Origin of the sequence: Mangrovibrevibacter kandeliae (assembly GCF_024519155.1) — a bacterium.
Lineage (GTDB): Bacteria > Pseudomonadota > Alphaproteobacteria > Rhizobiales > Rhizobiaceae > Mangrovibrevibacter > Mangrovibrevibacter kandeliae.
The window spans coordinates 169728-227049 of record NZ_JANIFJ010000006.1; the positions used below are offsets into that span (position 1 = coordinate 169728).

The 57322-nt window shown below is 68.6% G+C and carries 44 protein-coding genes and 1 pseudogene (2 of these 45 only partly in view); 15 read left to right on the top strand and 30 right to left on the bottom strand.

Translation table 11 applies throughout. From position 1 onward, the window contains the following. Window positions 1-1380, top strand: the 3' portion of a protein-coding gene (locus NPA30_RS16070) for a putative bifunctional diguanylate cyclase/phosphodiesterase (RefSeq protein WP_256803780.1). 1077 nt of this gene lie to the left of the window's left edge; only the last 1380 of its 2457 coding nucleotides appear in the window; its start codon lies beyond the left edge, outside the window; it ends in the stop codon at window positions 1378-1380. Window positions 1381-1386: 6 nt separating this feature from the next. On the opposite strand, the gene NPA30_RS16075 is transcribed toward NPA30_RS16070, so the two are convergent. The 4 genes from NPA30_RS16075 to NPA30_RS16090 all read right to left on the bottom strand — a co-directional run bounded on the left by NPA30_RS16075 (window position 1387) and on the right by NPA30_RS16090 (window position 4071). Beyond that, entirely contained in the window at window positions 1387-2613 is a 1227-nt protein-coding gene (locus tag NPA30_RS16075) for a PQQ-dependent sugar dehydrogenase (RefSeq protein ID WP_256803781.1), read from the bottom strand. Between the two features lie 134 nt (window positions 2614-2747). Then, entirely contained in the window at window positions 2748-3224 is a 477-nt protein-coding gene (locus tag NPA30_RS16080; RefSeq protein ID WP_256803782.1) for a VOC family protein, read from the bottom strand. A gap of 3 nt (window positions 3225-3227) precedes the next feature. Beyond that, window positions 3228-3575 carry a DUF1428 domain-containing protein gene (locus tag NPA30_RS16085; protein WP_256803783.1) on the bottom strand — a complete coding sequence of 116 codons (348 nt, stop codon included), beginning with the start codon at window positions 3573-3575 and terminating at the stop codon, window positions 3228-3230. A gap of 58 nt (window positions 3576-3633) precedes the next feature. Further along, entirely contained in the window at window positions 3634-4071 is a 438-nt protein-coding gene (locus NPA30_RS16090) for a VOC family protein (RefSeq protein WP_256803784.1), read from the bottom strand. A 61-nt stretch (window positions 4072-4132) separates the two neighbouring features. Between NPA30_RS16090 and NPA30_RS16095 the strand changes: the two genes are divergently transcribed. Continuing rightward, complete coding sequence (locus tag NPA30_RS16095; protein ID WP_256803785.1) at window positions 4133-4843, top strand: winged helix-turn-helix transcriptional regulator; 711 nt, start codon at window positions 4133-4135, stop codon at window positions 4841-4843. Here NPA30_RS16095 and NPA30_RS16100 read toward each other — a convergent pair. Beyond that, on the bottom strand, window positions 4824-6380 hold the full coding sequence (locus tag NPA30_RS16100) for a S10 family peptidase (protein WP_256803786.1): 1557 nt from the start codon (window positions 6378-6380) through the stop codon (window positions 4824-4826). The genes NPA30_RS16095 and NPA30_RS16100 overlap by 20 nt on opposite strands. Before the next feature lie 321 nt (window positions 6381-6701). On the opposite strand from NPA30_RS16100, the gene NPA30_RS16105 reads away from it, so the two are divergent. Beyond that, window positions 6702-8438 carry an MFS transporter gene (locus tag NPA30_RS16105; protein ID WP_256803787.1) on the top strand — a complete coding sequence of 579 codons (1737 nt, stop codon included), beginning with the start codon at window positions 6702-6704 and terminating at the stop codon, window positions 8436-8438. Between the two features lie 81 nt (window positions 8439-8519). On the opposite strand, the gene efeO (NPA30_RS16110) is transcribed toward NPA30_RS16105, so the two are convergent. Genes efeO (NPA30_RS16110) through efeU form a run of 4 tightly spaced genes read right to left on the bottom strand, consistent with a single transcriptional unit; the run spans window position 8520 to window position 12700 of the window. Further along, window positions 8520-9362 (bottom strand): iron uptake system protein EfeO, encoded by an 843-nt coding sequence (efeO, locus tag NPA30_RS16110; RefSeq protein WP_256803861.1) that lies wholly within the window; start codon window positions 9360-9362, stop codon window positions 8520-8522. Then, complete coding sequence (gene efeB, locus NPA30_RS16115; RefSeq protein ID WP_256803788.1) at window positions 9359-10675, bottom strand: iron uptake transporter deferrochelatase/peroxidase subunit; 1317 nt, start codon at window positions 10673-10675, stop codon at window positions 9359-9361. Before efeB ends, efeO (NPA30_RS16110) begins: the two co-directional genes overlap by 4 nt. Then, a complete protein-coding gene (gene efeO / locus NPA30_RS16120; protein WP_256803789.1) occupies window positions 10672-11856 on the bottom strand; it encodes an iron uptake system protein EfeO in 1185 nt (394 codons plus the stop codon). Before efeO (NPA30_RS16120) ends, efeB begins: the two co-directional genes overlap by 4 nt. Beyond that, the gene (efeU, locus tag NPA30_RS16125; protein WP_256803790.1) at window positions 11843-12700 is read right to left on the bottom strand and encodes an iron uptake transporter permease EfeU; all 858 of its coding nucleotides are present in this window, start codon (window positions 12698-12700) and stop codon (window positions 11843-11845) included. Before efeU ends, efeO (NPA30_RS16120) begins: the two co-directional genes overlap by 14 nt. 324 nt (window positions 12701-13024) lie before the next feature. Between efeU and NPA30_RS16130 the strand changes: the two genes are divergently transcribed. Further along, on the top strand, window positions 13025-14383 hold the full coding sequence (locus tag NPA30_RS16130; RefSeq protein WP_256803791.1) for a DUF1800 domain-containing protein: 1359 nt from the start codon (window positions 13025-13027) through the stop codon (window positions 14381-14383). A gap of 5 nt (window positions 14384-14388) precedes the next feature. Further along, window positions 14389-15615, top strand: coding sequence for a DUF1501 domain-containing protein (locus NPA30_RS16135; RefSeq protein ID WP_256803792.1), 1227 nt, complete (start codon window positions 14389-14391; stop codon window positions 15613-15615). Window positions 15616-15654: 39 nt separating this feature from the next. On the opposite strand, the gene NPA30_RS16140 is transcribed toward NPA30_RS16135, so the two are convergent. Continuing rightward, the gene (locus NPA30_RS16140) at window positions 15655-16428 is read right to left on the bottom strand and encodes a VOC family protein (RefSeq protein ID WP_256803793.1); all 774 of its coding nucleotides are present in this window, start codon (window positions 16426-16428) and stop codon (window positions 15655-15657) included. Between the two features lie 240 nt (window positions 16429-16668). Here NPA30_RS16140 and NPA30_RS16145 point away from each other — a divergent pair, with 240 nt between their 5' ends. Both NPA30_RS16145 and NPA30_RS16150 read left to right on the top strand, forming a co-directional pair. After that, complete coding sequence (locus tag NPA30_RS16145; RefSeq protein ID WP_256803794.1) at window positions 16669-17919, top strand: efflux RND transporter periplasmic adaptor subunit; 1251 nt, start codon at window positions 16669-16671, stop codon at window positions 17917-17919. A 10-nt stretch (window positions 17920-17929) separates the two neighbouring features. Then, complete coding sequence (locus tag NPA30_RS16150) at window positions 17930-21070, top strand: efflux RND transporter permease subunit (protein ID WP_256803795.1); 3141 nt, start codon at window positions 17930-17932, stop codon at window positions 21068-21070. Between the two features lie 55 nt (window positions 21071-21125). Here NPA30_RS16150 and NPA30_RS16155 read toward each other — a convergent pair whose 3' ends face one another. Both NPA30_RS16155 and NPA30_RS16160 read right to left on the bottom strand, forming a co-directional pair. Next, window positions 21126-21701, bottom strand: a complete 576-nt coding sequence (locus NPA30_RS16155; protein ID WP_256803796.1) for a TadE/TadG family type IV pilus assembly protein — start codon at window positions 21699-21701, stop codon at window positions 21126-21128. Next, window positions 21698-22264: a TadE/TadG family type IV pilus assembly protein gene (locus NPA30_RS16160; protein ID WP_256803797.1), complete on the bottom strand. Its 567-nt coding sequence runs from the start codon at window positions 22262-22264 to the stop codon at window positions 21698-21700. Before NPA30_RS16160 ends, NPA30_RS16155 begins: the two co-directional genes overlap by 4 nt. Before the next feature lie 229 nt (window positions 22265-22493). On the opposite strand from NPA30_RS16160, the gene NPA30_RS16165 reads away from it, so the two are divergent. Beyond that, window positions 22494-24275 (top strand): vWA domain-containing protein, encoded by a 1782-nt coding sequence (locus NPA30_RS16165; protein WP_256803798.1) that lies wholly within the window; start codon window positions 22494-22496, stop codon window positions 24273-24275. A 60-nt stretch (window positions 24276-24335) separates the two neighbouring features. Here NPA30_RS16165 and NPA30_RS16170 read toward each other — a convergent pair whose 3' ends face one another. Genes NPA30_RS16170 through NPA30_RS16180 form a run of 3 tightly spaced genes read right to left on the bottom strand, consistent with a single transcriptional unit; the run spans window position 24336 to window position 29033 of the window. Then, on the bottom strand, window positions 24336-26135 hold the full coding sequence (locus NPA30_RS16170) for a glycoside hydrolase family 15 protein (RefSeq protein WP_256803800.1): 1800 nt from the start codon (window positions 26133-26135) through the stop codon (window positions 24336-24338). Next, entirely contained in the window at window positions 26132-27268 is a 1137-nt protein-coding gene (locus NPA30_RS16175) for an SDR family oxidoreductase (RefSeq protein WP_256803801.1), read from the bottom strand. Before NPA30_RS16175 ends, NPA30_RS16170 begins: the two co-directional genes overlap by 4 nt. Next, window positions 27249-29033 (bottom strand): thiamine pyrophosphate-requiring protein, encoded by a 1785-nt coding sequence (locus NPA30_RS16180; RefSeq protein WP_256803802.1) that lies wholly within the window; start codon window positions 29031-29033, stop codon window positions 27249-27251. Before NPA30_RS16180 ends, NPA30_RS16175 begins: the two co-directional genes overlap by 20 nt. A gap of 311 nt (window positions 29034-29344) precedes the next feature. Between NPA30_RS16180 and treS the strand changes: the two are divergent. Continuing rightward, a pseudogene (treS, locus tag NPA30_RS16185) lies at window positions 29345-31012 on the top strand (maltose alpha-D-glucosyltransferase); the annotation flags it as partial. A 302-nt stretch (window positions 31013-31314) separates the two neighbouring features. Here the strand turns inward: treS and NPA30_RS16190 are convergent. The 5 genes from NPA30_RS16190 to NPA30_RS16210 all read right to left on the bottom strand — a co-directional run bounded on the left by NPA30_RS16190 (window position 31315) and on the right by NPA30_RS16210 (window position 39455). Continuing rightward, complete coding sequence (locus NPA30_RS16190; protein ID WP_256803803.1) at window positions 31315-33471, bottom strand: TonB-dependent siderophore receptor; 2157 nt, start codon at window positions 33469-33471, stop codon at window positions 31315-31317. A gap of 159 nt (window positions 33472-33630) precedes the next feature. After that, a complete protein-coding gene (locus NPA30_RS16195; protein ID WP_256803804.1) occupies window positions 33631-35169 on the bottom strand; it encodes a SpoVR family protein in 1539 nt (512 codons plus the stop codon). Then, entirely contained in the window at window positions 35159-36472 is a 1314-nt protein-coding gene (locus NPA30_RS16200; protein ID WP_256803805.1) for a YeaH/YhbH family protein, read from the bottom strand. Before NPA30_RS16200 ends, NPA30_RS16195 begins: the two co-directional genes overlap by 11 nt. 18 nt (window positions 36473-36490) lie before the next feature. Then, window positions 36491-38431 (bottom strand): PrkA family serine protein kinase, encoded by a 1941-nt coding sequence (locus tag NPA30_RS16205; RefSeq protein WP_256803806.1) that lies wholly within the window; start codon window positions 38429-38431, stop codon window positions 36491-36493. A 397-nt stretch (window positions 38432-38828) separates the two neighbouring features. Continuing rightward, complete coding sequence (locus NPA30_RS16210) at window positions 38829-39455, bottom strand: TetR/AcrR family transcriptional regulator (RefSeq protein WP_256803807.1); 627 nt, start codon at window positions 39453-39455, stop codon at window positions 38829-38831. Window positions 39456-39614: 159 nt separating this feature from the next. Between NPA30_RS16210 and NPA30_RS16215 the strand changes: the two genes are divergently transcribed. Both NPA30_RS16215 and NPA30_RS16220 read left to right on the top strand, forming a co-directional pair. Further along, window positions 39615-39890: a YiaA/YiaB family inner membrane protein gene (locus NPA30_RS16215; protein ID WP_256803808.1), complete on the top strand. Its 276-nt coding sequence runs from the start codon at window positions 39615-39617 to the stop codon at window positions 39888-39890. 91 nt (window positions 39891-39981) lie between these two features. Then, window positions 39982-43374, top strand: a complete 3393-nt coding sequence (locus NPA30_RS16220) for an acyl-[ACP]--phospholipid O-acyltransferase (RefSeq protein ID WP_256803809.1) — start codon at window positions 39982-39984, stop codon at window positions 43372-43374. Window positions 43375-43444: 70 nt separating this feature from the next. Here the strand turns inward: NPA30_RS16220 and NPA30_RS16225 are convergent, their stop codons facing one another. The 9 genes from NPA30_RS16225 to NPA30_RS16265 are packed head-to-tail and all read right to left on the bottom strand — an operon-like array spanning window position 43445 to window position 52311. Further along, complete coding sequence (locus tag NPA30_RS16225) at window positions 43445-44341, bottom strand: ABC transporter ATP-binding protein (RefSeq protein WP_256803810.1); 897 nt, start codon at window positions 44339-44341, stop codon at window positions 43445-43447. Further along, the gene (locus NPA30_RS16230) at window positions 44338-45141 is read right to left on the bottom strand and encodes an ABC transporter ATP-binding protein (RefSeq protein WP_256803811.1); all 804 of its coding nucleotides are present in this window, start codon (window positions 45139-45141) and stop codon (window positions 44338-44340) included. Before NPA30_RS16230 ends, NPA30_RS16225 begins: the two co-directional genes overlap by 4 nt. Further along, window positions 45138-46028 (bottom strand): ABC transporter permease, encoded by an 891-nt coding sequence (locus NPA30_RS16235; protein WP_256803812.1) that lies wholly within the window; start codon window positions 46026-46028, stop codon window positions 45138-45140. The genes NPA30_RS16230 and NPA30_RS16235 overlap by 4 nt, the downstream gene beginning before the upstream one ends. Before the next feature lies 1 nt (window position 46029). After that, complete coding sequence (locus tag NPA30_RS16240) at window positions 46030-47007, bottom strand: ABC transporter permease (protein WP_256803813.1); 978 nt, start codon at window positions 47005-47007, stop codon at window positions 46030-46032. Between the two features lie 58 nt (window positions 47008-47065). After that, window positions 47066-48718, bottom strand: a complete 1653-nt coding sequence (locus NPA30_RS16245) for an ABC transporter substrate-binding protein (protein ID WP_256803814.1) — start codon at window positions 48716-48718, stop codon at window positions 47066-47068. Window positions 48719-48763: 45 nt separating this feature from the next. Beyond that, window positions 48764-49789, bottom strand: coding sequence for a glycoside hydrolase family 3 N-terminal domain-containing protein (locus NPA30_RS16250; protein ID WP_256803815.1), 1026 nt, complete (start codon window positions 49787-49789; stop codon window positions 48764-48766). Window positions 49790-49814: 25 nt separating this feature from the next. Beyond that, on the bottom strand, window positions 49815-50294 hold the full coding sequence (locus NPA30_RS16255; RefSeq protein WP_256803816.1) for a GNAT family N-acetyltransferase: 480 nt from the start codon (window positions 50292-50294) through the stop codon (window positions 49815-49817). Between the two features lie 17 nt (window positions 50295-50311). Continuing rightward, window positions 50312-51376, bottom strand: coding sequence for a D-TA family PLP-dependent enzyme (locus NPA30_RS16260; protein WP_256803817.1), 1065 nt, complete (start codon window positions 51374-51376; stop codon window positions 50312-50314). 2 nt (window positions 51377-51378) lie between these two features. Continuing rightward, window positions 51379-52311, bottom strand: a complete 933-nt coding sequence (locus tag NPA30_RS16265) for a MurR/RpiR family transcriptional regulator (RefSeq protein WP_256803818.1) — start codon at window positions 52309-52311, stop codon at window positions 51379-51381. Window positions 52312-52601: 290 nt separating this feature from the next. Here NPA30_RS16265 and NPA30_RS16270 point away from each other — a divergent pair, with 290 nt between their 5' ends. From NPA30_RS16270 to NPA30_RS16285, 4 genes are all read left to right on the top strand, one after another. Continuing rightward, complete coding sequence (locus NPA30_RS16270; protein WP_256803819.1) at window positions 52602-52973, top strand: RidA family protein; 372 nt, start codon at window positions 52602-52604, stop codon at window positions 52971-52973. A 15-nt stretch (window positions 52974-52988) separates the two neighbouring features. Then, the gene (locus tag NPA30_RS16275; protein WP_256803820.1) at window positions 52989-54470 is read left to right on the top strand and encodes a M81 family metallopeptidase; all 1482 of its coding nucleotides are present in this window, start codon (window positions 52989-52991) and stop codon (window positions 54468-54470) included. Window positions 54471-54619: 149 nt separating this feature from the next. After that, on the top strand, window positions 54620-56578 hold the full coding sequence (locus NPA30_RS16280; RefSeq protein ID WP_256803821.1) for a DUF4139 domain-containing protein: 1959 nt from the start codon (window positions 54620-54622) through the stop codon (window positions 56576-56578). Between the two features lie 89 nt (window positions 56579-56667). After that, complete coding sequence (locus NPA30_RS16285) at window positions 56668-56958, top strand: SelT/SelW/SelH family protein (RefSeq protein WP_256803822.1); 291 nt, start codon at window positions 56668-56670, stop codon at window positions 56956-56958. 78 nt (window positions 56959-57036) lie between these two features. Here NPA30_RS16285 and NPA30_RS16290 read toward each other — a convergent pair whose 3' ends face one another. Beyond that, window positions 57037-57322, bottom strand: partial view of a DUF1236 domain-containing protein gene (locus tag NPA30_RS16290; RefSeq protein ID WP_256803823.1) — the end only. It continues 320 nt past the right edge of the window; 286 of the gene's 606 nt are visible here — the last part of the coding sequence; the start codon falls outside the window, past its right edge — the gene reads right to left on this strand; the stop codon is at window positions 57037-57039.

Here is a 57322-nt window from a genome sequence, read left to right on the forward strand (position 1 = left end):
CACCGGGCGGAGGCGCGGCTGACCCACATGACGCAGCACGACCTTCTGACGGGCCTCCCGAATCGCCGGCAGTTCCGCGAACGGGTCGCACAGGCGCTGCTGCGCCGGCGGGGCGGGCGCAACGTCGCGATGCTTTCCATCAATCTCGACGGCTTCAAGGCGGTCAACGACCTGCTCGGCCAGCCGGCTGGCGACGCCCTCCTGCAATCAGTGTCCGCGCGGCTTCTCGACCTCGCCGGAAAGGGCGAGTTCGTGGCCCGCATCGGCGGCGACGAGTTCGGCATCGTCAAGAATTTGCGCCTCGACGAGCGCCCGGACGCCCTGGCCGAAGGCGTGCTCGCCGCCCTGTCGCAGCCCTTCGATCTTCACGGGGTGCCGGCGACCGTGGGCGCCAGCATCGGCATTGCGCTGGCGGACGAGCTTGCCGACGGCGAAGCGGCGGTCGAGACGCTGCTGAAGAACGCCGATCTGGCGCTCGAGCGCGCCAAGAGCGAGGGGCGCAGCACCTACCGGTTCTTCGAGCCGGAGATGGACGCGCAACTCCAGATGCGGCGCAAGCTGGAGCTGGATCTTCGCGGGGCCACCGACCGCGGCGAACTCGAACTGTTCTACCAGCCCTTCGTCGACGTCGAGACACAGACGATCACCGGCTTCGAGGCGCTCCTGCGCTGGACGCATCCCGAGCTGGGGAACGTCTCTCCGGCCGAGTTCATCCCGGTGGCCGAGGCGAGCGGCCTGATCCACGCCATCGGACACTGGGCCCTGCTGACAGCCTGTCAGGAAGCGGCCACGTGGCCCGACGACCTCGTGGTTTCGGTCAATCTTTCGCCGGTCCAGTTCAAGAACCGGGCTCTCGTCCACGAGGTCGTGGACGCCCTGGCGGCTGCCGGACTGCCGGCCGCGCGCCTGCATCTGGAGGTGACCGAGTCGCTGTTCCTGCAGGACGGCGAGACGGTCGCCGCGATGCTCGAAGCGTTTCGCGAGCATGGCGTGGGTGTCTCGATGGACGATTTCGGCACCGGCTACTCGTCGCTCGGCTACCTCAGCCGCTTTCCCTTTGACAAGATCAAGATCGACCAGTCCTTCGTGCGGGCCGTCGACCAGCGCGACAATCATGCCATCATCCGCGCCGTCATCGGTCTCGGCCGCGCGATGGACATCGCCGTCATCGCCGAGGGCGTCGAAACGGCGGAACAGCTGGCGATCCTTCAAGCCGCCGGCTGCAAGGAGGTCCAGGGCTATTACTTCAGCCGCCCGCGGCCGTCCGGCGAGGTCGCCGCGGCGATCCGCCAGTTCGGCACGCTGCACGGCCGCCGGACGGGCGGGGCGAGGTCGCCGCACGACAGGCTCGCGCCGGCAGCGCGGCTCGCTGCCGGCTGAAATGGCTCAGGCGTCGGGCGCCGCCGTCAAACGCAGGATCGAGCTCCCGCCGCCCCGGGTCTCGGTGACGGCATAGACCGCACCGCCGGGGCCAACCTTGACGTCGCGGATCCGCGCTTCGAGCGGCACGCGCTCCTCGCTCGCGACCCGGTCGCCATCCATCCGCAGGACGACGATCCCCCGCGCGACAAGGCCCCCGATCAGGATTGCACCGCGCCACTGCGGGAACTCGTCGCCCTCGTAGACCGCCATCCCGGACGGCGCGATCACCGGATCCCAGTAGTAGACCGGCTGCTCCATGCCCTCATGCTTGGTGATCCCGTCGCCGATCGGCTTGCCGTTGTAGTCGATGCCGTAGGTGATGATCGGCCAGCCGTAGTTCTTGCCGGCTTGCGGATGATTGAGTTCGTCGCCGCCCTTCGGCCCATGCTCGACTGTCCAGAGCCGGCCGTCCGGCGCGACCACGGCGCCCTGGAGATTGCGATGGCCCCAGGACCAGATCTCCGGCTGCGCCTTGCTGTCGCCGACGAAGGGGTTGTCGTCCGGCACGGAGCCGTCGGGCTCGATCCGGAACACCTTGCCCATGCCGTAGGAGAGATCCTGCGCCCGGTCGCGGATCGGCGTGTCGGAGCGCTCGCCGACGGTCACGAACAGCGCGCCGTCCGGCGCAAAGGCGAGGCGCGAGCCGAAATGCTTGTCGCCGTCATAGGCCGGCTTCTGCTGGAAAATGACCTTCACGTCCTCCAGCCGGCCGCTGGTTCCGGCATCATTCCGGGCGAGCCTAGCACGGGCGACGCTGGTGCCGTTCTTGCCGCCGCCCCGCGGCTCGGAGAAGGAGAAGAAGATCGTGCCGCTTGTCGCAAAATCCGGCGCCAGCGCGATGTCCAGCAGCCCGCCCTGGCCGTCGTCGTCGACCTTCGGCACGCCATCGATGGCTTCACCGGGCTTGCCGTCCTTGCCAAGGATGTAGAGGTTTCCGGCCTTGGCGGCGACGAGCATCCGCCCGTCCGGCAGGAACTCCATCGACCAGAGATGCGGCAGGCCGTCTGCGACCGTTTCAGTCTTCACGCCGACGTCCTGCGCCGGTTGCGGCGCCCGCGTCTGGCCGGCGAAGGCGGGCTCCTGACCGCGGGCGTTCGGCGGCTTGGTCTCGACCGGTCCGCGCGACTGGGCGAAAGCCGGCAGGGCGGCGAGAAGGGTGGCGGAGGCGAGGGCGGTGGAGATGAGGCGCATGAGGGTGTTCCCGTTCGGCGTGACACCGTCCGCCGCCGCACGGCGGACGCTTTGCACCAGCACCTGGGCCATTCCGCATGCCCTGCAACCGCACCACGGTCGACTTGAACGGGTTGTGATCCGGCCCCTCGTCCTCAGCTGCCGCGCCAGGCCGCCTCGAGCCGGGCAAGATCGAGCTTCTTCATCCCCATCATCGCCTGCATCACCGCGGCACTGCGCGAGGGCTCCCGGATCATGTCGGAGAACGCCTTCGGCACGATCTGCCAATGGTAGCCGTAGCGGTCGGTGATCCAGCCGCACTCGATCTCCTTGCCGCCCGCGGCAAGGATCGCGTCCCACAACCGGTCGATCTCGCCCTGGCCGTCGCATTCAATGATGAAGGACACCGCGCCGTTCGGCGTGAAGTACGGCCCGCCGTTCAGCGCCAGGAAGCGTTGCCCATCCAGCGTGAACTCCACCGTCAGGGTGCCGCCGGCCTTGCCGCCGGGGGTGTCGACGGTCTGCGGCACGACGGACTCGATGCGCGAGGTCTGCGGCAGCAGCGACACGTAGAAGCGGGCCGCCTCTTCGGCCTGACCGTCGAACCAGAGGCAGGGGACGATGCGCGTCATCGCTCAGCCCTCGACGATCGGCTCGAAGCCGCCAAAGATCATGCGCTGGCCGACGAAGGGCATCTCGCCCAAGGCTTCCGCGCGATCGTCCTCCATCACGCGCGCCATGCCGGCGTCGCGAACCTCCTTGGAGGGCCATTCGATCCAGGCGAAGACGACGCTCTCGCCGGGCTCGGCCTTCACGGCGCCGCGAAAGTCGGTGACCTTGCCGTCCGGCACGTCCGTGCCCCAGCATTCCACGACGCGCGTCGCTCCGTGCTCACGGAAGATCGGCAGCGCCCTCGCCGCAAAGTCCCTGTAGCGCTCCCGGTTCTCGGTTGGCACCGGGATGACGAAACCGTCGATGTACATCCTGCCTCCTCCCCTTCCTTTCGAACCGATCGGACCGGCCGTGCGCCGGCCTGCCGTCTCAGGCGGCCGCCTCGCCTCCGCCGGCCATCGCGGCCACCGCGGCCTCGACGTCCATCCAGGTGACCTCCCACACGTGGCCGTCCGGATCTTCGAAGCTGCGGCCGTACATGAAGCCGTGATCCTGCACCGGCGTCGGGTCGGCCGTGCCGCCGGCGGCCGTCGCCATGTCCACCCGCGCGTCCACCGCGGCACGGTCGTCCTCGGTGACGCAGAGCAGGACCTCGGAGGCGGTCCGGGCGTCGACGATCGGCTTGGTGGTGAACTGGCGATATTTGTCGTGCGACAGGAGCATCACGTAGATGGTTTCGGACAGTTGCATGCAGGATGCCGTCGCGTCGGAGAAGCGCGCGTCGCGCGTCGCGCCGATGCTCTCGTAGAACGCCGTCGATCCGGCGACGTCGCGCACCGGCAGGTTGACGAAAATCAGCTTGGCCATCACGTCCTCCCCTTCCTCTTCCCTTTGCGAACCATCGACGATTAAGTTATAAAAAGCAACTATGAAGTCAGAAAAAATAACTAGGCTCTCGCAAGCGTCCCGGCGGAGCTACGACGACGCCTGCGCCGCGGCGCACGCGCTGGACCTGATCGGGGAGCGCTGGGCCCTTCTCGTGATGCGTGAGCTGATGCTCGGACCGCGTCGCTTCAGCGATCTGCGGGCAGCCTTGCCGGGGATCAGCGCCAATGTGCTGACGCAACGGCTCGAGGGGCTGGAGGCGAACGGCGTGCTGCGGCGGCGCGAGCTTCCGCCGCCGGCGGCCTCCCGCGTCTACGAGCTGACAGCATGGGGCCACGAGGCCGAGCCGATCCTGCAGACGCTCGGTCGCTGGGCGGCGCGTTCGCCGCTGCACGATCCGACGCGCCCGTTCAGCACCGCGTCGCTCATCCTGTCGCTTCGCACGATGTTCGACGGGTCGGCGGACCGTCCGCTCCGGATCGGCCTGCGCACCTCGACCGGGACCTATCTGGCGCGCGTCGCCGATGGCGAGATCGCGGTCGACAGTGCGCCGCTCGAAGCGGCCGACGCGGTCTTGGCCGGGACGCCGGAGGTCATCGCCGCGGCGATCTACGGCGGCGTGCCTCTCGCCGATCTCGAAGCCGCCGGCGCTCTGACGCTGGCGGGAGACCGGGTCGCGGTGGAGCGCTTCGTCCGGCTGTTTCCCCTGCCGCCGAAGGCGAAGACGGAAGCGCTCAATCCGTCGGCCGGGTGAGGGGAGGCTGTGGCGTCTCGGCCGCCGCCGCGTAAAGGGCGGCCGCGTCCGCGGCCAGCGCCTGCCGCGAGTCCGGGCGCAGATACATCATGTGGCCGCCGGCATAGGTCGACAGCCGGATCGGCTGCGCGCCGGACAGCGTCGGCAGTTGATCCACCAGGAAGCGCGACACGGTGTAGGGCGTGACGAGGTCGCCGTAGCCGTGGGCGATCAGCACCCGCATGTCGGGGTTCAGCGAGCGCGCCTCCTGCAGGTCGTCGAGCGAGCCGGCATAGCCGTGCCGGCCGCCGCCGCCGAACTCCCAGCGGTTGCTCGTGTCGCGGTTCAAAAGCCGATAGCTGACGTCCGTGCGGTAGCCGAGCGCATCGCGCACATAGCCGACGAAGGCCGACGTCAGCATCGGAACGCTGCGGTCGAGCACCGGATCGGGGGCGTTTGCAAAGGCCGCCTGCGGTGCCGTGTCGGCCGTGGCGATGGTGCCGTCATAGCGGCTGAGGGTCCGGCCCTCGTCGCGCAGAAGACTGCGCGCGAAGGTCGAGAAGGAGATGCGCCCGGCATTGCGGCGCACGAGGTCGAGCGGCAGGCCGGTGTAGCGTGCGACCGTGTCGGACACGGCGCGGCTCGTCTCGAGCCCGCCAGCGAGGGCCGCGAGATAGTCGCCGCTCGCCCAGCGCTCGACTTCCGCGCGCTTGGCCGCGAGCGCGTCGCCGCGCAGCCCCTGCCGCTCGAAGTTCACCGAGGCCATCGCCGGCAGCGCGAGCGCCCACTGCGTGATGTCGAACTCGTCCGGATTGACGAAGGCGAACTCCAGCGCCGGCGAGATCATGATCGCGCCGCTGACCGGAATGCCGACGTCTTCCTGCAGCGTCTTCGCCATCCGCGCGACGCGAAAGCCGCCATAGCTCTCGCCGGCGAGCCAGACCGCTGCGCCGGTGCGGCCGCGATGCTGGAGGTAGAGCCGCACGAAGGCGCCGAGCGAGGCGATGTCGCGGTCGACCGCCCAGAAGTCCTTCTCGTCGGTGCCGGGCGCGGCGCGGCTGTAGCCGGTGCCGACCGGATCGACGAAGACGAGGTCGGTGAAGGCGAGCCAGGTGTCCGGATTGTCCCTCAGGCGCTGCGGCGGCGGCAGGAAGGTGCCGTCCGCGGCGGTGTCGATGACACGCGGGCCGAGTGCCCCGAGATGCAGATAGGCCGCTGCCGCACCCGGCCCGCCGTTGAAGACGAAGGTGATCGGCCGTCCGCCGTCCGTCTGCGTCGATGCACCGTCGAGCGTGTAGGCCGTGAAGAAGATCTGCGCCTGCACGGCGCCATCGCCCCCGATGAGCGGCGCCGTCCCGGCCTCGGCGTGGTAGTCGAGCACGCGCCCGTCCGGCAGCGACAGGCTGTGCGCGGTCACCGCATTCTTCGGCAGCAGGGACAGGACGCCGCCCGCCGGCGCGTCGTTGCGCTCCTGCGCGGCAGCCGGAAGGCCCACCCCCAGCATCGTCGCCAGAGCGATCGAAGCCAGAAGGCTCGGCAGGACAGCGCGGACGGGCATCGGGCAAACTCCTCCTCGGGTGCTGCCGGCGGTTTAGCAAATCGCCGATGGCACGGCGGGTCACGCCTGCGTGCAAGACCGTGATCGATCGCTACGACGAGTCCTCCCCCGACGAGCTGCGCCAATTTGTAGCGAAGGGAAGCGCAATGAGCTCGTTGAAATAGTAAGCATGGCATAGTATGCCGGAATCGGATGCTCGACGCGGTCCGTCTGCGCCGGTGTCCGACCGGGCAAGTGGTGTCCGGGCCGCCTTCGTTCGCCGGGCGGCCTGGCCGGGAGGATGCGCTCGGAACGCGCCATCTGAAACGAGGTCTCTTCCCGATGAACACGAATGCGGCGGCCGACCGGGGCGACGGCTACAAGTGGGTCGCGCTGTCGAACACGACGCTCGGCATGCTCGCCGCCGCGATCAACAGCTCGATCCTGCTGATCAGCCTGCCGGCGATCTTCCGCGGCATCCATCTGGACCCGCTCGAGCCGAGCAACATCAACTTCCTGCTCTGGACCATCATGGGCTACCTGGTGGCCGTGTCCGTGCTGGTGGTGACCTTCGGCCGGCTCGGCGACATCTTCGGTCGCGCGCGGGTCTACAACTGGGGCTTCCTCGTCTTCGCGCTCGCCTCGGTGGCCCTCTGCTTCATCCCGGGCGAGGGGCAGTCGGCGGCGCTCTACCTGATCGTGATCCGCATCCTCCAGGCGGTCGGCGGCGCCTCGATCATGGCGAACTCGACGGCGATCCTCACCGACGCCTTTCCCGCCGACCAGCGCGGGCTCGCGCTCGGCATCAACACCATCGCGGCGATCGGCGGCCAGTTCATCGGCCTCCTGATCGGTGGCCTCCTCGCCGACTGGAACTGGGTGCTGGTGTTCTGGATCAACGTCCCCTTCGGCGTCATCGGCACGGCCTGGGGCTTCTGGCGGCTGCGCGACAGCCGCACTCCGCCGGGCGGTCGGCTCGACCTCCTCGGCAATGTCAGCTTCGCGGTCGGCCTCGTGCTCGTCCTCACCGCCATCACCTACGGCATCCAGCCCTACGGCGATCAGGTGATGGGCTGGGGCAGTCCGCTGGTCCTGACGCTGCTCGGCCTCGGCCTCGTCGTGCTCGTCGGCTTCGTGCTGATCGAACGGCGGGTGACCCGGCCGATGTTCGACCTCGACCTCTTCCGCATCCGGCCCTTCACGATGGCCAACCTCGCCAGCCTCGCCTCGTCGGTGGCGCGCGGCGGCCTGCAGTTCATGCTGATCATCTGGCTGCAGGGCATATGGCTGCCGCTGCACGGCTACACCTTCGAATCCACCCCGCTCTGGTCGGCGATCTACATGATCCCGCTCACGGTCGGCTTCCTGCTGGCCGGACCGGTGTCGGGCTGGCTGTCCGACCACTATGGCGCGCGGCCCTTCGCAGCCGGCGGCATGATCGTCGGCGCGGCGAGCTTCGTCGCACTGCTCGAGCTGCCGGCGGATTTCGACTACGGCCTCTTCGCGCTCCTGATCTTCCTCAACGGCCTCGGCTCGGGCCTCTTTATCGCGCCGAACACGACGGCGATCATGAACTCGGTGCCGGCGCGCGAGCGCGGCCAGGCGGCGGGCATGCGGGCGACCACCATGAATGCCGGCATGGTGCTGTCGATCGGCATCTTTTTCTCGCTGATGATCGCGGGTCTGGCGCAGACCCTGCCGCAGGCGATGGAGGCCCAGCTCCTGACGCAGAACGTGCCGGCCGACGTCGCCCACGCCGTGGCGAGCGCGCCGCCGGTCGGCAGCCTGTTCGCCGCCTTCCTCGGCTACAACCCGATGGGCGAGCTGATCCCGCAGCAGGTGCTCGCCAGCCTGCCGCCCGGCAGCGCCGAGGTGATCACCGGCCAGGAATTCTTCCCGCAGCTGATGGCGGTGCCGTTCATGCACGGCCTCGGCTTCGCCTTCGGCTTCTCCGCGCTCCTCTACCTCCTGTCGGCGATCGCCTCCTGGCTCGCCGGCGGCAAGTTCGTGCACCAGGACCACGGACCGCAGACTCAGGCCTCGGCGGAAGAGCGGCTGGCGACGCAGGCGGCGGAATAGATCCGGGCTGCATCGACGGCAAAGAAAAGCCCCGGCGCTCGGCGCCGGGGCTTCCTGGTCGCATCGGCGCGACGCGGCGGTTCAGTCGAGACCGAGCTTGCCGGGCAGCGTCGAGAGATCCTCGGCCAACGTGTTGACGCGGGCCGCGAGCAGGGTGCGGTCCTGATCGGTCAGCTTGTCGTACAGCTCGTATCCGTCGCCGCTCTCGTACTTGGCGAGCGTCACGTCGACGTCGTTGAAGTTCGACTCGACCTTCTCGACGAAGGCCGGGTCGGTCTCGGCGATGAGCGGACGCACGAGTTCGAAGATCTTCTGCGAGCCGTCGGAGTTCGCCTTGAAGTCCCACAGGTCGGTGTGGCTGTAGCGGTCCTCCTCGCCGGAGATCTTGGTGGCCGCGACCTCCTCCATCAGCGCCGCGGCGCCGCCGACCACCGTGTCCGGCGGAAAGACGAGATCGGTGATGCGCTTGTTCAGCTCGGTGACGTCGGCGAGCAGCTTGTCGGCGAAGGGCTCGAGGCCCTCCGTGCTGCCCTTGTCCCAGAGCCCGTACTCGATGCGGTGGAAGCCGGTGAAGTCGGGGTCCGCCTCGCGCTTCTCGTAGTCGTCGGCGCGCGCGTCCATCGAGGCGTCGAGGTCCGAGAACAGCTCGGCGATCGGCTCGATCGCCTCGTAGTGCATGCGCGTCGGGGCGTAGAGCGTCTTCGCCTTGTCGAGGTCGCCGGACTTGATCGCGTCGACGAAGGCCTGCGTGTCGGCGACGAGCTCGCCGGTCTTCTCCGCGACGAAGATCTTGTAGTCGGCGATCGGCTCGACGAGGTCGAGCGTGACCTCCTTGGCCGCCAGCGCCGGGCCGGCGAGAACGAGCGTGAGCGCACTCGCGGCCATGAGGTGTTTCAGCATCGCAAAGCTCCCCTTCTGCTTCAGGACTGTTCGTTCGGGATCTTGCCCGCCGCCTCGACGAGCGACTGGCCGAGATAGCCGCCGGGGCTGACGACCCCGGGAAGGGCAAAGAAGAAGCCGCCGCCGACCGGCTTGATGTATTCCTCCAGCGGTTCGCCGTTCAGGCGGCTCTGGACCGCGATGAACCCCTTCTGGAGGTCGGCCTGATAGGCGATGAAGAGGAGCCCCTGGTCGAGCTGGCCGTTCTTGGTCACCCCGTTGGAGTAGTTGAACGGCCGGCGCAGGATCAGATTGCGCTGGCTCGACGGGGTGCGGCGGTTGGCGAGGCGGATGTGGGCGTCGAGCGGCGTCTTCGCGCCCTCCGGATCTGCTGCATAGTCCGGCACGTCGTGCTCGCTGTTTCCGCCGTCGAGCGGCGCGCCGCTCATCTTGCGCCGGCCGATGATGTGCTCCTGCTCGCGCAGCGGAGTGCGGTCCCAGCGTTCGACGAAGTTGCGGATGATGCGCACGGCCTGATAGCTGCCGCCCGCCGCCCAGGCGGGCTCCCCGTCCTCGGCGCCGACCCAGACGATCCTGTCCATCAGGCCGGCATCGTTCGAGTTCGGGTTGGCGGAGCCGTCGCGGAAGCCGAGGAAGTTGCGGGCGCTCTCGCTGGTGCCGTCCGGTTTCGGCGCGATCACCGGCACCGAGCCCTCCTGCTTCCAGCGGATCACCAGGAACTGAGACAGGGTCTTGAGGATGTCGCGCAGCGCGTGGATGTTGGTGTCGCTGTCGTGCGCCGAGAACTGCAGCGACAGGTCGCCGTGGCACAGCTCCGGATCGAGCGCGTCGTTCGGAAACTCGACCATGCGCTGCAGCGTGTTCGGCTTCAGATGCGCGAGCCACGGCCGGTTGTCGAACAGCGAGGCGCCGAGCGCGACGGTGATCGTCAGGTCGTTCGGCTGGACGACGGGGCCGAGGATGCCGGAATCGGCCGGCGGATATTTCGGGTCGAGCTCGGGCGGCGTGCCGCCCTGCGTCAGGAACAGGATGCGCTCGGTCAGCCCGCGCAACAGCTGCTCCAGCTCGCGCGGCGAGGTGACCACGACGTCGAAGGCGGCGACCATGCCGTGCGCCGGGCGCGGCGTCACGATGCCGGCCTGATGCTCGCCATAGAAGGGTTGGCGGCGCACCGTCTCGGCCTCGGTCGGCGCGTCGGCGACCTGCCGTTCCGCGGCGGCCGACGGACGGGCGCCGAGAGCCATGGCGCCCCCTGCGGCCGCGCCGAGGCCGAGCAGCATCTGGCGGCGATTGGCGCCGGTCCGGCGCGTCTCGATGTCCCGATCCTTCGTCGTCATCCGACCCTCGTCGCCGCTTCCAGCTGATCGAGCGCGTCGGCAAGTCCCGTGAAGGCGTCCGCGAGCCGCTGGCGGCCCTCGGCGTCGACCTCTGCGTATCGCGGGAAGCCGGCGTCGTCCTTCAGATCGGCGAGGCGCGCGCGCGCCTTGTCGAGCGCCGCCGTCAGTGCGGTGGCCACCTCCGGCGCCGAAGCGACGATCACCGGGCTGAGCAGGTCGACGATCTTGCCGATGCCCTCGAGACTGGCCTCGGCGTCGGCAAGGTCGGTCTGGGCGTAGTGGTCTTCACCCTTGACGAGGCGCGCCTCGGCGATCTGCCGCGTGAGACTGTCGGCACTCGCCACCATCATACCCGGCTGCAGCTTCACCTCGCGCAGCCTGCCCTTGAGCGTCGCGAGATCGGCGGTGAGCTTCTGCGCGAACGGCGTCAGGCCGTTGGTGTCGTTCTTGCCCCACAGCCCGTACTCGATGCGGTGGAAGCCGGTGAAGCCCGGGTCTTCCTCGCGCTGCCCGAGATAGTCGGCCAAGGGATCGATGGTGCTCTGCAGGTCGGCGAAGCGGCGCGCCAGCGGCTCGAGCGTCTTGTAGAGGCGGCGCGTCTCCTGGTAGCGCGTGCGCGCCGCCTCGCGGTCGCCGGCGGCGATCGCCGCCTCGAGCGCCCCGGCCGACGCAACGAGCTTGCCGCCCTGCAGCGCGAGGAACACCTTGTATTCGGACAGCGGGCCGATGAAGGCCTTCAGCGCTGGCGCCTCGGCCCTGGCTGTCTGCGTCTTCGACGGTGTAACCGTCAGCGTGCCCCGCGGATTGGACAGGAGGCCGCAGGTGATCTCGTAGGTGCCGGGCGCGAGATCGGCCGAGAGGGTCTGGCTGAACCCGGGCGCGATGTTCTCGCGCTCCTCGATCACCATCACCCCGTCGAGGATCTCCCACTCGACCGGCCGCTCCGAGCGGTTGGCGATCTCGAAGACGTGCTTGCCGGCAGGGACGGTAAGAGCGTTCGGCTCGCAGGCGGCGGCGGTGACGGCGACGCGCACGGTCTCGCCTTCGGCCGTCGTGCGCAGCTGGCTGGCGTAGTAGAAGGCGATGCCGCCGGCGAGCGCGAGGGCGGCGGTGGCCGCGACGCCGATCCACATCAGGTTGCCGAGCCGCGCCTCCGTCTCGCGCTGATCAGGCCCGGACATCGGCATCTCCGACCACCCGCAGCGTCACCGGCCGGGACGGGCCGGGCGTCGGGCGCAGGAACAGGACGAGCGCGACGAGGAGGAACAGGACGTAGGCGATCGCCTCGCCCACGGCCGGAGCGTCCTGGTAGTTGAAGATGCCGGACAGGAGGCTGCCGAGCGGCCCGGAGGCCGGCAGCACCGCGCTGAGGTCGTAGGCGCGTTCCTGCAGTCCGTTCCACAGGCCGGCCTCGTGCAGGCTGCGGATCGCGCTGGAGAGGATGCCGGCCGCGACCACGAGGATGAAGATGCCGGTCCAGCGGAAGAAGCGGCGCAGGTCGAGGCGCACGCCGAAGGCGTAGATCAGGATGCCGATCACCGCGGCGACCACGATGCCGCCGAGCGCGGCGAGCGGCGCGCCCGGCCCGGTGCTCTGCTGGAAGATGGCCAGCAGGAAGAACACCGACTCCAGCCCTTCGCGCGCGACGGCGAAGAACACCATGCCGACCAGGGCCCAGCTGGCGCCGGAGGCGCCGTCGAGCGCGGCGTCCACCGAGCGATGCAGCTCGGCCTTGATCGACCGGGCCGCCCGCTTCATCCAGAACACCATCGAGACGAGCACGGCGACCGCGATCAGGCCGACCACCGCCTCGAAGAGCTCCTGCGTCTTCTGCGGAAATTCGGTGGCGGCGAGCTGCAGGCCCGCGCCGACGAAGAGGGAGAGCGCGACGGCGAGAAAGACGCCGATCCAGACGGCAGGCATCAGCTGGCCCCGGCCGGTCTGGCGCAGATAGGTGGCGACGATGCCAGTCAGCAGCGCCGCCTCGATCCCTTCGCGCAACATGATCAGAAATGGGGCCAGCATCCGGGGCTCCTCCGCAGCTGGCTTTGGGCTAGTGAATTATGAGGCGCTTTGTCAAGATTAGATGGCGTCGCTCCCAGCACCACGCCGTGGTCAGCGAGGCGCGACGTCTGCCGCAGGCGGACACGTTCTGTTACAATCGCCGCAAGAAGAATTCGAGCACTGAACTCGTACGGACGCGACCTGTACAAGCTTTAATGCAGTACACCGCTGTTGCCGCAATTCTGCCATTCGATCACCGCGCTCCCGACGCGATCGCTTTCTAGACCGGAACATGGAGCAGCTGGTTGCTGCGTGGCGGCGACTTTAAAGGACGGGTGGCCGATCATGTCGACTTCGGATCGGATGGCGCTGGCGTTCTCACGCTTTGGGTACGGGGCCCGGCCGGGCGATCTCGCGCAGACCCGGACAAATCCGCGCGAGCGGCTCCTCGCGGAGATCGAGCGGCGCAATGCCGCGCTCCTTCAGGCGCCGGCTCTGCCGAGCACGCGCGACGCCTACGCGGCGGTGCGCGAGGACCAGATGGAGCGCAGCGAGGCGAAAGCGGACGGCGCCCCCAAGCCCGAGCGCGCCGGGCCGCAGGTGCCGCAGGCGATCCTGCAGGACGAGATCGCGGCGCGGCTCGCCCGCATCCGGGCCGCCGACATGGGCTTTGCCGAACGGCTCGTGGCGTTCTGGACCAATCACTTCTGCATCGAGGCCAAGGCGGGCGGGCCGGTCCGCGGCATGGCCGGCGCCTATGAGCGCGAAGCGATCCGCCCGCACGTGCTCGGCAAGTTCGAGGACCTCCTGGTGGCTGCGACACGCCACCCGGCGATGTTGATCTACCTCAACAACGCGAGTTCGATCGGGCCGGACAGCCGGGCCGGCGAGCGGCGCAACAAGGGCCTCAACGAGAACCACGCCCGCGAGATCATGGAGCTCCACACGCTCGGCGTGACCGGCGGCTACGACCAGGCCGACGTCATCGCCCTCGCCAAGATCCTCACCGGCTGGACCATCGGCTACAGCCCCGACAACGACGAGCGCTACGGGCGCTACTGGTTCAATGCGAACGCCCACGAGCCTGGCGCGCAGACGCTGCTCGGCATGCGCTACGACCAGCCGGGCGAGCAGCAGGGCCTGTCGGCGCTCGCCGACCTCGCGCGTCGCCCGGCGACGGCTCGGCACGTCGCCGACAAGCTCGCCCGGCACTTCGTGTCCGATCGGCCGCCGCAGGCTCTCGTCGAGCGTCTGGCCGACACCTTCCTGAAGACCGGTGGCGATCTCCTCGCGGTCGCCGTCGTGCTCGTCAGCGACGAGGAGGCCTGGACGGCGCCCGCCGCCAAGATCCGCACGCCGCAGGAGTTCGTCTGGTCGGCGGCGCGCGCGATCGATCCGGACCTGCCGCCGCCTTTCCTCGGGCGCACGCTCGCCGCACTGGGCCAGCCCCTCTGGGATCCGCCGGCGCCCGCCGGTTTCAAGGACGACGCCGCCACCTGGCTGGCGCCGGACGCGATGACGACGCGGGTGGAGATCGCCGAGCGGCTGGCGAGCCGGGCGAGCCTCATCGATCCGCGCGATCTCGCCGAAGCGGTGCTCGGCGCCCGCCTGTCCGAGGCGACGCGCCAGACGATCGCCCGTGCGGAGTCGCCGGCCCAGGGGGCGGCGCTGATGCTGATGAGCCCCGAATTCCAGCGGAGATGACGGTCATGTCCCTGTCCACGCTTCTCGCCGACGCCCGGCTGTGCCCGAGCCGGCGCGCCTTCCTCGCCGGCACCGGCGCCTTCATCGCCTGGGCCAACATGCCCCGGCACGCCTTCGCCGGAACGCGCGACCCGCGCTTCGTCGCAGTGATCCTGCGCGGTGCGATGGACGGTCTCGCCGTGGTGCCGCCGGTCGGCGATCCGGACTATCGAAGCCTGCGCGGCGACGTGGCGCTCGGCCTGAACGGCGCCGACATCCTGCCGCTCGACGGCGTCTTCGCGCTCAACGACGCGATGCCGCGCCTGCACGACAGGTTCCAGCGCAAGGAGGCGATCTTCGTCCACGCGGCGGCGACGGCCTATCGCGACCGCTCGCATTTCGACGGGCAGGACGTCCTGGAAAGCGGCATGGGCGGTCCGCGCGCCTCGTCGACCGGCTGGCTCAACCGCGTCGCCGCGGCTTTGCCGAAGGGCGAGGCGGTGCGTCCGGCGACAGGTCTTGCGGTGGGTCCGACGGTGCCGCTGATCCTGCGCGGCGACGCCCCGACGCTGACCTGGTCGCCGCCCGAGTTCAAGGCGGCGGGTTCGGACACGATGATGCGCCTCGCCTCGCTCTATGGCGAGCTCGACCCGGCGATGGCGAAGGTGCTGGCCGCCGGCGTGGAGACCGACCGGCTCGCCGGCTCGCAGGCGCTCGACAAGGGCGGCGGGGGCGTGCCCGCGGCCTTCCGTGCGCTCGCGGACGGCGCGGGCAAGCTCTTGGCCGAGCCGGACGGGCCGCGTGTCGCCGCGCTCAGCTACGACGGTTGGGACACGCACGCGAACGAGGGCGCCGATGCCGGCCGTCTCGCCAATCTCCTCGGCGCTCTCGACGGCGCGCTGGACGGTCTGGCAACGAGCATGGGGCCGGCCTGGTCCGACACGGTCGTCGCGGTGATGACCGAGTTCGGCCGCACCGCGCATGCCAACGGCAACGAGGGCACCGACCACGGCACCGCCACCACCGCCTTTCTCGTCGGCGGCGCGGTCAAGGGCGGTCGCGTCATCGCCGATTGGCCGGGGCTGAAGATCGCCGACCTCTACGAGGAGCGCGACCTGAAGCCGACGACCGACCTGCGGGCCGTGCTGAAGGGCGTGCTGCGCGACCATCTCGGCCTGTCGGAGCGGGTGCTTTCGGCCGACGTGTTCCCCGACAGCCTCGGCGTGCGGCCGATCGCCGGCCTCGTCGCCTGACACGACGCGGCGGTTACCCCGCGCTATGCCGCTCTGCGATCAGCCGCGTGGACCGACGAGCGCGAAGGGTGCGCCCTGCGGGTCGCTGCACTGGACGACATACATGCCGCCCGGCACCTCCATCGGTCCGTTGAGGATTTGACCGCCGCCCGCCGTGACGCGGCCGGCTGCCGCGTCGATCGCGTCCACCGCGAAGTAGTACTGCCAGAAGGGTCCGGGGACGGCGGGCGGCTTCGTCATCATCGCGCCCCAGGTCTCGCCGTCGACGGCGAAGAGCTGGTAGGTGCCCATCGGCCCCATGTCCATCGCCTCCGCTTTGGTCCAGCCGAACAGGCCCGAATAGAAGCCGAAGGCGCCGTCGAGTTCGCCGGCGAGGAGTTCGCGCCAGACCGCACTGCCGGGGCCGCCCATCGGCTGGAGGGGCGAGCGCGGCTCGCCGGCGGGCGTCATCGGGCAGAGCACGGCGCCGTGCGGATCGGCGATGACCGCGAAACGCCCGACGCCGGGAATATCGGTCGGCGCCCGGTGCACCGTCCCGCCCAGCTCCTTCGCCCGTGCCGCCGTCCGGTCGACGTCCGGCACCGCAACATAACCGATCCAGCCGGGCCGGCCGCCCGCGGCAACGACATGCTCCGGCAGCGTCATCAGGCCGCCGACGTCTCGTCCGCCCGCCGCCAGGAGCGTGTAGGAGACGCCGGGCATTCCGGAGTCCCGCGTCTCCCATCCGATGGTGTCTCGATAGAACGCCGTCGCCGCGGCAGCATCGCTCGTCATCAGCTCGTACCAGACGAATTTACCGTTCGTTACAGACATCGCTCCGCCTCCCTATGGTGCTGACATCCTCTTGAGGCTACATGTGACGCCTTCGCGCTTGCGAAGATGCGGCCCAGTCCGTACTACGCCAGGATACGGCTCGACTTCCGATCTTGTAGCAGTCGATTGCGACGTTGATTGGCGCAAATTCGCGGGCAAGACTCAAGCGGCAGGTGAGAGATGATCAGCAACGCGAAACGCCGATTCGAAGGCGTCCTGCGCTCCGGAGGCGTTGCCTCGATGCTCTTCGCTCTCGGCCTCGCGCTCGCTTCATGCTCGCAGGAGGGCGGCAGCGGGCAGCAGCAGGCGGCGGGCGGCAAGGGTGCGGCCCGACCGCCGGCCGAAGTCGGCGTGGTGACGCTGCATCCGAAGCCGGTGACGATCACCAGCAACGTGGCCGGGCGCACCAGCGCCTACGAGTCGGCCGAGATCCGGCCGCAGGTGAACGGGCTGATCGTCAAGAAGGTCTATGCCGACGGCGCGAGAGTGGCGACGGGCGACCTTCTCTACGTCATCGACGACAAGACCTATCAGGCCGCGGTCGATTCGGCGCAGGCGACGCTCGAGAAGACCAAGGCGACGCTCGCCAGCGCCGAAGCCTCTGCGAAGCGCTACCAGGATCTCCTGGGCCGCAAGGCGATCTCCCAGCAGGAGGCCGACAACGCGCAGGCCACCTATCTCAGCGCCAAGGCCGACGTGTCGGCCGCCGAGGCGGCCCTGCGTTCGGCGCGCATCGACCTCGACCGGACGGAGATCCGCGCGCCGCTCGCCGGGATCGCCGGCCAGTCGACGGTGGATCCCGGCGCACTCGTCACCAGCAATCAGGCGACCGCGCTGACCACCATCCGGCGCATCGACCCGATCTATGTCGACCTGACGGAGACCGGCGAGAAGCTGCTCGACTTCCGGCGGTCGGTGCAGGAGGGCAAGCTCAAGGCGCTCGTCGGCAACGACGACACCGAGAAGGCCAAGGTGACGCTGACGCTGCCCGACGGCAGCACCTATGGCGAGCCCGGCACCATCGACTTCGCCGACATCACGATCTCCGAATCCACCGGCAGCTTCACCTTCCGCGCGGTGTTCCCGAACCCGGACCGCATCCTCTTGCCCGGCATGTACGTGCGGGCCAAGGTGGAGGCCGCGATCAACGAGAACGGCTTCCTGGTGCCGCAGCGGGCGGTGTCGCGCAACGCCAAGGGCGAGGCGACGGCGCTGTTCGTCACCGCCGAGAACAAGGCGCAGATGCGGATCCTCGGGGTGCAGCAGGACATCGGCAACGACTGGCTGGTCAACTCCGGCGTCTCCGACGGCGATCGGGTGATCGTCGACGGCCTGCAGAAGATCGCCGATGGCGCGACCGTCAAGCCGACGCCCGTGACGATCGACGAGAACGGGCTGGTCTCGGCTGCCGCGACGGCCAAGGAGGGCGACGCGCCGAGTGCCGGAGCCGCGCCGGCCGCCGGCGGTGCGCAGACCGAAGCGGCTCGCTGAGGACCCGACGATGGCGCTGTTCTTCATCCGCCGACCGGTCTTCGCCTGGGTCATCGCGATCGCGATCATGCTGGCCGGTGCACTCGCGCTGACCTCGCTGCCGATCGCCCAGTACCCGGAGATCGCGCCGCCGACGATCTCGGTAACGACCACCTATCCGGGGGCCGACGCCGAGACGATCGAGAACTCGGTGACCAAGGTCATCGAGCAGAACCTCAACGGCCTCGACGGCCTCGACTACATCTCCTCGACGTCGAGCTCGACCGGCCAGGCGCAGATCCAGCTGACCTTCAAGAACGGCACCAATGCCGACACCGCGCAGATCCAGACGCAGAACAAGGTCCAGCTGATCACCTCGCGCCTGCCGGACGCGGTGCAGAACCAGGGCATCACCGTCACCAAGTCGAGCGCGGGCATCCTCCTCGTCGTCGGTCTCGTCTCCACCGACGGCTCGCTCTCCTCCTACGATCTTGCCGACTTCATCTCGTCCGACCTCGAGGATCCGATCCGCCGCGTGGACGGCGTCGGCGACCTGCAGATCTTCGGCTCCGGCTACGCGATGCGCATCTGGCTGGACCCGGAGAAGCTCGACAAGTTCCAGCTGATGCCGAGCGACGTGACCTCGGCGATCACCGCGCAGAACTTGCAGATCTCGGCCGGCCAGCTCGGCGCGACGCCGAGCGTGCCGGGCCAGCAGATGAACTTCACGGTGCGGGCGCAGGCGCAGCTGCAGACCCCGCAGCAGTTCGAGAACATCATCCTGAAGACCGAGGCGGACGGCTCGCTGGTGCGGCTCGGCGACGTCGCACGCATCGAGGTCGGCGCCGAGAGCTACGCCGTCACGGCCCGCTACAACGGCCAGAACGCGGCCGGCTTCGGCGTCAATCTCGCCGCAGGCGCCAACGCCATCGACACGGCCGAGGCGGTGCGGGCGAGGATCGACAGCCTCAGCTCGACGCTGCCGCGCGGCGTCGAGGTCGTCTATCCCTACGACACGACGCCCTTCGTCGAGCTGTCGATCGAGAAGGTGGTGCACACCCTGTTCGAGGCGGTGGTGCTCGTCTTCGTCGTGATGTTCGTGTTCCTGCAGAACTTCCGGGCGACGCTGATCCCGACGCTCGCGATCCCCGTGGTGCTGCTCGGCACCTTCGGCGTCCTCGCCGTTGCCGGCTATTCGATCAACACGCTGACGATGTTCGCCATGGTGCTCGCCATCGGCCTCCTCGTCGACGACGCGATCGTCGTCGTCGAGAACGTCGAGCGCATCATGGCCGAGGAGGGTCTGCCACCGCGCGAGGCGACCGAGAAGTCGATGGGCGAGATCACCGGCGCGCTGGTCGGCATCGCGATGGTGCTGTCGGCGGTGTTCCTGCCGATGGCCTTCTTCGGCGGCTCGGTCGGCGTGATCTACCAGCAGTTCTCGATCACCATCGTGACGGCCATGCTGCTGTCGGTGGTGGTCGCGCTGGTGCTGACGCCGGCGCTGTGCGCCACCATCCTGAAGCCGGTGCACGGCGAGAAGCGCGGCCTGTTCCGCTGGTTCAACCGCGGCTTCGACGCCACCAACCGGGGCTATGTCGGCGGCGTCGGCATCGCGCTGAAGCGCTGGATCGTGATGCTCGTCGCCTATGCGGCGGTGATCGCGGGCGCCGCGTGGCTGTTCGTCTCGCTGCCGAGCTCGTTCTTCCCCGACGAGGACCAGGGCGTCCTCCTGACCCAGATCCAGCTTCCGGTCGGCTCGACGGCGCAGCGCACCACCGAGGTCGTCAAGCAGGTCGAGTCCTACTACCGCAAGACCGAGGCGGCCAACGTCGATTCGGTGTTCGCGGCCGTCGGCTTCGGCTTCTCGGGCAGCGGCCAGAACAACGCCATCGTGTTCGTCCGGCTGAAGGACTGGGCGCAGCGCGAGGACCAGGCAGCCAGCGCCTCGGCGATCGCCCGCCGGGCGATGGGCGCCTTTTCCCAGCTGCGCGACGCGATGGTCTTCGCTCTGGCGCCGCCCGCCGTGCCGGGCCTCGGCACGTCCAGCGGCTTTTCCGTCTACCTGCAGGATCTCGGCAATGCCGGCCACGCGGCGCTGAAGCAGACGGCCGGGCAACTGGTCGGCAAGGCCAACCAGGACCCGATGCTCGCCGGCGTGCGCGAGGCGGGACAGCCGGACCAGCCGCAGTTCCAGATCGACATCGACCAGGAGCGGGCGGGTGCGCTCGGCGTCTCGGTCTCCGACATCAACACGACCCTGTCGGTCGCGATGGCCGGCCGCTACGTCAACGACTTCTCCAACGAGGGCGACATCAAGCCGGTCTACGTGCAGGCCGATGCGCCCTACCGCATGCAGCCGAGCGACATCGAGCGCTGGTCGGTGCGCAACCAGCAGGGCCAGATGGTGCCGTTCTCGGCCTTCTCCTCGACTCGCTGGACCTACGGTTCGCCCCGGCTCGAGCGCTACAACGGCGTGGCCGCCCTGAACATCCAGGGCTCCGCCGCGCCCGGCGTCTCTTCGGGCGAGGCGATGGATCGGATGGCGCAGCTGATCGGCGATCTCGGCAGCGGCTACGGCTACGAGTGGACCGGTCTCTCCTATCAGGAGCAGATCTCGGGCTCGCAGTCGACCTCGCTCTACCTGATCTCGGCGCTGGTGGTCTTCCTCTGCCTCGCCGCGCTGTACGAGAGCTGGTCGATCCCGTTCGCGGTGATGCTGTCGGTGCCGGTCGGCATCCTCGGTGCGCTCGCGGCCGCGACGTTGTTCGGCCAGGCGAACGACATCTACTTCAAGGTCGGGCTGCTTACCACCGTCGGCCTCGCGGCGAAGAACGCCATCCTGATCGTGGAGTTCGCCAAGGACATGCAGGCCGCCGGCAAGCCGCTCGTCGAGGCGACGCTCGATGCGGCGCGCATGCGGCTGCGACCGATCCTGATGACCTCGTTCGCCTTCATCCTCGGCGTCTTGCCCCTGGCCATCGCCGGCGGTGCCGGCGCCGGCGCGCAGAACGCCATCGGCGTCGCGGTGATGGGCGGCATGCTCGCCTCCACCGTGTTCGGGGTCTTCTTCGTGCCGCTGCTCTACGTGCTGGTGCGTCGCATCGCGGGCGGGCGCAATCGCAGCGCGGTGGAGGAGGGCGCCACCGAGGCGGTCGCCGGCCAGAGCTGACGACCTTGGCCGGTGCCGTCCGGCCCAGTCCCCGGCCGTCGCCGACGCGTTCGCTCTACCAGCGGTACCGGGGCCGGAAGATCCGCTGGTCGCTCATCGGAATGGCGGCGGTGATGCTCCAGCCGATCGTCGGATGGTAGACGTACTTCACGTCGGCGAAGACGAGGTAGCCGCTCTTGATCCCGTTCAGCTCCGAGGGAAGCGTGTAGACGTCTCCGACTTTGGCCTTGGCCCCGGTGTTGTTGTCGGAGGTGTGCGACCAGGTCACCTTGGCGATCCCGTTCGCGTCGATCGAGACCGCCGTCATCGCGATCTTGAGCTCGGTCGTGTCGAACGGGCGCATCATCGCGGTCGCGATGGTGAACACGTTCTTCACCTGCGTCTCGTCGGGCGAGCGGATCCGGGCCACCAGATTGGCGAGCGTGCTGCCCGTGTCCTGCACCTTCTGCCGCGCTTCGATGCCGTTCGAGAGCTCGAAGGAGCCGAGATAGAGAAGCAGGAGGAACGGGATCACCAGCGCGAACTCGACCGCCGCGACGCCCGAGCGGTCGCCACGAAAGCCGGCGCCGCGAGGCCGACCCTCAGCCCGGCATCGGGTCGACCAAGGCAGGACGAGGCGCGGCAGTCTCACGAACAGGTCGCCTTCGTGCTGGTGACCGAGCCGAACGGCTCGTTCATGAAGGCCGCCATCGCCTCGAACAGCGTCTTGCCGTTGCCCGAGGCTGCCCGCTGCATGAAGCCGGTGTACCAGTTCCACTCGTAGAAGACGCGCAGCACGGTGATGGCGCTCGCATTGCCCGGGTCGTAGCAGAAGCTGCCATTGTCGAGCTTGCCGTTGAGGATCGGCGCGTTCGTCGGGATGGCCGAGTAGGAATCGAAGGTGCGCAGGTCGATCTGCAGCTTGCCGCAGTCGAGCATCAGCTTCACGCTGTCGCAGATCCGCGCCTTGAAGTCCGTCGCGTCGAGATTTGCTTCCTGGGTCTGGCCCGTCATCACCTCGCGCCCGACGCGCGTGACGGCGTTCTCGAGCACGAGCTTGCCTGCCATCGCGACGCCGGTCTCGATCGTGGCGAAGATCACCATGAAGAACGGAAGGGCCAGGATCGCGAACTCGATCGCCGTGGCGCCGGAACCGTCCCTGGCGAAGGACCACAGCTTCCTGCGGGCCGTCTGCGAGCGCCGGGATTGATGCATTCGTCGCAACTGTGCCTGCGGGTTAAAAGATCACTGCATGAACCTATTGGTTAACCCTTGCGACCGCGTTAACCCGGTGCCGCGCATTCGACCTGTTCTCGTACAGGTTGTTCAGGCTTCCGACCATCTGGCCTTAAAAGGCGGCGATCGCTAAAAGGGCGCCCCCCGTCGTAGCCGGGCGTTAAGGTTTTGGCGCCATATCAGCTCTCTGAATGTGCGGAGAGCCGTCATGATCAGACTCTGTCGCCGATTCCTCGGGGCGCGCGACGGCAATTTCGGGATGATCGCCGCGATCGCCATGTTTCCGCTCGGCTTGACGACACTCGGCGTCGTCGACCTGACGATCTACCGCAGCTCGCTGACCACCGTGCAGGATTCGATGGATGCCGCGGCGCTCGCCGCCGCCAAGGACATCGACGACGGCGTGGACAAGGCCAAGGACCTCGCGCAGAAGGTCTTCGCCAGCAACATCAAGACCGACAAGCTGCGCGGAACCGCAGTCTTGACCTTTCTCGGCGTCGAAGAGGATGCCGACGGCGCGTCCGTGCTGAAGTTCCGCTCTGACTATCGGCACAACTTCTACTTCAGCGGCGCCCTGAATCTGATCGCCAAGCTGGCGGGCAGCAAGAGCACGCTGCAGGAATTCCTCGACACCCAGCTGACGACGCAGGTGGCGTTCGGCGAGATGGCGATGGAAGTGGCCTTCGTCCTCGACAATTCCGGGTCGATGAACGATGGCGGCAAGATCGCGACGCTGCGCAGCGTCGCGGAGGACTCGGTCAAGAAGCTGTTCACGCTCGCCGACGTCTCGAAGGGCGACATCGTCGATCCGATCAAGGTGGCGCTCGTGCCCTTCGCCGCGTCGGTCAATGTCGGCACTGGAAACCGCAGCGCCAGCTGGATGGATCCGGGCAACAGCGACAGCACCCTGCAGGGCAACGACTGGTCGACGAGCAGCTATGCCGTGTCGCAGAACCCGTCGACCAAGCTGTGGACGCGCAACAGCGACAAGACGGTGCTGAACCGCTTCTACCTCTACGACCAGATGCGTGTGGCGTGGGGCGGCTGCGTCGAGGTGCGGCGGGGCAGCTACGGCACCGACGACACGGCCCCGAAGGCGAGCGATCCGAATTCCTACTTCACCCCGATGTTCGCGCCGGACCAGCCGAGCTACTACTCCCGCTATCCCTCGAACAACCGCAGCACCGACGAGACCAGCGCCTACAGCTCCTTCGACTATCTCGACGACCTGCGAAAGATCTCGAGCAATAGCCAGAAGGACAACTATATCGGGTACAGCAAGCAGTTCGCGCGCCAGGGGCGGGTGGACAAGTACGAGTATTACCCGTCGAATTCCGGCGTCACGGCAAACGGGCTGAGCAACGGCCCGAACTACATGTGCACCACGCAGCCGGTCATGCCGTTGACCACCGACAAGTCGAAGGCGATCAACAACGTCCGTTCGATGGTCGCCTCGGGCGGCACCAACATCCCGGACGGTGTCGCCTGGGGCTGGCGGACCCTTTCGCACGGCGAGCCCTTCACCGAAGGGCGCGGGCCTGGCGACAGGGACTACAACCGCACCAAGAAGATCATGATCGTCATGACCGACGGCGAGAACACCTACTACAACTACAATTTCCGCACGAGCGTGTCCTCAAGCGATCCCAACCAGAACCGGTCGACCTACGGCGCCTACGGATTCGCCTCCACCGGCGAGATCTTCAAGGGCACGAGCAAGCAGGGGACGACGCAATATACGTCGGACAACTACACGACGGCGATGAACGAGCGGCTGACCACGGTCTGCACCAACGCCAAGGCGGCCGGCATCGAGATCTACACCGTGGCCTTCGACGTCGACGATCCGTCGACGGTGAAGAATATCCTCTACAACTGTGCGAGCGACGACAAGGGCGGGCACTTTTTCGATGCCAAGACCTCGGCGAACCTGATCGCCTCGTTCGACCAGATCATCAACAACATCTCGGAGATCCGGCTGGTGCGTTGAGCGTCCGCCGGCACGACGGGGGCGGCCTGCGGCCGTCGCCTGCGCCTTCCTGCGACGACGTCAGCCCTCCTGCCCGCAATGCTCGCGTGACGGTCCGTCGACCGGCTTCAGATCCAGCGCCGCATTGACCAGCGACAGATGCGACAGCGCCTGCGGGAAGTTGCCGAGCAGCCGCCGGTCGGCAAACTTCAGCTCTTCCGACAGGAGGCCGACGTCGTTGGAGCTTTCGGTGAGGCGATGGAAGAGGGCTTCGGCGTCGCCGCGCCGGCCCTGGAGCGCATAGACGTTGGCCAGCCAGTAGCCGGCAGCCACGAAGGCGCCCTCGTCGCCGCCGACTCCGTCGTCCGTCGCCCCGGTCTCGTAGCGTGCCACCAAACCATCGCGCATCAGGTGCGTCTCGATGGCCGCGACCGTGCCGAGGACCCGCGGATCGTCCGCCGGCAGGAAGCCGACGAGGGGCAGGCGCAGCGCCGCCGCGTCGAGCGCACTGTCGTCGAAGGCACGCACGAAGCTGTTGCGATCGGCGTGGAAGCCCTTCTCCAGCACCACCGCTTTGACGCGGTCGGCGAGATCGCGGTAGCGGCGGGACGCTTCGGGATCGCTCTCCTCGAACCAGCGGGACGCGCGGTCGAAGGCGGTCCAGCACATCACCTTCGAATAGGTGTGGTGGCGCGGCTCGCCGCGGCTCTCCCAGATGCCGGCATCCGGCTTCTCCCAGAGATCCTCCAGATTGTCGGCGAGCAGGCGCACGAGCGCCTCGCTGTCCCCGTCGCGCTCGATGCCGTGCTTGTCGGCGAAGAACAACGTGTCGAGAACCTCGCCATAGACGTCGAGCTGCAGCTGGCCGGTTGCGGCGTTCCCGAGCCGCACCGGCCGGGCGCCATTGAAGCCCTCGAGCCAATCCGCTTCGTATTCGGGAACACGGCGCTCGCCGCGGATCGTGTAGAAGGGCTGCAGCATGATCGGCTCGCCGGCGACCGCCCGGCGCAGCCAGCGCACCCAGGCGTGGGCTTCGTCGCGCAGGCCAACCTGCAGGAAGGCGAGCAGCGCGAAGGTCGCATCGCGCAGCCAGCAGAAGCGATAGTCCCAGTTGCGCTCGCCGCCCGGCCACTCCGGCAGCGCGGCCGTGGGCGCCGCGACGATGCCTCCGGTCGGGCGGTGGATCAGGCCCTTCAGCGTCACCAGCGAGCGGACGACGCTGTCGCGATGCTCGCCGTCATAGCCGATCGGACCCGCCCAGTCCGCCCAGAAGCCTTCGGTCTGCCGCAGCGCCTCCGCGGGATCCACCCGGTTCGGCACCTCCTTGTACGAGGTGAAGCAGGTGAGGGTGAAGGTGACGCGCTCGCCCGCTGCCACGGTGAAGCGGCTGTCGAACTGGCGCTCGCCGTGCTCGATCGGAACATCGCAGCGGAGCACCACGCCCACCGGTCCGGCGATGGCGATGAGGTCGGTCTCGGCCTCCTGCCGGATCAGCGGGTGCACCCGTCCGTAGCCGAAGCGCAGCATCAGCTCGGACGACATCGCCACCCGGCCGCTGCGCCCTTCCACGATACGCACCACGTCCGGCGCCACGCCGCGCATCGGCATGAAGTCGATCACGGCGACCGTGCCGCTTTCGGTCTCGAACAGCGTTTCCAGGATCAGGCTGTCGCCCCGGTAGCGACGGGAGGTGGCCGTCGGCTCGGAGACGGGCGCCATGCGCCAGCAGCCGTTGTCGCGGTCGCCCAGCAGGGAGGCGAAGCACGCTTCGGAATCGAAGTCCGGCATGCACAGCCATTCGATGGTGCCGTCGCGGCCGACGAGGGCAGCCGTCTCGCCGTCGCCGATCATGGCGTAGTCGCCGATGTCCTTCGTCGTCACCGCCGCCTCCGCCGCGAGAGCCCGAGTGCGCCGAGGCCGACGACGCCGGCCGCGGCAAGCGCGATCGCGCCGCGGTTGAGGTTGAGCCAGAGCTGCCAGCTGGAGGTTCGCGCTGTCGCGTCGAAACGGCCATGCGCGCCGTGATCGCCCGGGACCGGCTGATAGAGATTGTCCTTCCGGTCCGCCGCGACCTTCTCCTCGCCCTGCTGGCCCGAAAAGGCCGTTCGGGCGAGGTAGTGGTCGAGGAGGCTGGAGGCGACATAGTCGCCGAAGATCGCCTGCACCGAAGGGAAGCCGACGATCACCCGCTTGCGCCGGTGATGCGCGGCCCAGTGTATGGCACGCGCGGCGATCTCTGGCTGGAAGGGCGGGCTCGCCGGCCGCGGCTTCTTGGGCAGGTTGGTGCGGATCCAGTCGAACTGCGGCGTGTTCACGCCGGGCAGGTCCACCATCGACACGTGCACCCGGCTGCGGGCATGGATCAGTTCGCAGCGGATCGAATCGTGGAACCCCTGGATGGCGTGCTTGGCGCCGCAATAGGCGGACTGCAGCGGAATGCCGCGATAGGCGAGCGCGGAGCCGACGAGGACGATGCTGCCCTTGTTGCGCGGCAGCATCCGCTTCAGCGCCGCCATCGTGCCGTGCACCTGGCCGAGATACGTCACGTCGGTGACGCGCTTGAAGTCGTCGAGCGACATGTCGACGAAGCGCGACAGGACGCCGGCGAAGGCGACGTTCACCCACACGTCGATCGGGCCGAAGCGATCCTCCACCGCCTGCGCGGCGCGCTCGACCGCCGCGGCGTCGGCGACATCGCATGGCACGACCAGCGCTTCGCCTCCGGCGGCCTCCACCTCGGCTTTGGCGCCCTCGAGCCCGTCGATCCCGCGGGCGATCAGCCCGATCTTCGCACGCTCTTCGGCGAACGCGCGCACCACCGCCCGCCCGACACCGGCCGACGCGCCGGTGACGACCACGATCGGCGGACGCTTCGCGCGGGGGCGCCGCTCCAGGAAGTGCCGGTAGAGCGTCTCGGCGAGATCGGCACCGGCCGGATGGCGCGCCACCGCCTGCAGCGCCCGGCCTGCGCCGCGCGCCAGCGGCCGAACGAGATCACTGGCCGGGGAGGACATGGCCGAGCACCTGACGGGCGGTGTTGCGGATGACCGAACTCTCGTTCGGGTCGCCCTTGACGAGCATCGACGTGAAGGCGCGGGCCTGATCGATGGATATGTGCGGCGGCAGCGGCGGCACGTCCGGATCGGTCTTCACCTCCAGCACCACCGGGCGCCGAGCCGCCAGCGCCTCGTCCCAAGCCGGCCCGAGCCGGTCGGGCGTGTCGACGAAGATGCCCGATAGTCCGATCATCTCGGCAAAGCGATGATAGGCGACGTCCGGGAGGTCCTGCGTCGTCTCGAACTTCGGATTGCCCTCCATCACCCGCTGCTCCCAGGTCACCTGATTGAGATCCTGATTGTTGAGGACGACGACGATGAAGCGGGGATCGGTCCAGTTCTGCCAGTGTTTGGCGACGGTGATGAGCTCGGCCATGTTGTTCATCTGCATCGCGCCGTCGCCGACCGATGCGATGACCGGCCGCCCGGGGTGGGCGAACTTCGCCGCGATCGCATACGGGACCGCTGCCCCCATCGACGCGAGCCCGCCGGACAACGACGCCATCATGCCGCGCCGGATCTTGATGTCGCGCGCGTACCAGTTGGCGCAAGAGCCGGAATCGCTGGTCAGGATCACGTCGCCCGGCAGGCGCTTCGACAATTCGGTGAAGATCTTCTGCGGGTTGACCGGGTTGGCCTTCGCCTCCGCCCGCTCGACGAGCGTCCGGTTCCAGTCCTCGTTCCATTCGGCGATGGTCTCGCGCCAGCGGCCGTCGGCCTTCTGCTCCAGGAGCGGCAGCAGCGCCGCCACCGTCGAGCGAACGTCGCCTGTCAGGTTGACCTCCATCGGATAACGGATCGACAGCATGCCCGGATCGATGTCCACCTGCACGCCGCGCGCCTGACCCTCCTTCGGCAGGAACTCCGAATAGGGGAAGCCGGAGCCGAGCATCAGGAAGGTGTCGCACTCCATCATCATGTCGTAGCTCGGCTTGGTGCCGAGAAGTCCGATTGAGCCGGTGACCCAGGGCAGGTCGTCGGGCAGCACCTGCTTGCCGAGAAGCGCCTTGGCGGCCCCGGCACCCAGCCGGTCGGCGAGCGCGATGATCTCGTCCGCGGCGTCCTTCGCGCCGGCACCGACGAGGAGCGCGACCTTCTTGCCGGCATTCAGCACCTCGGCGGCCCGGTGAAGATCGGGCTGCTTCGGAATAACGTCCGGAGGCGACCAGCCGACCCCGGAAAAAACCGCACCGTGCTTGCGCGGCGGCTCCTCCATCGGCAGTTCCTGCAGGTCGTTCGGAAAGATCAAGGCGGTCACCCGCCGCTCGCCGAGCGCGATCCGCACCGCGCGGTCGACGAGGTGACGCACCTGCGCCGGCGCGCTCGCCATGCCGGTGAAGCTGCCGGCGACGTCCTTGAACATCGACGGCAGGTCGAGCTCCTGCTGGTAATGCGCCCCGATCGCGGTGCGCGCCTGCTGGCCGGCGATCGCCAGCACCGGCATGTGGTCCATCCGCGCATCGTAGAGCCCGGTCAGGAGATGCGCCGCCCCCGGACCCGAAGTGGCGAGGCAGACGCCGAGTTCGCCGGTGAACTTGGCATGGGCGGACGCCATGAACGCCGCCATCTCCTCATGGCGCACCTGAACGAAGTCGAACGTATCTCCGGCCCGGTCGAGCGCGCCGAGGAGACCGTTGATGCCATCGCCGGGGTAGCCGAAGATCCGCTTGATGCCCCATTGGGCGAGGCGCGCCCACACGAAGTCGCCCACCGTCTGTGCCATCGCCGCCTCCTTCTGCCGCGTCCGTTGCCATTCGGTGAGCGTAATCGGGTACGCGAAGCGAACGTTCCGGGATGAGCAGAAGTTAACCGGTGCCCTATTGCCGCATCGGAAGGGTCGAGGTGTACTCCCCCCGTCTATAAGCCGACGAAGTGTCCTCGAGAAAATGCGCCGGCGCCGGAACTCTTGTGCAGCGCACGCTTTCTCTTCACGCGGCGGGGCAGGGACGGCCTGATCGCATCACTCTGGCCCGATCAGGCGGCACCATGACCGTACACACGTCCGGCGCATCTGCAGCGTCGTCCCGCACCCACATCGCCCGTCGCACCGTCGACTCCGAGCATCCGACCTACTGGTACAAGGATGCGATCATCTACCAGCTGCACGTGCGCTCCTTCTTCGACTCGAGCTGCGACGGCATCGGCGACTTCAAGGGCCTGACGCAGAAGCTCGACCACATCGTCGATCTCGGGGTGAGCGCCGTCTGGCTGTTGCCGTTCTTTCCCTCGCCGCTGCGCGACGACGGTTACGACATCTCGGACTACTGCGGCGTGAACCCGGACTACGGCACGCTCGACGACTTCCGCGGGTTCGTCGAAGCGGCGCATGCCAAGGGGCTGCGAATCCTGGTCGAACTCGTGGTCAATCACACCTCGGACCAGCACCCGTGGTTCCAGCGTGCGCGCCGGGCGCCGAAGGGAAGCCCCGAGCGGGACTTCTACGTCTGGAGCGACACCGGGCACGAGTACGAAGACGCGCGGATCATCTTTCTCGATTCAGAGACCTCGAACTGGGCCTGGGATCCCGTCGCCCGCGCCTATTACTGGCACCGCTTCTACAGTCACCAGCCGGACCTCAACTTCGACAATCCGCTGGTGATGCGGGAGGTGAAGACGATCCTCAACTTCTGGCTCGACCTCGGGGTCGACGGCTTCCGGCTGGACGCGGTGCCGTACCTCGTGGAGCGCGAGAACACGACGGGCGAAAACCTCGACGAGACCCATTCCGTGCTGAAGGCGATCCGCGCCGAGATCGAGGCCCGCAACCCGGACTGCATCCTCCTCGCCGAGGCGAACCAGATGCCAAAGGACACGATCCCCTATTTCGGGCAGGGGGACGAGTGCCACATGGCATTCCACTTCCCGCTGATGCCGCGCCTCTTCATGGCGCTGGCGAAGGAGGACGGCGCGCCGATCGCGCAGGTGGTGGAAGACACCATGCGCCTGCCGGAGCCCTGCCAGTGGGCGCTGTTTCTGCGCAACCACGACGAGCTGACGCTCGAGATGGTGACCGAGGAGGAGCGGGAGGACATGTGGCAGTTCTACGCCACGCACCGGCGCCTGCGGATCAATCTCGGCATCCGGCGCCGGCTCGCCTCGCTGGTCGACGGCGACCGCAAGCGCATCGAGCTGCTCAACGCGCTGCTCCTGTCGATGCCTGGTACCCCGGTGATCTACTACGGCGACGAGATCGGCATGAGCGACAACCCGTTCCTCGGGGATCGGGATGGGGTCCGCACGCCGATGCAGTGGTCGCCGGACCGCAACGGCGGCTTCTCCTGCGCGCCCTCGGTGTCGCTCTACCTGCCGCCGGTGGTCGATCCGCTGTTCGGCTACGAGGCGGTCAACGTCGAGACGCAGCGCGAGATCCGCTCCTCGCTGCTGAACTGGATGCGGTGGCTGATCGAGGTGCGCAACGCCCATGCCTGCTTCGGGCGCGGCGACATCCGCTTCATCGCCTCGGGCAACAGCCGCCTCCTCGCCTATACCCGCTGCCTGCCGGAGGAGAAGGTGCTGTGCGTGGTGAACCTGTCGGAGACCGCGCAGGCGGCCAATGTCGACTTGTCCGAGCACGAGGGCCGCGTGCCCGTCGACCTCTTCGGCGGCTGCCGCTTCCCGCCGATCGGCGCGCTTCCGTACCAGCTGACGCTGCCGGGCCGCAGCTTCTACTGGCTGAGGCTGTCGTCGCAGGACGAGGCGCCCACCGTGTGCGAGCCCTGCGAGGGCGGCGGCACCAAGCCGGAGCTGCCCGACGCGCAGGCGACCCGCCAGACACGCGCGGAGGCGCGGCGGCAGGGATGATCGGTCGGTAACGCCCTCCATCCGCCTGCCGACGCCTTGCTCCCTGACGGGAGGAAAGCGCGGCTGGAGCGTGGACGCCCGACGCTTGGCGACGGTGCTGTCCGAACCGGGCGCCCTTCCTCTCCCGCGTCGTGGGAGAGGGTGGATGCGAGCGCGAGCGAGCAGCCTGGTGAGGGCGAATTCCGAGCGAGCCGCGTGTCGCCTCAGAACTTGACGTGCGCCTTCAACAGACCCGAGCGGCCCTCGCCATAGGCGCAGCTGTAGGCCTGCTGGCAGCCGGAGACGTACGCCTCGTCGAAGACGTTGTTGACGTTGAGCGAGACGCCCCAGTCGTCCTTCTCGTAGTGGATCGCGGCGTCGAACAGCGTCACCGAGGGCACCTCGAGCGTGTTCTGGTTGTCGGCATAGGACGAGCCGACATAGCGCAGGCCGCCGCCGAAGCCGAGGCCCTCGGCCGGGCCGCTCTTCAAGGTGTAGTCGAGCCAGAGCGAGCCCAGCACCTCCGGCACGAGATAGGGGCGGTTGCCGACGAGCGTCGGATCGACGTTCTCGGTAATCTCGAGGTCGTAGGCGGTGAAGGCGGCCGTCAGCTTCAGGCTTTCGGTGAGATTGGCATTCGCCTCGAGCTCGATGCCGCGCGAGCGCACCTCGCCGACGGCCCGGGGCACGAAGTTGGCATCGCTCTGCACCGTGTTGCGGCGGGTGAGGTCGAAGAGCGAGGCGGTGAAGGTCGCGTCGAGGAAGGTCGGCGCATACTTCAGGCCGATCTCGTACTGCTCGCCGGTCTGCGGCGGCAGCGCCTCGTTGTTGGCGTCGGTGCCGATCTGCGGGTCGAAGAAGCGCGACACGCTGGCATAAGGCGTCAGGCCGTTGGCGAACGCGTAGGCGATGCCGGCGCGACCGCTGAAGGAGCCCTCCTCGCCGTCATAGTCGACGTCGAAGCTCGTCCGGTCGTCGCGGTCGATCCAGACCTCGTCGTAGCGCCCGTTGAGGGTGACGATCCAGCCGTCGCCGAACTTCAGCTGGTCCTGCGCGTAGACGCCAAGCTGGTCGAGCGACACGACCTCGTCAGTGTAAGGCGCAAAGAGCGGTGGCAGGTTGTTGGTGTAGACGGGGTTGGTGGCGCTGAGGGGATCGGCGGCGCCGACGGCCTGGGTCTGGTCGATGCGATAGTGCTTGTAGTCGACGCCGGCCAGGAGCTCGTGCCGCACCGCGCCGGTGTCGAAGCTGAAGATCGCCTGGTTGTCGGTGGTGAAGAGGCCCGCATCGGTGTCGTGCGCGAAGTTCAGGCGGTTCAGGACGTCGTCGGTCTGCACCGTGTCGTAGAGGTAGGGACCGTATTCGTTGCGCTCGAGATAGAGGTAGCGGGTGTTGGAGCGCAGCGTCACCGTATCGTTCAGCCGGTGCTCGAACTCGTAGCCGATCGAGGCCTGCTTGTGCTCGAAGCGGTCGAGCTCGGGCTCCGAATAGTAGAAGGAGCGGTCGATCCGCCCGTAGGGCGCGTCGACCACCGTGCCGACATAGGGCAAGAAGCCGTTGGTGTGGCGCTGGTCGTCATACTCGTAGGTCGCATAGAGCTCGAGCCGCGTGTCGGCGTCCGGCTCGAACAGGAGGCTCGGCGCGACGGTGCCGCGCAGATTGTCGGCATAGTCGACGTCGGTGCGCCCGCCCTTCACGCGCCCGACGACCCGCCAGCTCCAGGCGTCGCTGCCGATGAAGCGGCCGCCGAGATCGAGCCCGACATAGCCGTTCGGCGTGTCGTCGATCCCGGTCTCGGCGTACCCGTGATGCTCGCCGTCGGCGCGCTTCATCACCGAATTGACGAGGCCCCCGGCATTCGAGCCGCCGTAGAGCACGGAGGCCGGGCCACGCAAAACCTCGACACGGTCGAGCAGGAACGGGTCGACGATGATCCCGGCAAAGGCGTACTGGAACAGCGGCAGCCCATCGAGGGAGACGCCGGTCTGGGTGGCGTCGAAGCCGCGGATGTAGATCCAGTCGGTGTCGGTGTCCTTGCCGAAGGGCTGGGCGAAGACGCCGGCGGTGTAACGCAGCGCCTCGTCCACCTTCTGCACGCCCCGGTCGTCGAGTTCCTCGCGGCCGAGGACCGAGACCGACTGCGGAACCTCCGCGATCGGCGCCGCGGTTTTGGAGCCCGCCGTCGTGTCCTTGGCGACGTAGCCCTCCACCGGTGCCGGATCGGCAATGCCCCCGGAGGGACCGACGCCGTCGACCGTCACCTGTTCGAGCTGGATCGTCTCCTGTGCGGCGGCAGGCGCGGTCAGCGCGGCCATGGCGACGGTGGCGAAGAGAACGGAACGGGGAGTGGGCACGGGAACCTTCCTGAGCTGGAGCGACATTCGCCCTTAGCCCACGAAAAGCTGACTTTGCGAGTCAAGTTTGGAGTGACCGTCACATCTGCGGCGGCAATGTGGCAATCGCACCACTTTGTTTTAATTGGAAAAATTCCAAACTAGGCGCGTGTTCTTGCCCCGCTGCAGCGCCACGACGGTGCCGTGCTAGCGGAATGCCTGGCTCGGCTCCGCGTCGTGGGTGGCGTAGGTCGCGCGCTCGTCCGCCTCGACGAGCCGCACCGAATAGCCCCAGAGGTCGGCGAGATGGCGCAGCACCCGCTGCGCGTCACCGGCATCGAGGGTCACGCCGTCGACCACGTTGTGGCGGACCAGAAGCCGGCGGTCGCCGGCCAGGTCCACGTCGACCACCTGGATGTCCGGATCCTGCCGCGACACGTCGAAGTGGCGCGACAGCGACCGGCGGACGTCGCGATAGCCGCGCTCGTCGTGGATGGAGGCAACCAGCACCTCGTCCTCCTCCTGGTCGTCGACCAGGCGGAACAGCCGGTGCTTGCGAATGAGGCGCGGCGACAGGAACTGCATCACGAAGCTCTCGTCGCGGTAGTTCGCCCAGGCGTCCTTGAGGACGCCATAGGGGTCGCCACAGCCGGCGATGTCGGGATGCGCGGCCTTGTCCTCCGCGCTTTCCGACAGGCAGACGCGCTCGATCTCCTGCATCATCGAGAAGCCGAGGGCATAGGGGTTGATGCCGCTGTAGCGCGGGTCGTCGTAGTCCGGCTGGGTGACGACGTTGGTGTGCGAGTGCAGGAACTCCAGATAGGCGCCGTCGGTGATCCGGCCGGTCTCGTGCAGGCGCCCCATGATCTTGTAGTGCACGAAGGTGGCGCAGCCTTCGTTCATCACCTTGGTTTGGCGCTGCGGATAGAAGTACTGCGCGATCTGCCGGACGATGCGGATCAGCTCGCGCTGCCAGCCCTGCAGGCGCGGCGCGGTCTTCTCCAGGAAGTAGAGGATGTTCTCCTCCGGCAGGCCGAGCAGGGCGCGGCGCCGGTCCTCCTCCGGACGCTCGGCGCTCTTTGAGCGCTTCTTCGGCAGGGTGCGCCACAGGTCGTTGTAGAGCCGCTCGTCGTGGGCGCGGCGCTCCTGCTCGCGTCGCTCCTCCGACAGGAGGTCGGGCGCATGTTTGCCGGGGTAGCGGTGGATGCCGTTGTTCATCAGCGCGTGGGCGGAATCGAGCAGCCGCTCGACGGCGTCGGCGCCATAGCGGTCCTCGCAGGCGGTGACGTATTTCTTGGCGAAGGCGAGATAGTCGAGGATCGCCGAGGCGTCGGTCCACTGCCGGAAGGTGTGATTGTTCTTGAAGAAGTGGTTGTGCCCGAACGCGGCGTGCGCGAGCACCAGCGTCTGCATCGTCGCCGAGTTCTCCTCCATGATGTAGACGATGCAGGGACTGGAATTGATGACGATCTCGTAGGCCAGCCCCTGCCAGCCCTTGCGATAGAGCGTCTCGTTGCGCAGGAACTGCTTGCCGAAGGACCAGTGCTTGTAGAACAGCGGCATGCCTGTCGAGGCGTAGGCGTCGAGCATCTGCTCGGAGGTGATCACCTCCACCTGGTTCGGGTAGGTGTCGAGGCCGAGCTCGTCATGGGCGATCCGCTCGACGGCACCGTAGATCCGCTGCAGCGTCTCGAAGCTCCAGTCCTGGCCGCTGAAGAGCAATGGGCCGCCTGGTTCAAACCCCATGTCCGCCGCTCCCCGTGTGGACGTCCTTGCGCTCGAACAGCTCGCGGAAGATCGGATAGATGTCGCGGCGATTGTCCACCTTGCGCATGGCGAGCGGCAGGTCCGGCCCGACCAGCTGCTGATAGGCCCGCCACAGGCTCGACTCTTGGCGCGAGAAGACGCCGACCCGCTCGCCCTCGCCGTGGCCGACCTGCAGATAGGCGTAGAACTGGCTCATCGGCAGGATGGTGGAGCGCAGGAGCGCCACGGACCGGGCGTTGTCGGTGGACAAGTTGTCTCCGTCCGAGGCCTGGGCGCCGTAGATGTTCCACTGGTTAACCGGGAAGCGCTCGGCCGCGATCTTCGCCATCTCGTCGAGCGCCGAGGAGATCACCGTGCCGCCGCTGAGGCGGGAGTGGAAGAAGGTCTCCTCGTCCACCTCCTTGGCTTCGTGGGTGTGACGGATGAAGACGATCTCCACCTGGCGGTAGCGGCGCGTGAGAAAGATGTAGAGCAGGCTGAAGAAGCGTTTGGCGAGGTCCTTCATGTGCTCGTCCATCGAGGCCGAGACGTCCATCAGGCAGAACATCGCCGCGCGCGCCACCGGTTCCGGCGTCACCTCGATGCGCCGGTAGCGCAGGTCGACGGGATCGATGAAGGGGATGGTGCGGGTGCGCCGCTCCTGCCGCTCCAGCTCGAGCTTGAGTTCGGCGAGGCGCCGGGCGCTGCGGCCGCTCTTCTCCAGCGCCTCGATGTCGCGCTTCAGCCCGTCGATCTCGTCGCTGGACGGGCGGCGGAGCGCGATGCGGCGCGACAGGCTGCGGCGCAGCGTGCGCGGCACCGACAGCGCGGCGGGTGGTCCGGCGGTGCGGAAGCCCGCCGGCCGGCGGATCTCCTGCGCGTCGCCCATGATCTGGCGCTTGGCAAGGTTCGGCAGCTCGAGGTCCTCCAGGAAGAACTCGAGGAACTCCTCACGCGACAGGATGAAGCGGAACTGATCCTCGCCCTCGCCGTCGGGGCTGCCCTCCGAACCGGAGCCGCCGCCCTGCGGCGGGCGCGCGATGCGGTCGCCCTGCACATAGGTCTTGTTGCCGGGCAGGACCGGCTCGCGCCGCCCGGTCTCGCCGCCGCGGTGGAAGCTCGGCTCGTGCACGCCGTCGGCCGGAATCGACACCGAGCCGCCCTCGTCCACCTCGCGGATCCCGCGCGAGCCCGAGGCTTCGCGCACCGCCTGGCGCACCAGGGCGCGGGCGCGGCGGATGAAGCGCTGGCGATTGGCGAGCGACTTGCCGCCGGGGTCGAGACGACGATCGATGATGTGCATTCGCTGCCCGCCCAGGCCCTAGCCGGCCTGCCTCACCCGCATGTACCATTCGACGAGACGGCGCACCTGACGCTCGGTAAAACCGCGCTTCATCATCCGGTCGACGAACTCACTATGCTTCTTTTCCGTTTCGCTGTCCTTCTTCGACCCGAAGCTTATCACGGGGAGAAGATCCTCGACCTGGCTGAACATGCGCTTCTCGACGACGTCGCGGATCTTCTCGTAGCTGGTCCATGAGGGATTTTCGCCGGCGTTCGCGGCCCGCGAGCGCAGCGAGAACTTCACGACCTCGTTGCGGAAGTCCTTCGGATTGGCGATGCCCGCCGGCTTCTCGACCTTCGAGAGCTCCTGGTTCAGGAGCTCGCGGTTGAGCAGCTGGCCGGTGTCGGGATCCTTATAGTCCTGGTCCTCGATCCAGGCGTCGGCATAGGCGACGTAGCGGTCGAAGAGGTTCTGCCCGTAGTCGTGGTAGCTCTCCAGATACGCCTTCTGGATCTCGTTGCCGATGAACTCGGCATAGCGCGGCGCGAGCTCGGCCTTGATGAACTCGAGGTAGCTCCGCTCCACCTCGTCCGGAAACTGCTCGCGCCGGACCGACTGTTCCAGCACGTACATGAGGTGCACCGGGTCGGCCGCGACCTCCTCGGTGTCGTGGTTGTAGGTCGCCGACAGGGCCTTGAAGGCGAAGCGGGTGGAAATGCCGTTCATGCCCTCGTCGACGCCGGCCGCGTCGCGATACTCCTGCATCGTGCGCGCCTTGGGGTCGACCTCGCGCAGGCTCTCGCCGTTGTAGACGCGCATCTTGGCGAAGATGTTGGAGTTCTCGTGCGGCTTCAGGCGCGACAGCACCGAGAAGCGGGCGAGCATCTCCAGCGTGTCCGGGGCGCACGGGGCAGCCGAGAGCTCGGAGTTGCGCACCAGCTTCTCGTAGATCTTGGTTTCCTCGTCGACACGAAGGCAGTAGGGCACCTTGATCACGTAGATGCGGTCGATGAAGGCCTCGTTGTTCTTGTTGTTCTTGAACGAGCGCCACTCGGCCTCGTTCGAGTGGGCCATGATCATGCCGGTGAAGGGGATCGCGCCGATGTTCTCCGAGCCGACATAGGAGCCCTCCTGCGTCGCCGTCAGCAGCGGATGCAGCATCTTGATCGGCGCCTTGAACATCTCGACGAACTCGAGCACGCCCTGGTTCGCCCGGTTCAACCCGCCGGAGTAGGAATAGGCATCGGGGTCGTGCTGGGCGTGCATCTCGAGCCGGCGGATATCAACCTTGCCGACCAGCGAGGAGATATCCTGGTTGTTCTCGTCGCCCGGCTCGGTCTTGGCGACCGCGACCTGGCGCAGCCGCGAGGGCATCAGCTTGGCGACCTTGAACTGGGTGACGTCGCCGCCGAACTCGTCGAGACGCTTCACACACCAGGGGCTCATCAGGCCGGTGAGGCGGCGCCGCGGGATGCCGTATTCGCTCTCCAGCATCGGCCCCATGGTCTCCGGGTCGAACAGGCCGAGCGGGCTCTCGAACACCGGGCTGAGCTCGTCGCCGGCCTTCAGCACATAGACCGGCTGCTCCTCGATCAGCGCCTTGATGCGCTCGGCGAGCGAGGACTTGCCGCCGCCAACCGGGCCGAGCAGGTAGAGGATCTGCTTGCGCTCCTCGAGGCCCTGTGCGGCCTGGCGCAGGAAGGCGACGATCCGCTCGACCGTCTCCTCCATGCCGTAGAACTCGGCGAAGGCCGGATAGACCCTTATCGTGCGGTTGGAGAAGATGCGGCCGAGGCGCGAATCCTGCGCCGTGTCGACCATTTCGGGCTCGCCGATCGCCGCGAGCAGGCGCTCGTGCGGCCCGGCGAACATCAAGGGGTCGGTGCGGCAGGCGGTCAGATAGTCCGCGACGCTCATCACGGTTTCACGACGCGCCTCGTAGGCCTTCGAATAGGTCTCAAAGAGAGCAGTCGACATAGGGCCTCCAGATCATCCGGAGCGGGCCGCGAACGGCGTCCGGGACGGTTCGACACTTCGAAGTGGACATAGTTGCGCTGCGATATGCAAGCCCGATCAGCGGATTGTGCGGTGCTGCGACGTGATTGTCGCAGTCCGCTCCGCCTGCGAAAGCATTTGAGCATGAAGGCTTTTTTCCGGCCGGCCCTGCGCAGCCGGGGGCGCGCGGCGTCCGTCGGAGAGCGCAGTCGATCTCTGGTCGCAGCCGGTGGAGGGGAGGCCGAGGCCGAGAGCAAACGTGCGTGACCCGAGGCGCACGAGGCGCGCCGGCGCCGACTGGCGGCGCCTCCGGGTCGTCAGGCCGAATCAGCTTTCGGCTTTACAGTTCGCCTGACGTAGAGCTGGGCGGCGGCGCCGGTCAGCCGACCCTCGCGTGCTGCAGCCCATCGCAGACGCGGGTCACCAGGAAGGCGAGCTCGTCGGCGACCTGGTCCCGCGGCACCGCGACGAAGAAGCCGGCGAGCGCTGTGGAAACGATCCCGTGCACTGCGGCGAGGAGCGTGCGCGCGTGCCGCCAGGCGTCGGCCTCGCCCATCGTTGGCGAGAGGCGCTGCAGCGCGCCGGTGATGTAGCCCATCAGGCGCAGATGCTCGTCGAGGTGCCAGCCGGCCGTCGGCGCACGCATGGTGACGCTCGCCCGCTCGAACAGCGCCGACCAGAGATGGACGTTGTCGACGGCGAAGCGGTGATAGGCGAGGGCAAGGCCGACCAGCACCTCGCGGGGCGGTGCCTCGTTGCGATCGGGCAGCGCCGCGACGATGGTGGCGTCAAGCCGGGCAAGCGTCTGCGAATTGACGGCGACGACCACCGCGTCAAGATCGGCGAAGTAGCTGTAGATCTTGCCCGTCGCCATGCCGAGACCCTCGGCGAGCGCGCGGGCCTTCAGCGCCGCGAGGCCGTCTGCTTCGATCTGCCGCCGGGCCGCCTCGACGATGCGGCTGCGGATCGCGTTTTCCTCGTCCTCGGTAAAGCGCCGACGTGCCACCTGCGTCCTTTCCCTCGACCGCCGCCCCTGGAGCGGTTCGATGCCTGCCGGATGCTCTAGCAGCACCCTTTAATTCGAACAACGTTCATAAAACGCTTGCAGGACGTTCGGAGCTGCGCTACCCATAGGCTGAACATCGTTCATCAAAGGAGAATCGCCATGCATTCCCGCATCCAGAAGCCCAGCGCCGCCTGGGTCTCCTTCTCCTGCGCATCCGTTGTCCTGTCCGCAGGTCTCCTCGGCTACGGCCTCCTGTCGATGCCGATCGACCAGTGGCAGCGCTTCTTCCTCCTGATGGGGATCGCGATGTTCGCGCAGGCGATCGTCGTCGCGACGAAGACGCTGCGCGACAACGAGGAGGCGGAGAAGCTCATGCGCGAGCCCGACGATGCCGGAGCCGTGCGGCTCCCGCGCGAGCTGCAGGGCTCCGTCTGATCGAAGGGTCGCCCGGCCCGCCGCCGCGCGGACGCCCGTCTTTGCCACCGCCTGCCGCTGCGGCTAGGCTTTCCGTTCAAGGAGACCGCAGATGTCGTCTTCCATGCTCTTCTCGAAACGCTTCGGTCCGCTCTTCGCGACCCAGTTCCTGTCCGCCTTCGTCGACAACTTCCTCAAGAACGCACTGGTCTTCGTGCTCCTGTTCAGCCTCGGCGCCGAAGATGCGCAGAGCCTCGTGACGCTCGCCGGCGCGATCTTCATCGCCCCGTTCGTGTTCCTTTCCGGGCTCGGCGGCGAGCTCGCCGACAAATACGACAAGGCTCTCGTCGCCCGGCGGCTGAAGCTCGCCGAGATCGGCGCGGCGGGCGTCGCCGCGGCCGGCTTCATCCTCGGATCGATCCCGATCCTCTTCGTCGCGCTGTTCCTGTTCGGCACGGTGTCGGCGCTGTTCGGGCCGCTGAAATACGGCATCCTGCCCGACCATCTCGAAGCGACCGAACTGCCGAAGGCGAACGCCTTCATCGAAGGCGCGACCTTCGCCGCGATCCTCGCCGGCACCATCGCGGGCGGCCTCGCCGCCTACCTGCCGGTCACGGTCTTCGCGCCGCTGATGCTCGCCATCTCGCTCGGCTGCTGGCTCTGCAGCCGCGCCATCCCGTCGACACGGCCCGCCGCGCCCGACCTTGCCATCGACGCCAACGTCCTGCGCTCGAGCTGGCACCTCCTGCGCGAGCTCACCGCCGACCGGCGCATCCTCGTCACCGCGCTCGCCGTCTCCTGGTTCTGGGGCGTCGGCCTGATCGCCCTGTCGCTGCTGCCCGCCCTCGTCACCGCGGTCCTGGCCGGGCCGGAGTGGGGCGTGACCTTCTTCCTCACCGTCTTCGCCGTGGCCGTCGCCGCGGGGTCGGCCGCCGCCTCCTGGCTCTCGGCGGGGCGCACGCTGCTCCTGCCGGCGGTGATCGGCTCGGCCCTCGTGGCGCTCGCCTGCGGCGCGCTCGCGCTCGTCGCACGTGCCGGCACGCCCGTCGGGGACACCGGCATCGCCGGCTTCCTCCTGAATCCGACCGTGTTGGCGACCGATGCGACCCTGGCGCTCCTCGCCTTCGGCGGCGGCCTCCTGGTGGTGCCGACCTTCGCCGCGATCCAGGTCTGGGCGCCGAGCGCCCACCGGGCGCGGGTCATCGCCGGCGTCAACGTCCTGTCGGCGCTCGTCATGGCCGGTGCCGGAATTCTCGTTGCCGCGGCGCAGGCCGCCGGCGCCTCCATCGGCGCCGTCTTCGCGGTGGTCGCGGTCCTTGGCCTTGCCGCGACCTTGGCAATGGCGCGCCACCTGCCGTTCTCCGGCATGCGCGACGCTGCGACGATCCTGTTCCGCGTCTTCCACCGGCTGGAGATCGTCGGCGCCGAGAACATCGGGAAGGCCGGGCCGAACCCGATCCTCGCGCTGAACCATGTGAGCTACCTCGATGCGGCGCTGGCGCTCTGCCTGTCGGACCGCGACCCGGTCTTTGCCATCGACCACACGATCGCTCAGGCCTGGTGGGTGAAGCCCTTCCTGCGCCTGACCCGGGCGATGCCGCTCGACCCCACCAAGCCGCTGGCGGTGCGCTCGCTGGTCAAGGCGGTCGGGTCCGGCGATCCGCTGGTGATCTTCCCGGAGGGGCGGATCACCGTCACCGGCTCCCTGATGAAGGTCTATGACGGCGCCGGGCTCGTCGCCGACAAGACCGGCGCGCCGATCCTGCCGGTGCGCATCGAGGGACTGGAGCGCTCCTATGCCTCGCGTCTCGATGGCCGGACGGTCCGGCGCAGCCTGTTCCCGAAGGTGCGGGTGACCATCGAAGCGCCGCAGGCGCTGCGGCTCGACCCCGAGCTGAAGGGCCGCCGGCGCCGCGCGGCGGCGGGCGCCGAGCTCTACCGGATCATGTCCGACCTCGTCTTCACCACGACGCCGATCGATGGCACCGTCTTCGACCACGTGGTCCGGGCGGCGCGGCTGCACGGGCACGGGGCGCTGGCGGTGCAGGACCCGGTGTCGGGCGATCTCTCCTACGGCAAGCTGCTCGCCGGCGCGCGGGTGCTGGCCGAGCGCTTCCACCGCGACTTCGCCGGCGAAGCGACCCTCGGCATCATGCTGCCCAACGCCAACGGCGCGGTCGCGACGCTCCTCGGCGTCCTGTCGGCCGGCAAGGTGCCGGCGATGGTCAACTTCTCGGCCGGCGCCAGCGCCATCCGCTCCTCGATGGCGGCAGCGCAGGTGAAGACGGTCCTCACCTCGCGCGCCTTCGTTGCGAAGGGCAAGCTGGAGCCGCTGGTGGAAGCGCTGGCAGCTGACGTCCGCTTCGTCTGGCTGGAGGATCTGCGCCAGGCGGTCACGACCCTCGACAAGCTGCGCGGCCTGCTGCGGCGCGACCGGCCGGTGCTAGCGCGCGGCAACGACGATGTGGCCGCGATCCTCTTCACCTCGGGTTCGGAGGGTCTGCCGAAGGGCGTCGTCCTGACCCATCGCAACGTCCTCGCCAACGTCGCGCAGGCGGCGGCCCGCATCGACTTCGGCCCGCACGACAAGCTCCTGAACGTCCTGCCGCTGTTCCATGCCTTCGGGCTGACGGCCGGGCTGCTGCTGCCGCTCACCTCGGGCGTGCCGACGGTGCTCTACCCCTCGCCGCTGCACTACAAGATCGTGCCGGAGATGATCTACCGCTACAACGCGACGATCCTGTTCGGCACCGACACCTTCCTCGCCGGCTATGCGCGTTCGGCCAATCCCTACGACTTCCGCTCGCTGCGCTACGTCTTCGCCGGCGCCGAGCCGGTGAAGGAGGCGACGCGCCGGGTCTACATGGAGAAGTTCGGGCTGCGCCTCCTGGAAGGCTACGGCACCACCGAGACCGCGCCGGTGCTGGCGCTGAACACCCCGATGTATGCCCGTCCGGGTTCGGTCGGGAAGCTCTTTCCCGGCATCGAGGCGCGGCTCGAGCCGGTGGCGGGCATCGCCGGGGGCGGCCGGCTCCTGGTGCGCGGGCCGAACGTGATGGCCGGCTATCTCGAGGCGAGCGCGCCGGGCGTGCTCGAGCGGCCGGCGGAGGGCTGGCACGACACGGGCGACATCGTGAGCCTCGACGCCGACGGCTTCGTCACGATCCTCGGCCGGGCCAAGCGCTTCGCCAAGATCGGCGGCGAGATGGTGTCGCTGGCTGTGGTGGAGAGCCTTGCGGCCGAGCTCTGGCCGGATGCGCCCTCGGCCGCCGCCGCGCTGCCCGATCCGAAGAAGGGCGAGCGAATCGTCCTTTTGACCGAGCTTGAGGGCGCGACCCGCGCCGCCTTCGCCGCCTTTGCCCGCAGCCGCAACGCCCCGGATCTGGCGGTGCCGGCCGAGGTGGCGATCGGCAAGGTGCCGCTGCTCGGCTCGGGCAAGACAGACTTCCCGGCGGCCAAGCGCGCGCTGGAGGAGCGGCTGGGGCAGGTGTCGGCCGCGGCGTGAGCCGGGCGGGCTTGGCTCGTGAAGATTGGAAGGCGCGACGGGCGACCGTCGCGCCTTGCGGCCGCTTCCGTCAGCCGGGAAGCGCCCGCACGAAATGGTTCGGGCCGACCTCGCGCACCTCGCGCGTCGGCACGGCGGCGGCCTGGCGCACCGCGGCGGCCGCGTCCGGATCGAGGCGGCCCGCCGGATCGGCGAAACGGATCTGCGGGTCGGGCACGGCCGAGAGCAGGAGCCGCGTATAGGGATGGGCGGGCCGGTCGATCACCGACGCGGTCGCGCCCCATTCAAGGATCTGCCCGGCGTACATCACCGCGATGTCCTCGGCGACATAGCGGGCGGTCGCGATGTCGTGGGTGATGTAGAGGAGGCCGAGGCGCATCTCCTGCTTCATCGCGTTGAGGAGATTGAGGACGCCGAGCCGCACCGAGACGTCCAGCATCGAGGTCGGCTCGTCGGCCACCAGCACCTCGGGGCGGACGGCGAGCGCCCGGGCGATGTTGATGCGCTGGCGCTGGCCCCCGGAGAGCTCGAAGGGATGGCGGTCGACGAGCCGCTCCGGATCGAGCTGGACGAGGCGCAGGAGCTCCAGCACCTCGGCGTCGATGGCCGCCCCTTTCAGCTCCGGGCGGTGGAGGCGCAGCGGCCGGCGCAGGTGGTGGCGGATATTGTGCGCCGGATTGAGCGAGGCGAAGGGATCCTGGAAGATCATCTGGACCGCGCGCCGATAGGCGACGAGGTCGGTCCGGTCGCCCATTGGCTTGCCGCGGAACACGAGCTTGCCGCCGTCGGGCGCATAATCGCGCATCACCAGCCGGGCGCAGGTGGTCTTGCCGCTGCCCGACTCGCCGACGACGGCGAGCGCGCGGCCGGCCTTCAGCTCGAAGGAGACGCCACGCGCCGCGTGGATCATCGCGTCGCCGTAGCCGAAGGTCTTGGTGACGTCGTCGAGGGCGAGAAGCGCGGTCATGCGCCGTGCTCCGCGTGCAGCGAGGGGAAGGCCGCCCAGAGCTGGCGCGTGTAGTCGTGCTTCGGCGCGTCGTGGATGGTCGCGGCGTTGTCCACCTCGACGAGCCTGCCGGCGAGCATGATGCCGATGCGGTCGCAGAACTGGGTCATCAGGCCGAGATCGTGGGTGATGAACAGGACCGAGAAGCCGAAGCGCCGGCGCAGCTCGTCGATCCGCTGCAGGATCTCGCGCTGCACGACGACGTCGAGGGCGGTCGTCGGCTCGTCCATGATCACCAGCTTCGGGTTCAGCGCCATGCAGATGGCGATGACGATGCGCTGGCGCATGCCGCCCGAGAACTGATGCGGATAGTCCCGCATCCGGTCAGGGTCGATGTCGACGAGCCGCAGCACCTCGGCGATCCGCTCGCGCCGGCGGCTGCGGTCGCGCTCGCCATGCGTTTTCAGGACGTCATGGAACTGGTCCTCGACCCGCAGCACCGGGTTGAGCGAGTTCATCGCGCTCTGGAAGACCATCGCGACCTCGCGCCAGCGGAACTGGCGCAGCGCCTCCGCCGGCAGGTCGAGGACGTCGCGCCCGTCGAGGAGGATGCGGCTCTCCCTGCGGATCAGGGCCGGCGGCCGGTGCAGGCGGCTGATCGCGAAGGCAATCGTGCTCTTGCCGCAGCCGGATTCGCCGGCAAGGCCGAACACCTCGCCCGGCGCAATGTCGAAGGAGACGTCGTCGACGGCGCGGAAGTCTGAGGCGAGGCCGACGTAGTCGATGGTGAGGTTGCGGACGGAGAGGAGGGGGCGCGTCACAGGCGGCCCTCGCCGGCCTTGATCAGCGCCGACCAGCGGCCGAGACGCCCGCCGGTCCGCAGGCGCGGATTGGCGATCTCGTCGACCGCGAAGTTGAGGAGCGACAGGCCGATGCCGAGCAGCGCCAGCGCGAAGCAGGGGGTCAGGATGTCCCACCAGGCGCCGACGGCGAGCGCCGAAGCCTTCTGCGCGTTGAACAGCATGATGCCCCAGGAGACGGCGCGCGGATCGCCGAGGCCGAGGAATTCGAGCGTCGCCTCGGTGATGACGGCGAAGACCACGCTGCCGATGAAGTTGATGCCGACGATCGACAGGAGGTTCGGGAAGATCTCGACCGCCATGATGCGCCAGCGCGGCTCGCCCATCATCTCGGCCGACTTCACGAAGTCCTTCTGGCGGACGGACAGCGTTTCGGCGCGGGTGACGCGCGCGCCCCAGGCCCAGGAGGTGAAGCCGAGGATCAGCGCGATCACGATCGGGCTCGCCTGGCCGAGAAAGGCCGCGAGCACGAGAAGCAGCGGCAGGTTCGGCACCACGAGGACCATGTTGGTGAGGAAGCTGACGACATCGTCCGTCCGCCCGCCGCTGTAGCCGCCGAGAATGCCCATCACCGTTCCGACCGCGGTGATCAGCAGGCCGGCGCCGAAGCCGACCGCGAGCGAGGTGCGCGCGCCCCACAGGAGCCGCGACAGCACGTCCTGGCCGAGCCGGGTGGTGCCGAGCAGATGATCGAGCGAGGGCGGCTGATGCGGCCGCCCGCTGCGCGCGCCGGGATCGTAGGGCGCGAGCCATGGCGCGGCGAGCGCGACGATGACGATGAGGGCGATGAGGGCGAAGCCGACCATCGCCTTGCGGTTGTGCAGGAGGCCGCGGAGGAGCGCCGTCACGTCAGGCCCGCTTCAGCCGCGGGTCGAGCAGCACGTAGCTGACGTCGACGATGAAGTTGGCGACCAGCATCGTCGCCGTCATGATCAGCAGCTGGCCCTGGATCACCGGATAGTCGCGCGCGATGATCGCCTGGTAGAGCACGTTGCCGAGCCCGGGATAGTTGTAGACGACCTCGGTGACGAGTGAGCCGCCGAGCACCATGCCAAGCGCGATGGCAAGGCTCGAGACCGTCGGCAGCAGCGCGTTGCGCGCCGCGTACCACAGCATCACCCGGCGGTCAGACAGACCCTTGGCCTGCGCCATCACGATGTAGTCCTCGCCGAGGAGGTTGATCATGTTGTTGCGCATGGTGACGACGAAGCCGCCGGTCAGCACCGTGCAGAGCGTCAGCATCGGCAGGACGGCGTGATAGAGGACGCTGCCGACATAGGCGGCGCTGAAGGCCGGATCGAGCGAGGGCGCCGCCGCGTAGCCGCTCGGGAACCAGCCGAGCGTGAAGCCGAACACGAAGAGCACCACCAGCGAGGTGACGACGGCGGGCACCGAGGTCGCGAAGATCGCGCCGACCGAGACGGTGACGTCGAAGAGGCCGCCGCGGCGCCAGGCCGCGATCGCGCCGAGCAGGCTGCCGAGGGCGAAGGAGACGATCGTCGCGGTGCCCATCAGCGCGGCCGTCCAGACGATGGCGCGGCCGAGGAGTTCGGTGACCGGCAGCGGGAAATACTTGATCGAGCGGCCGAGGTCGCCGGTCACGATGCTCTGGAGATAGGTCAGGTACTGCTGCCAGAGCGGCGCATCGACGAAGCCGAAGGTCAGCTTCAGCGCCTGGAGGTTCTCCGGCGACATCGCGTTGCCGGCGCTCGCGAACATCAGCTGGACCGGATCGCCCGGCATCAGGCGCGGCAGGAAGAAATTGATCGTCGCGGCCACCAGGAAGGCGGCGAGATAGAACAGGACGCGGCGCAGGAGAAACGGCATCGACGGGCTCCGTGGCGCGGGAGCGGCTGGGTCGCCGCTCCCGCAGACCGGTGTTGGCTCAATCGACCGGACGCAGGGCCAGCAGGTGCAGCAGGCGCGCCGGGTTGGTCTTGGAGATCGACGGGTTCACGAACGGGTTCTCCTCCGTCGACCAGCCGGTGAAGCGCGTCGTGTTGTACTGGTACCAGTTCGGGTTGTTGAACACCGGCACCATCGGCATCGCCTCGGCGACGATCGCCTGAGCCTCGTTCATCGCCTGGTGCTGCTTTTCAGGATCGGCGGTGGCGTTGAATTCGCCGAGCAGCTCTTCGACCCGCGGATCGAACCAGCGCTGGGCGGTGAAGCGTGTCTTGCCCTTGTCGGCCTCGGAGAAGGCGCGCTTGTAGGGATAGTAGGGCGAGGCGGCGGCCGAGAGGCTGTTGATCGCCATGTCGAACTTGCCGTCGATCAGGTCGGAGGCCCAGACCGCCTCCTCGGGTGTTTCGATCTGCGCGTTGAGGCCGGCGGCCTGCAGGCCCTCGATGGCGATGTTCACGGTGTCGACCCAGTCGGTCCAGGATCCCGGCACGATGACCGAGAAGGCGAGCTTGCCGCCGTCCGGCAGGTCGCGGAAGCCGTCGCCGTCCTTGTCCTTGTAGCCCGCCTCGTCGAGCAGGGCGTTGGCAGCGTCGACGTCGTACTTGCCGAACGTGCCGAACTTCTCCGCGACGGTCGGATCGGACCAGCTCTTGTAGAGCTCGCCCATCAGCGCCGGATCCTCGTTGAGGGTCGGGTAGCCGTAGCCGGCGATGTCGACCATCGCCTGCCGGTCGAGCGCCATGGAAACCGCCCGGCGGAATTTCACGTCGGTGAAGGCCTTGCGGTTGTTCGCGTTGGCGCTCTCCTGGTTCATCAGGAAGGCGACCATGCTGCTCGGCGAGTACCAGTAGTGGAAGTGCTCCGGGTCCTTGGCGACGTAGACGTTGTCGATGTCGGGGATGAAGGAGACGCCCCAGTCGAGCGTGCCGTTGGCGGTGGCGACGAGGATCTGGTTGTTGTCGGCGAGCTGCGGGAAGCGCAGGCAGTCGATCTTCAGATCCTCGGCGTCCCAGTAGTGGGGGTTGCGGCACTGGTCGTAGGTCTGGCCGGTGAAGCGGGCGATTTCGGTCATCGGACCGCTGCCGACCGGGTTCTCGTTGGCGAAGGTGACGGGATCGGCGACGTCCTTCCAGACGTGCTCGGGAACGATCGGGATCTGTACCAGCTGCTCGGCCGCGATCGAGCTCGGCTTGTCGAGGGTGAAGCGGATGGTCCGCTCGTCGACGAGCTCGACCGCGTCGACCAGTGTCCAGATCGAGACGAAATCGAGCGCCGGGTACTGCTTGATGTAGTCGTAGGTGAACTTGACATCCTCGGCCGTCAGCGGCTCGCCGTCGGACCACTGCAGCCCGTCGCGCAGCGTGACCTCGATGCTCTTCAGGTCGTCGGCGAGCTTGAAGCCCTCGGCCAGCCGGTACACCGGCTTGTTGTCGTCGAAGCGGTTGAAGACCGCCAGCGGCTCGTAGATGAAGTCCTGCGTGCTCTGCCGCGCCGAGGTCTGGTTGAACGGGTTGAAGTTGCGGACCCAGGTCGTCGCCGGCTCGATGTTGGCGGTCAGGACCGTCTCGGCGAGGGCGGGTGTCGCGAGGAGGCCGATGGCGGTCGCGGCGGTCAGGATGCGTGTGCGCGGCATGTCAAACTCCACTCTTCGGGTTGCGGGGACGCAGTCAGTCGTCGGTCAGGCGGCGGGATGGGCGCGGAAGATCGCCTCGACGGCGGCGAGCGTGCCGTCGACGTCGACGCGCAGGGCGTCGAGCCGATCATCGGCGGCGGCGATGCGGGCCGTGGCCGCAGCGGTGAGCGGCCGCGCGGCCGCGGCAGCCGCCGCACTTTCGGCGACCGTGCCGTGGCTGTGCAGGGCGATGTCGTAGCCGGCGTCGAGCACCTGGCGCACCCGTTCGGGCAGGCTGCCGCTCAGCGCTTCCATGAAGATGCAGTCGGAGACGAGGACGCCCTGATGGCCGATCTCGTTGCGGATCACGTCGTGGATCACCGGCGAGACGGAGGCGGGGCGCTCGGCGTCGTAGGCAGCGTAGACGACGTGCGAGACCATCGCCCAGGGACAATCCTTCAGCGCCGCGAAGGGTGCGAAGTCGGTGTCGCGCAGCACGTCGCGCGCCGTGTCGACCACCGGCCGCTCCTTGTGCGAGTCGAGCCTCGCCCGGCCATGCCCGGGGATGTGCTTCATGATCGGCATCGAGCCGCATTCGAGCATGCCGTCGATCACCTCCCGTCCGAGTCGCGCGACGATCTCGGGATCCGGTCCAAAGGAGCGCGCGCCGATCACCGCGCTGGTGGTGTCGAAGACGAGGTCGAGCACCGGGGTCGAGCCGCTGGTCAGGCCGAGGCCGGACATCATCGTCGCCATCGCCTGGCTGGAGAGGCGCATCGCCCTGCAGGCGGCGTCGAGGTCGCGCCGGGCGAGGGCGCCGAAATCGGCGAAGGCGCGATAGAGCGGCCAGGCGCCGGAATCGAGATGCGAGACGCGCCCGCCCTCCTGGTCGGTGAGCACCGGCGCGTCCGCGCGGCCGACGGCCTCCCGGAAGTCGTCGATCAGCGCCCGCAGTTGATCCGGATCGCGCTGGTTGCGCCGCCCGAGAAACAGGCCGAGCGGGTTGGTCTCGCGGAACAGAGCGCGCTCGTCCGGCGACAGGGTCGTGCCGGGAATGCCTAGGATGAGGGCGAGCGGGGCGGAGCGGGACACGGGTGCGGACTTTCTGGGCTCGAGATCAGACCTGCGGGGATCGCAGCATGCCGTGGTAGAGACTGCCGTCCCCGCCCGGGATCGGGTGGGCGCCGACGGCATCGACGTAGAACTGGATCGGTCCGGGGTCGCCGATGACGGCATAGGCGTGGCCGAGCGCCTTCAGCGCCTGCAGCGAGGCGGACAGGAGCGCGAGGCCGAAGCCGCGGCCGCGGCTCTCGGGCCGGACGCCCGTCGGGCCGAAAAAGCCGCGCGCGGTCGTGTCGAAGCAGGCGAAGCCCGCCAGTTCGCCCGCTTCCACCGCGATGAGGCAGGCGGCGGGACGGTGCGCCATCGCCACCGTGACCTCGCTCGACCAGCGCTCGTGGAAGCGCCGGCGCACCCAGTCGACGACGTATTCGGCTTCGGGCGGAAGCGCCGGGCGCACGGTCGCCGGCACCGCCTGCGTGCGCTCGCGCAGCACCTCGAGGCGCTTGTCGTAGAGGTTGACGAGAAGGTCGGGCATCGCGTGCGTCCTTCGCCCTAACGCAGCCGGCCGCGGGCATCGACCGGCACCGTCTCGGCCCGCCCGTCGGCATGCAGCAGGGTCACCGCGTCGAACAGGTTGACCACCGGGCAGACATGGTTCGGCAGGATGCGGACGCACTCGCCGACCTCCGGACGCGTGTCGCAGGCGGACACGTCGAGCGTGCCGTGCTCCTCGCTGAGGCCGGTGATCACCGCGCCCGGGTATCCGGCGACGCTGCCATATCCGGTGAGGCCGAGCAGGTCGCTGGTCAGCGCCTTGGAGCCGGCATCGATGATGGCGCGCGTGGCTGTCGGGCGCGAGACGACCGTCGCGACCACGTGGAGGGCGCAGTCCTCCGGCGCGCCGACGCCCTCCGCCACCTGGAAGCGGTCGAGGAAGACGTAGGTCCCGGGCCGGTATTCGGTCGCACCGGTCGCCGGGCCGGCTGCCCAGAGATCGGGCGTGCCGCCGGTCGTCACCGTTTCCGGTGGCAATTGCGCGTCCTCGAGGAGTTTGCGCGCCTGCACCAGCCATGCCGCGGCCTCGGCGACGCGGTGCTTGGCCGGGTAGGTCATCAGCCCGCCGAAGCGCAATCCCGGCGCTTCGGCGATCAGCGTCGCGAGCTCGAGCGCGTCGAAGGGCGTCTGCACGCCGCAGCGCCCGCCGCCCGTGTCGCATTCCACCAGCACGGTCAGCGGCTCCGCCTCGCCGCGAAACGCCTTGGAGTAGCCGGCCACGACGAATGGGCCGTCGGCCGTGACCTTGAGGCGCACGCGCTGCGCCAGGCGGCGGAGGCGTTCGAGCTTGGCGGCGCCGACGATGTTGTAGGGCAGGAGGATGTCGGCGATGCCGCCGTCCGCCATCACCTCGGCCTCGCCGATCTTCTGGCAGGTGATGCCGACCGCGCCGAGCTCGACCTGGCGGCGCGCAAACCGCACCAGCTTGTGCGTCTTGATGTGCGGCCGCAGCACGATCGCATTGGCGTCGGCGTGGTCCTGCGCCCGCCTCAGGTTGCGCTCGACCTTTTCGAGGTCGATCAGCAGGCAGGGGGTGTCGAGATCGTCGGGAATGGGGCGCATGGTCAGTCGCCGATCGGCAGGTTGGGATTGGCGACGATGTGCGTGTTGAGCGTCTGCTTGATGCGCCGGATGCCTTCCAGCATCCGCGGCCCGATCGCCTCGGCCGTCGCCATTGCGAGAAAGTCGAGGAGTGCGAGCAGGCCATACCGGCCGGAGCTCGGCTTGTAGATGTTGCCGTCCTCCGGCAGCGCGAAGGGCAGATGGATGTCGGCGGCCCGGCCGAGGGGCGAGCCGGGCGCGGTCAGCGCGATCGTGCGGGCGCGGTAGGTCTTCGCCACCTGCACCGCCTCGACCAGGCCGCGCCCATGCCCGGAGATGGAGAAGGCCAAGAGCACGGTCTGCGGTCCGGCGACCGAAGCCTGCATCACCTGCATCTGCGAGTCCGTTTCCGCCCGCACGCTGAGCCCCAGACGGAACAGGCGGTTCTCCGCCTCCCGCGCCATCCAGGACGAGGTGCCGCCCGAGCCGAAGGCGAGGACGTGCTGCGCGCTCGCCAGCATCTCGGCGGCGCGTGTGACGAGCCCCATGTCGGTCATCTCGCGGACCCGGTCGATGGCGTTGCGCGCGCCGTCGGCAACCGCCGCCAGGATGCGCGCCTCGCGCTCGTCCGGCGTCAGCGGCGCGGCGTTGAGGTAGAGGCCGCCGACGGCCAGCGCCTGCGCGAGGCGGAACTTGAAGTCGGCGACGCCCTGGCAGCCGAGCGAGCGGGCGAAGCGGGTGACCGTCGGCTCGCTGATCGAGCAGCGGTCGGCGATGTCGGCGATCGCCGCGGTGGAGGCGAAGTGGGCGTTGTTGAGGACGAACAGCGCCAGCCGCTTCTCGGACTTCGAGCCGTCCTCCGCCCGCATCCGAAGCCGGTGGATGATGTCGAAGATCGGCGCCGCCAGGGCCGCGCTCTCACCGTTGACCTGCGCCGGCGCCTCGCGACCGCTCATTGCACTGCCTCCGTCCGGCCGACGCCGCCGCCGGCCGGAGCGGGCGACGGGTTGCGGACAGAGAGGGGCGCGAGCTGGATCAAGGGGCGCAGGCTCCAAGAGGGGCGAACGAGGTGCAGCCTGTCGCAGAAAATGTAAGAAAGCAACAGCCGCATGCGCTACTTTTTACCATCTGACCCCTCGCAATTCTGGAATAAGGCTGATGGAAGAAAAAAAATTACATCGTGCTATGGATCGGCGCCGCCGGATCGCTCTATGCATGGGATGCAACACAGGAGGAGAGTCGCGCCATGGCCAAGCAGGTGTTCGGAACGTCGCATGTGCCGCTGTCCCCGGCGGTCCGGGCCGGCGACTTCGTCTTCATCTCGGGACAGACGCCGGTCGGCTCGGGCGGGGAGAATGTCGGCGGCACGATCGAGCAGCAGACCCGCCAGGTGCTCGACAACGTCAAGGCGGCGCTGGCGCTCGCCGGCTGCGAGCTCTCCGACGTCGTCAAGACGACCTGCTGGCTGGAGGACGCGCGCGACTTCCCCGGCTTCAACAAGGTCTATGCGACCTATTTCGCCAGCGAGCCGCCGGCCCGCACCACGGCTGAGTCGCGCCTGATGGCCGACATCAAGGTCGAGATCGAGGCGATCGCCTACAAGCCTCTGGCCGGCTGAGCCGAGACGATCGCGATGCGCGTCTTCACTGCGTCGCTGGCGACGGAAACCAACACCTTCTCGCCGGTGCCGACCGATCGCGCCTCGTTCGTGGCCGGCTTCTACGCAGGACCGGGTGAGCACCCGGACACCCCGACGCTGTGTTCCTCGCCGGTGCCGATCCTGCGACGGCGCGGCCGGGCGGAGGGCTTTGAGGTCGTCGAGGGCACGGCCTGCTGGGCCGAGCCCGCCGGGCTGATCCAGCGCGAAACCTATGAGGGCCTGCGCGACGAGATCCTCGACCAGCTGCGAGCGGCGCTGCCGGTCGACGGTGTCGTGCTCGGCCTGCACGGGGCGATGGTCGCGCAGGGCTACGACGATCCCGAGGGCGACCTCCTCGAGCGCGTGCGTGCCCTGGTCGGGCGCGACGTCGTCGTCGCCGCGGAGTTCGACCCGCATTCGCATCTGACGCCGCGCCGGGTGGCGCAGCTCGATGTGCTCGCCGCGTTTCTCGAATTCCCGCACACCGACTTCTTCGAGCGGGGCGAGCATCTCGTCGATCTCGCCCTGCGGACGATCCGCGGCGAGATCCGGCCGGTGATCTCGAGCTTCGACTGCCGGATGATCGACATCTTTCCCACGAGCCGCGAGCCGATGCGCGGCTTCGTCGACCGGCTGAAGGCGATGCAGGGCCGCGACGGCATCCTCTCGATCTCGGTGATCCACGGCTTCATGGCCGGCGACGTGCCGGAGATGGGCGCGCGGATCGTCGTCGTGACCGACGGCGACGCAGAGGCCGGACAGCGCCTTGCCGAGCGTCTGGGGCGCGCGCTCTTCGCCCTGCGCGGCCGCACCGCGATGGAGGTGCTCGGCGTCGAGGCTGGGCTCGACGTCGTCGCGGCGTCGTTGCGGCGCGAGCGTGCCGCGCCGCTCGTCGTCGCCGACATCTGGGACAATCCCGGCGGCGGCGTCGCGGGCGACGGCACCCATATCCTCAGGGCGATGATGGCGCGGGGCATGACCTCAATTGGCGTTGCGGCAATCTGGGACCCGGTGGCGGTCTCGTTTGCGCACGCGGCCGGGGTGGGCGGGCGCATCCGCCTGCGCTTCGGAGGCAAGTGCAGCGACCTCTCCGGGGAGCCGATCGACGCCGAGGTCGAGGTGCGCGCGGTGGCCGAGGACGGCTGGCAGAGCTTTCGCGAAAGCCGCGTGGCGCTCGGACGGACCGCGGTGGTGCGGCTTGCGGGCACGGAGATCGACGTCGTCCTGATCGCCAGCCGGTCACAGACCTACGAACCCGACATCTTCTCCAATCTCGGGATCGACCCGGCCGGCAAGGACGTGCTGCTGGTGAAGTCCACCAACCACTTCCACGCCGGCTTTGCGCCGCTCGCTGCCGCCATCGTCTACGTCTCGGCGCCATCGACCTATCCGACGGAGCCGGCCCGGACCCGATATCGGAAGCTGAACAGGACGATCTGGCCGCAGGTTGAGGATCCGTTCGCCGCCGCGTCCTGACGAGGCCTGCGGCGCGCCCGCTTGGAACGCGCCGCGGCCGGCAGCGTGAAGAAATCCTTTACCCTGATGCTCGAATTGGCAGCGCCACCGATTTCTCGTCATGGTCCTCGCCTACGGGATCGACCGAACCCTAGTTCGGAGCCTTCTTGATGCGCGTCAGGTCCCTCGTTCTCGCACTTCTCCTCGTCGGCACGTCGCCGGCCGCACTCTTCGCGGCCGACGGCGACATCCGCTCGGTGACGCTCTCCTCCGGCGGCCTTGCCGAGATCACCCGCAGCCAGCATGTCGACGGCGCCGGCAGCGTGCGCCTGGAGGTGCCGCTGGAGCAGGTCGACGACATCCTCAAGAGCCTCGTCGTGCGCGATCCCTCGGGCACCGTCGGCTCGCTGGTGCTGCCCGGCCGCGAGCAGGCCGAGGAGACCTTCCGCAAGCTGCCCTTCGGGGCCGACCAGCTCGCCTCGCTGCCGGCGCTGCTCGGCGCGCTGCAGGGCACACGCGTCCGGGTCGAGAGCGGCGGGCGGACCGTCGAGGGCCGGGCGCTCGGCGTGCGCACGGAGGACGGCGGCGAGGCGAACGGTTCGCGCTCCGTGCTGTCCGTCCTGACCGACGCGGGCGGCATCGCCTCGCTGCCGCTCGGCGCCGATGCGGCGCTGACGATCCTCGACCCGGAGGTCGCGGCCAAGGTCGGCGAGGCCGCCGCCGCCGCGGGACAGGCCCATGGCGAGAACGCCAAGCCGGTGGAGATCCGGCTGGACGGCAAGGGCGCGCGCGACGTCGCCATCTCCTACGTGGTGCCGGCCCCGGTCTGGAAGGTCGCCTACCGCGTCGTGCGCGAGGCGGACGGCAAGGCGCGGCTGCAGGCCTGGGCGGTGATCGAGAACGCCACCGGCGAGGACTGGTCCCACGTCGCGGTGACGCTCGCCTCCGGCGCACCGGTCACGCTGTCGCAGCAGCTCTACCGCCGCTACTGGCGCGACCGCCGCGAGATCCCGGTCGACAGCCGGCCGAACCTGCGGCCCGAAGCCGATGCCGGCCAGCAGGACGTGACCGCGATGGCCGCCGAGGCGGCACCCGCGCCGATGCCGGCCGCGCCGCGCAGCCTCATGCGCTTCGACGGCACCGCCGCGAAGCTGTCGGCCCCGTCGGTGCTCGGCGAGGCGGAGGAGCGCGATCTCTCGGCGCGCTATCCGCTGCCGGCGCCGGTGACGCTCGCCGCCGGCAACACGCTGTCGGTGCCGATCGTCGACGCCGAGGTGGACGCGAGGACGGTGTCGCTGTTCCAGCCGGCCCTGGGCAGCGAGCATCCCGTCGCCGCACTGATGCTGTCGAATTCCACCGGGGCGAGCCTGCCACCCGGCATCCTGACGGTCTACGACGAGGCCGGCGGCTATGCCGGCGACGCTGAACTTCTCGGCATCCCGGCCGGCGAGGAACGGATGGCGAGCTTCGCGGTCGACGGCAAGGTCAGCATCCAGTCCGACGTGACGCCGGAAGAGGTCATTTCCAGCATCAAGGTCGTGGACGGGGTCGCCCGCGTCTCGGTGATCTCGCGCGAGACGACCACCTACCGGATCAAGGGCGCGGCGGACGGCGAGCGGCACGTCGTCATCGAGCATCCGAAGCGCGAGGGCTGGCGCTTCCGCTCGGACGCGCTCGACGGCACGACAGACAGCGCCTACCGCCTGACGCTCGACGTTCCAAAGGGTGAGACCCGCACGGTGACGGCCACCTACGAGCTGCCGCAGGCGGACGCCTTTGTTCTGACCGACGCCGACGACGCGCAGCTGATCCGCTGGTCGGCCGACGCGGCCGACCCGGCAGTGGCCAAGAAGCTGTCCGATCTCGCCGCCGCGCGCGGCGAGGCCGCCAAGGCCAAGCGCGAGACCGACGCGCTCGACCAGCGCTACCAGCGGCTCGTGCAGGAGCAGGAGCGGATCCGTCAGAACCTCGAAGTCGCCGGGCCGGACAGCGCCTTGCGCCAGACCTATCTCGACAGCCTGCAGCGGCAGGAGACGGCGATCGCCGCCCTCTACGCCGAGCGCGAGGCCGCGACGGATCGGCAGGCCGAGCTCGACGACCGGGTGCGCGGCATCGTCGCGAGCTTCTGAGCCGGCGCCGGTCGGGCAGGAGGGACGCCGCGCGGCACGTCTGGCCGCCGCGTCTCGCCTGCCGGCGCGTGAGACGGTAGGGTGGCGGGATGACGAAGCCCCGCATCACCATCACCTACTGCACCCAGTGCCAGTGGCTCCTGCGCTCGGCCTGGCTGGCGCAGGAACTTCTCTCGACCTTTTCGACCGATCTCGGCGAAGTGGTCCTGATCCCGGGCACCGGCGGCGTCTTCGAGATCGCCTATGAGGGCGAGACGATCTGGGAGCGCAAGGCTGACGGCGGCTTCCCGGAGGCCAAGGTGCTGAAGCAGCGGGTGCGCGACCGGCTCGACCCGGAGCGCGATCTCGGCCACAGCGACCGCAAGCCGGCAGAGGCCTGAACCGGCAACGGCCCCATGAAACGACGGAGGCCGCCCGCAAGGGGCGGCCTCCATGATGGCCCGTGAGCCGTCCGCGCCTCAGTTGACGTAGTAGACGACCTGTCGGTTGGCATCGTCCACCACGTAGGGCCGGCCGTTGTAGTAGAAGTACGAGTAGCCCTTGTAGTCCGGGATCGGCTGCAGGGTGACCGTCGCCGGCACCTGCGTGCCGACCTCGACCGGGCCGTCAATGGTGACGGTCTGCACCGGGTTGCTGCGCACGTACTTGATCATCGGCTCGGGGGTGGAGGCCGGCGCGTAGACGATGGTCCGGTCCGACGCCTTCACGATCACCGGCCGACCGCCGTTGGCATAGAAGTAGGCG

What these genes read in the sequence shown, in the direction of transcription:
- NPA30_RS16240 (WP_256803813.1), bottom strand. Translation starts at nt 47,007, where the DNA reads ATGCCGTTTCTCCTGCGCCGCGTCCTGTTCTATCTCGCCGCCTTCCTG.
- NPA30_RS16190 (WP_256803803.1), bottom strand. Translation starts at nt 33,471, where the DNA reads ATGTCGCTCCAGCTCAGGAAGGTTCCCGTGCCCACTCCCCGTTCCGTT.
- NPA30_RS16280 (WP_256803821.1), top strand. Translation starts at nt 54,620, where the DNA reads ATGCGCGTCAGGTCCCTCGTTCTCGCACTTCTCCTCGTCGGCACGTCG.
- NPA30_RS16270 (WP_256803819.1), top strand. Translation starts at nt 52,602, where the DNA reads ATGGCCAAGCAGGTGTTCGGAACGTCGCATGTGCCGCTGTCCCCGGCG.
- NPA30_RS16105 (WP_256803787.1), top strand. Translation starts at nt 6,702, where the DNA reads ATGAACACGAATGCGGCGGCCGACCGGGGCGACGGCTACAAGTGGGTC.
- NPA30_RS16135 (WP_256803792.1), top strand. Translation starts at nt 14,389, where the DNA reads ATGTCCCTGTCCACGCTTCTCGCCGACGCCCGGCTGTGCCCGAGCCGG.
- NPA30_RS16145 (WP_256803794.1), top strand. Translation starts at nt 16,669, where the DNA reads ATGCTCTTCGCTCTCGGCCTCGCGCTCGCTTCATGCTCGCAGGAGGGC.
- NPA30_RS16085 (WP_256803783.1), bottom strand. Translation starts at nt 3,575, where the DNA reads ATGTACATCGACGGTTTCGTCATCCCGGTGCCAACCGAGAACCGGGAG.
- NPA30_RS16260 (WP_256803817.1), bottom strand. Translation starts at nt 51,376, where the DNA reads ATGCGCCCCATTCCCGACGATCTCGACACCCCCTGCCTGCTGATCGAC.
- NPA30_RS16265 (WP_256803818.1), bottom strand. Translation starts at nt 52,311, where the DNA reads ATGAGCGGTCGCGAGGCGCCGGCGCAGGTCAACGGTGAGAGCGCGGCC.
- efeO (WP_256803789.1), bottom strand. Translation starts at nt 11,856, where the DNA reads ATGTCCGGGCCTGATCAGCGCGAGACGGAGGCGCGGCTCGGCAACCTG.
- NPA30_RS16285 (WP_256803822.1), top strand. Translation starts at nt 56,668, where the DNA reads ATGACGAAGCCCCGCATCACCATCACCTACTGCACCCAGTGCCAGTGG.
- NPA30_RS16195 (WP_256803804.1), bottom strand. Translation starts at nt 35,169, where the DNA reads ATGGGGTTTGAACCAGGCGGCCCATTGCTCTTCAGCGGCCAGGACTGG.
- NPA30_RS16165 (WP_256803798.1), top strand. Translation starts at nt 22,494, where the DNA reads ATGATCAGACTCTGTCGCCGATTCCTCGGGGCGCGCGACGGCAATTTC.
- efeU (WP_256803790.1), bottom strand. Translation starts at nt 12,700, where the DNA reads ATGCTGGCCCCATTTCTGATCATGTTGCGCGAAGGGATCGAGGCGGCG.
- NPA30_RS16220 (WP_256803809.1), top strand. Translation starts at nt 39,982, where the DNA reads ATGTCGTCTTCCATGCTCTTCTCGAAACGCTTCGGTCCGCTCTTCGCG.
- NPA30_RS16255 (WP_256803816.1), bottom strand. Translation starts at nt 50,294, where the DNA reads ATGCCCGACCTTCTCGTCAACCTCTACGACAAGCGCCTCGAGGTGCTG.
- NPA30_RS16200 (WP_256803805.1), bottom strand. Translation starts at nt 36,472, where the DNA reads ATGCACATCATCGATCGTCGTCTCGACCCCGGCGGCAAGTCGCTCGCC.
- NPA30_RS16180 (WP_256803802.1), bottom strand. Translation starts at nt 29,033, where the DNA reads ATGGCACAGACGGTGGGCGACTTCGTGTGGGCGCGCCTCGCCCAATGG.
- NPA30_RS16100 (WP_256803786.1), bottom strand. Translation starts at nt 6,380, where the DNA reads ATGCCCGTCCGCGCTGTCCTGCCGAGCCTTCTGGCTTCGATCGCTCTG.
- NPA30_RS16205 (WP_256803806.1), bottom strand. Translation starts at nt 38,431, where the DNA reads ATGTCGACTGCTCTCTTTGAGACCTATTCGAAGGCCTACGAGGCGCGT.
- NPA30_RS16080 (WP_256803782.1), bottom strand. Translation starts at nt 3,224, where the DNA reads ATGACGCGCATCGTCCCCTGCCTCTGGTTCGACGGTCAGGCCGAAGAG.
- NPA30_RS16150 (WP_256803795.1), top strand. Translation starts at nt 17,930, where the DNA reads ATGGCGCTGTTCTTCATCCGCCGACCGGTCTTCGCCTGGGTCATCGCG.
- NPA30_RS16095 (WP_256803785.1), top strand. Translation starts at nt 4,133, where the DNA reads ATGAAGTCAGAAAAAATAACTAGGCTCTCGCAAGCGTCCCGGCGGAGC.
- NPA30_RS16275 (WP_256803820.1), top strand. Translation starts at nt 52,989, where the DNA reads ATGCGCGTCTTCACTGCGTCGCTGGCGACGGAAACCAACACCTTCTCG.
- NPA30_RS16075 (WP_256803781.1), bottom strand. Translation starts at nt 2,613, where the DNA reads ATGCGCCTCATCTCCACCGCCCTCGCCTCCGCCACCCTTCTCGCCGCC.
- NPA30_RS16225 (WP_256803810.1), bottom strand. Translation starts at nt 44,341, where the DNA reads ATGACCGCGCTTCTCGCCCTCGACGACGTCACCAAGACCTTCGGCTAC.
- NPA30_RS16175 (WP_256803801.1), bottom strand. Translation starts at nt 27,268, where the DNA reads ATGTCCTCCCCGGCCAGTGATCTCGTTCGGCCGCTGGCGCGCGGCGCA.
- NPA30_RS16245 (WP_256803814.1), bottom strand. Translation starts at nt 48,718, where the DNA reads ATGCCGCGCACACGCATCCTGACCGCCGCGACCGCCATCGGCCTCCTC.
- NPA30_RS16140 (WP_256803793.1), bottom strand. Translation starts at nt 16,428, where the DNA reads ATGTCTGTAACGAACGGTAAATTCGTCTGGTACGAGCTGATGACGAGC.
- NPA30_RS16215 (WP_256803808.1), top strand. Translation starts at nt 39,615, where the DNA reads ATGCATTCCCGCATCCAGAAGCCCAGCGCCGCCTGGGTCTCCTTCTCC.
- NPA30_RS16130 (WP_256803791.1), top strand. Translation starts at nt 13,025, where the DNA reads ATGTCGACTTCGGATCGGATGGCGCTGGCGTTCTCACGCTTTGGGTAC.
- efeB (WP_256803788.1), bottom strand. Translation starts at nt 10,675, where the DNA reads ATGACGACGAAGGATCGGGACATCGAGACGCGCCGGACCGGCGCCAAT.
- NPA30_RS16090 (WP_256803784.1), bottom strand. Translation starts at nt 4,071, where the DNA reads ATGGCCAAGCTGATTTTCGTCAACCTGCCGGTGCGCGACGTCGCCGGA.
- NPA30_RS16160 (WP_256803797.1), bottom strand. Translation starts at nt 22,264, where the DNA reads ATGCATCAATCCCGGCGCTCGCAGACGGCCCGCAGGAAGCTGTGGTCC.